General features: G+C 67.5%; 57 protein-coding genes, 1 tRNA gene and 1 riboswitch (1 of these 59 running past the window's edge). Of the genes, 28 read left to right on the top strand and 30 right to left on the bottom strand.

Features of this window, described 5'->3' with window-relative positions:
• Both A9974_RS02750 and ubiE read right to left on the bottom strand, forming a co-directional pair.
• A protein-coding gene (locus A9974_RS02750) for a Tim44 domain-containing protein (protein ID WP_183002624.1) crosses the window boundary here: on the bottom strand, positions 1-285 show its beginning. Its footprint begins 714 nt before the window's first position; only the first 285 of its 999 coding nucleotides appear in the window; it begins with the start codon at positions 283-285; its stop codon lies off the left edge, out of view.
• Between the two features lie 178 nt (positions 286-463).
• Positions 464-1,240: a bifunctional demethylmenaquinone methyltransferase/2-methoxy-6-polyprenyl-1,4-benzoquinol methylase UbiE gene (gene ubiE / locus A9974_RS02745; RefSeq protein WP_183002623.1), complete on the bottom strand. Its 777-nt coding sequence runs from the start codon at positions 1,238-1,240 to the stop codon at positions 464-466.
• Positions 1,241-1,402: 162 nt separating this feature from the next.
• Here ubiE and phoB point away from each other — a divergent pair, with 162 nt between their 5' ends.
• From phoB to serA, 9 genes are all read left to right on the top strand, one after another.
• Positions 1,403-2,101, top strand: a complete 699-nt coding sequence (gene phoB / locus A9974_RS02740) for a phosphate regulon transcriptional regulator PhoB (RefSeq protein WP_006386862.1) — start codon at positions 1,403-1,405, stop codon at positions 2,099-2,101.
• A gap of 12 nt (positions 2,102-2,113) precedes the next feature.
• Positions 2,114-3,421, top strand: a complete 1,308-nt coding sequence (phoR, locus tag A9974_RS02735) for a phosphate regulon sensor histidine kinase PhoR (RefSeq protein WP_183002622.1) — start codon at positions 2,114-2,116, stop codon at positions 3,419-3,421.
• A gap of 56 nt (positions 3,422-3,477) precedes the next feature.
• Positions 3,478-4,164 (top strand): heavy metal response regulator transcription factor, encoded by a 687-nt coding sequence (locus A9974_RS02730; protein WP_183002621.1) that lies wholly within the window; start codon positions 3,478-3,480, stop codon positions 4,162-4,164.
• Positions 4,161-5,555, top strand: coding sequence for a heavy metal sensor histidine kinase (locus A9974_RS02725; protein WP_183002620.1), 1,395 nt, complete (start codon positions 4,161-4,163; stop codon positions 5,553-5,555). The genes A9974_RS02730 and A9974_RS02725 overlap by 4 nt, the downstream gene beginning before the upstream one ends.
• A 73-nt stretch (positions 5,556-5,628) precedes the next feature.
• Positions 5,629-6,123 carry a plastocyanin/azurin family copper-binding protein gene (locus tag A9974_RS02720; RefSeq protein ID WP_183002619.1) on the top strand — a complete coding sequence of 165 codons (495 nt, stop codon included), beginning with the start codon at positions 5,629-5,631 and terminating at the stop codon, positions 6,121-6,123.
• Positions 6,124-6,141: 18 nt separating this feature from the next.
• Positions 6,142-7,962 carry a copper resistance system multicopper oxidase gene (locus A9974_RS02715; RefSeq protein ID WP_183002618.1) on the top strand — a complete coding sequence of 607 codons (1,821 nt, stop codon included), beginning with the start codon at positions 6,142-6,144 and terminating at the stop codon, positions 7,960-7,962.
• Between the two features lie 18 nt (positions 7,963-7,980).
• Entirely contained in the window at positions 7,981-8,925 is a 945-nt protein-coding gene (locus A9974_RS02710; protein WP_183002617.1) for a copper resistance protein B, read from the top strand.
• A gap of 25 nt (positions 8,926-8,950) precedes the next feature.
• Positions 8,951-9,421 (top strand): DUF411 domain-containing protein, encoded by a 471-nt coding sequence (locus tag A9974_RS02705; protein WP_183002616.1) that lies wholly within the window; start codon positions 8,951-8,953, stop codon positions 9,419-9,421.
• A gap of 122 nt (positions 9,422-9,543) precedes the next feature.
• Positions 9,544-10,743 carry a phosphoglycerate dehydrogenase gene (serA, locus tag A9974_RS02700; RefSeq protein WP_183002615.1) on the top strand — a complete coding sequence of 400 codons (1,200 nt, stop codon included), beginning with the start codon at positions 9,544-9,546 and terminating at the stop codon, positions 10,741-10,743.
• Between the two features lie 66 nt (positions 10,744-10,809).
• On the opposite strand, the gene A9974_RS02695 is transcribed toward serA, so the two are convergent.
• Both A9974_RS02695 and A9974_RS02690 read right to left on the bottom strand, forming a co-directional pair.
• Entirely contained in the window at positions 10,810-11,403 is a 594-nt protein-coding gene (locus tag A9974_RS02695; protein ID WP_183002614.1) for an HD family hydrolase, read from the bottom strand.
• On the bottom strand, positions 11,404-12,288 hold the full coding sequence (locus A9974_RS02690) for a LysR family transcriptional regulator (RefSeq protein ID WP_183002613.1): 885 nt from the start codon (positions 12,286-12,288) through the stop codon (positions 11,404-11,406).
• A gap of 140 nt (positions 12,289-12,428) precedes the next feature.
• Here A9974_RS02690 and A9974_RS02685 point away from each other — a divergent pair, with 140 nt between their 5' ends.
• The 4 genes from A9974_RS02685 to A9974_RS02670 are packed head-to-tail and all read left to right on the top strand — an operon-like array spanning position 12,429 to position 15,383.
• A complete protein-coding gene (locus A9974_RS02685; RefSeq protein WP_013391240.1) occupies positions 12,429-12,860 on the top strand; it encodes a VOC family protein in 432 nt (143 codons plus the stop codon).
• A gap of 24 nt (positions 12,861-12,884) precedes the next feature.
• Positions 12,885-13,619 (top strand): 5-oxoprolinase subunit PxpB, encoded by a 735-nt coding sequence (gene pxpB / locus A9974_RS02680; RefSeq protein ID WP_183002612.1) that lies wholly within the window; start codon positions 12,885-12,887, stop codon positions 13,617-13,619.
• Entirely contained in the window at positions 13,616-14,614 is a 999-nt protein-coding gene (locus tag A9974_RS02675) for a biotin-dependent carboxyltransferase family protein (protein WP_183002611.1), read from the top strand. Before pxpB ends, A9974_RS02675 begins: the two co-directional genes overlap by 4 nt.
• Position 14,615: 1 nt before the next feature.
• Positions 14,616-15,383, top strand: coding sequence for a LamB/YcsF family protein (locus A9974_RS02670; RefSeq protein ID WP_183002610.1), 768 nt, complete (start codon positions 14,616-14,618; stop codon positions 15,381-15,383).
• A gap of 60 nt (positions 15,384-15,443) precedes the next feature.
• On the opposite strand, the gene A9974_RS02665 is transcribed toward A9974_RS02670, so the two are convergent.
• On the bottom strand, positions 15,444-16,169 hold the full coding sequence (locus tag A9974_RS02665) for a GntR family transcriptional regulator (protein WP_370539561.1): 726 nt from the start codon (positions 16,167-16,169) through the stop codon (positions 15,444-15,446).
• Positions 16,170-16,322: 153 nt separating this feature from the next.
• Positions 16,323-16,961, bottom strand: a complete 639-nt coding sequence (locus A9974_RS02660; protein WP_183002608.1) for a trimeric intracellular cation channel family protein — start codon at positions 16,959-16,961, stop codon at positions 16,323-16,325.
• 248 nt (positions 16,962-17,209) lie between these two features.
• On the opposite strand from A9974_RS02660, the gene A9974_RS02655 reads away from it, so the two are divergent.
• Entirely contained in the window at positions 17,210-18,079 is an 870-nt protein-coding gene (locus A9974_RS02655; protein WP_183002607.1) for a universal stress protein, read from the top strand.
• Positions 18,080-18,143: 64 nt separating this feature from the next.
• Here the strand turns inward: A9974_RS02655 and A9974_RS02650 are convergent, their stop codons facing one another.
• The 4 genes from A9974_RS02650 to A9974_RS02635 form a co-directional block, all read right to left on the bottom strand.
• Positions 18,144-19,391 (bottom strand): muropeptide transporter, encoded by a 1,248-nt coding sequence (locus tag A9974_RS02650; RefSeq protein ID WP_183002649.1) that lies wholly within the window; start codon positions 19,389-19,391, stop codon positions 18,144-18,146.
• Positions 19,392-19,494: 103 nt separating this feature from the next.
• Positions 19,495-20,109 (bottom strand): methionine biosynthesis protein MetW, encoded by a 615-nt coding sequence (metW, locus tag A9974_RS02645; protein ID WP_183002606.1) that lies wholly within the window; start codon positions 20,107-20,109, stop codon positions 19,495-19,497.
• Positions 20,106-21,386: a homoserine O-acetyltransferase gene (locus A9974_RS02640; protein ID WP_183002605.1), complete on the bottom strand. Its 1,281-nt coding sequence runs from the start codon at positions 21,384-21,386 to the stop codon at positions 20,106-20,108. The genes metW and A9974_RS02640 overlap by 4 nt, the downstream gene beginning before the upstream one ends.
• A riboswitch (SAM riboswitch) is annotated at positions 21,376-21,457 on the bottom strand. It overlaps the preceding gene by 11 nt.
• Positions 21,458-21,535: 78 nt before the next feature.
• A complete protein-coding gene (locus A9974_RS02635) occupies positions 21,536-22,291 on the bottom strand; it encodes a GntR family transcriptional regulator (RefSeq protein WP_183002604.1) in 756 nt (251 codons plus the stop codon).
• A 182-nt stretch (positions 22,292-22,473) separates the two neighbouring features.
• Here A9974_RS02635 and A9974_RS02630 point away from each other — a divergent pair, with 182 nt between their 5' ends.
• The 5 genes from A9974_RS02630 to A9974_RS02610 all read left to right on the top strand — a co-directional run bounded on the left by A9974_RS02630 (position 22,474) and on the right by A9974_RS02610 (position 27,160).
• Positions 22,474-22,755, top strand: a complete 282-nt coding sequence (locus tag A9974_RS02630; protein ID WP_056327564.1) for a UxaA family hydrolase — start codon at positions 22,474-22,476, stop codon at positions 22,753-22,755.
• Between the two features lie 31 nt (positions 22,756-22,786).
• Positions 22,787-23,962 carry a UxaA family hydrolase gene (locus A9974_RS02625; RefSeq protein WP_183002603.1) on the top strand — a complete coding sequence of 392 codons (1,176 nt, stop codon included), beginning with the start codon at positions 22,787-22,789 and terminating at the stop codon, positions 23,960-23,962.
• Between the two features lie 195 nt (positions 23,963-24,157).
• Complete coding sequence (locus tag A9974_RS02620) at positions 24,158-25,171, top strand: tripartite tricarboxylate transporter substrate binding protein (RefSeq protein ID WP_183002602.1); 1,014 nt, start codon at positions 24,158-24,160, stop codon at positions 25,169-25,171.
• Positions 25,172-25,186: 15 nt separating this feature from the next.
• The gene (locus A9974_RS02615; protein WP_183002601.1) at positions 25,187-26,122 is read left to right on the top strand and encodes a hydroxyacid dehydrogenase; all 936 of its coding nucleotides are present in this window, start codon (positions 25,187-25,189) and stop codon (positions 26,120-26,122) included.
• A 30-nt stretch (positions 26,123-26,152) separates the two neighbouring features.
• The gene (locus A9974_RS02610; RefSeq protein WP_183002600.1) at positions 26,153-27,160 is read left to right on the top strand and encodes an Ldh family oxidoreductase; all 1,008 of its coding nucleotides are present in this window, start codon (positions 26,153-26,155) and stop codon (positions 27,158-27,160) included.
• Between the two features lie 62 nt (positions 27,161-27,222).
• Here the strand turns inward: A9974_RS02610 and A9974_RS02605 are convergent, their stop codons facing one another.
• Entirely contained in the window at positions 27,223-28,122 is a 900-nt protein-coding gene (locus tag A9974_RS02605; RefSeq protein WP_183002599.1) for an AEC family transporter, read from the bottom strand.
• A gap of 121 nt (positions 28,123-28,243) precedes the next feature.
• Here A9974_RS02605 and A9974_RS02600 point away from each other — a divergent pair, with 121 nt between their 5' ends.
• Positions 28,244-28,495 carry a helix-turn-helix domain-containing protein gene (locus A9974_RS02600; protein WP_183002598.1) on the top strand — a complete coding sequence of 84 codons (252 nt, stop codon included), beginning with the start codon at positions 28,244-28,246 and terminating at the stop codon, positions 28,493-28,495.
• Here the strand turns inward: A9974_RS02600 and A9974_RS02595 are convergent.
• Positions 28,485-29,024, bottom strand: coding sequence for a hypothetical protein (locus A9974_RS02595; protein WP_183002597.1), 540 nt, complete (start codon positions 29,022-29,024; stop codon positions 28,485-28,487). The two genes, A9974_RS02600 and A9974_RS02595, sit on opposite strands and share 11 nt — an antisense overlap.
• A 60-nt stretch (positions 29,025-29,084) precedes the next feature.
• Here A9974_RS02595 and A9974_RS02590 point away from each other — a divergent pair, with 60 nt between their 5' ends.
• From A9974_RS02590 to A9974_RS02580, 3 genes are read left to right on the top strand one after another with little or no spacing between them, the layout of a single operon-like run.
• Complete coding sequence (locus A9974_RS02590) at positions 29,085-29,978, top strand: alpha/beta hydrolase (protein WP_183002596.1); 894 nt, start codon at positions 29,085-29,087, stop codon at positions 29,976-29,978.
• A gap of 32 nt (positions 29,979-30,010) precedes the next feature.
• The gene (gshA, locus tag A9974_RS02585) at positions 30,011-31,582 is read left to right on the top strand and encodes a glutamate--cysteine ligase (RefSeq protein WP_183002595.1); all 1,572 of its coding nucleotides are present in this window, start codon (positions 30,011-30,013) and stop codon (positions 31,580-31,582) included.
• A gap of 53 nt (positions 31,583-31,635) precedes the next feature.
• Positions 31,636-32,157, top strand: a complete 522-nt coding sequence (locus A9974_RS02580) for a lipocalin family protein (protein ID WP_183002594.1) — start codon at positions 31,636-31,638, stop codon at positions 32,155-32,157.
• 69 nt (positions 32,158-32,226) lie between these two features.
• Here the strand turns inward: A9974_RS02580 and A9974_RS02575 are convergent, their stop codons facing one another.
• From A9974_RS02575 to A9974_RS02515, 13 genes are all read right to left on the bottom strand, one after another.
• Positions 32,227-33,171 (bottom strand): succinylglutamate desuccinylase/aspartoacylase family protein, encoded by a 945-nt coding sequence (locus A9974_RS02575; RefSeq protein ID WP_183002593.1) that lies wholly within the window; start codon positions 33,169-33,171, stop codon positions 32,227-32,229.
• Positions 33,172-33,203: 32 nt separating this feature from the next.
• Positions 33,204-34,196 carry a tripartite tricarboxylate transporter substrate binding protein gene (locus A9974_RS02570; protein ID WP_183002592.1) on the bottom strand — a complete coding sequence of 331 codons (993 nt, stop codon included), beginning with the start codon at positions 34,194-34,196 and terminating at the stop codon, positions 33,204-33,206.
• Positions 34,197-34,342: 146 nt separating this feature from the next.
• Complete coding sequence (locus tag A9974_RS02565; protein ID WP_183002591.1) at positions 34,343-35,257, bottom strand: LysR family transcriptional regulator; 915 nt, start codon at positions 35,255-35,257, stop codon at positions 34,343-34,345.
• Positions 35,258-35,276: 19 nt separating this feature from the next.
• Positions 35,277-36,161 (bottom strand): alpha/beta hydrolase, encoded by an 885-nt coding sequence (locus A9974_RS02560; protein ID WP_183002590.1) that lies wholly within the window; start codon positions 36,159-36,161, stop codon positions 35,277-35,279.
• A complete protein-coding gene (locus A9974_RS02555; protein ID WP_183002648.1) occupies positions 36,154-36,915 on the bottom strand; it encodes a GntR family transcriptional regulator in 762 nt (253 codons plus the stop codon). Before A9974_RS02555 ends, A9974_RS02560 begins: the two co-directional genes overlap by 8 nt.
• Before the next feature lie 87 nt (positions 36,916-37,002).
• Positions 37,003-38,043 (bottom strand): carbon-nitrogen hydrolase family protein, encoded by a 1,041-nt coding sequence (locus tag A9974_RS02550; RefSeq protein WP_183002589.1) that lies wholly within the window; start codon positions 38,041-38,043, stop codon positions 37,003-37,005.
• Between the two features lie 20 nt (positions 38,044-38,063).
• Positions 38,064-38,756: an ABC transporter ATP-binding protein gene (locus A9974_RS02545; protein WP_183002588.1), complete on the bottom strand. Its 693-nt coding sequence runs from the start codon at positions 38,754-38,756 to the stop codon at positions 38,064-38,066.
• On the bottom strand, positions 38,743-39,516 hold the full coding sequence (locus A9974_RS02540) for an ABC transporter ATP-binding protein (protein ID WP_183002587.1): 774 nt from the start codon (positions 39,514-39,516) through the stop codon (positions 38,743-38,745). The genes A9974_RS02545 and A9974_RS02540 overlap by 14 nt, the downstream gene beginning before the upstream one ends.
• Positions 39,506-40,492 carry a branched-chain amino acid ABC transporter permease gene (locus A9974_RS02535; protein ID WP_183002586.1) on the bottom strand — a complete coding sequence of 329 codons (987 nt, stop codon included), beginning with the start codon at positions 40,490-40,492 and terminating at the stop codon, positions 39,506-39,508. Before A9974_RS02535 ends, A9974_RS02540 begins: the two co-directional genes overlap by 11 nt.
• Complete coding sequence (locus tag A9974_RS02530) at positions 40,489-41,403, bottom strand: branched-chain amino acid ABC transporter permease (protein WP_183002585.1); 915 nt, start codon at positions 41,401-41,403, stop codon at positions 40,489-40,491. The genes A9974_RS02535 and A9974_RS02530 overlap by 4 nt, the downstream gene beginning before the upstream one ends.
• Entirely contained in the window at positions 41,400-42,578 is a 1,179-nt protein-coding gene (locus A9974_RS02525; RefSeq protein ID WP_183002584.1) for an ABC transporter substrate-binding protein, read from the bottom strand. The genes A9974_RS02530 and A9974_RS02525 overlap by 4 nt, the downstream gene beginning before the upstream one ends.
• Before the next feature lie 57 nt (positions 42,579-42,635).
• Positions 42,636-43,547 (bottom strand): fumarylacetoacetate hydrolase family protein, encoded by a 912-nt coding sequence (locus A9974_RS02520; protein ID WP_183002583.1) that lies wholly within the window; start codon positions 43,545-43,547, stop codon positions 42,636-42,638.
• A gap of 89 nt (positions 43,548-43,636) precedes the next feature.
• The gene (locus tag A9974_RS02515) at positions 43,637-44,761 is read right to left on the bottom strand and encodes a cupin domain-containing protein (protein WP_183002582.1); all 1,125 of its coding nucleotides are present in this window, start codon (positions 44,759-44,761) and stop codon (positions 43,637-43,639) included.
• A 207-nt stretch (positions 44,762-44,968) separates the two neighbouring features.
• On the opposite strand from A9974_RS02515, the gene A9974_RS02510 reads away from it, so the two are divergent.
• Entirely contained in the window at positions 44,969-45,229 is a 261-nt protein-coding gene (locus tag A9974_RS02510) for a hypothetical protein (protein ID WP_183002581.1), read from the top strand.
• A 285-nt stretch (positions 45,230-45,514) separates the two neighbouring features.
• On the opposite strand, the gene A9974_RS02505 is transcribed toward A9974_RS02510, so the two are convergent.
• Positions 45,515-46,633, bottom strand: a complete 1,119-nt coding sequence (locus tag A9974_RS02505) for a porin (protein WP_183002580.1) — start codon at positions 46,631-46,633, stop codon at positions 45,515-45,517.
• 450 nt (positions 46,634-47,083) lie between these two features.
• Between A9974_RS02505 and A9974_RS02500 the strand changes: the two genes are divergently transcribed.
• Together A9974_RS02500 and A9974_RS02495 are read left to right on the top strand one after the other, a co-directional pair.
• Entirely contained in the window at positions 47,084-47,914 is an 831-nt protein-coding gene (locus tag A9974_RS02500; RefSeq protein WP_183002579.1) for a phosphatase PAP2 family protein, read from the top strand.
• A 50-nt stretch (positions 47,915-47,964) separates the two neighbouring features.
• The gene (locus A9974_RS02495; RefSeq protein WP_183002578.1) at positions 47,965-48,759 is read left to right on the top strand and encodes a hypothetical protein; all 795 of its coding nucleotides are present in this window, start codon (positions 47,965-47,967) and stop codon (positions 48,757-48,759) included.
• Here the strand turns inward: A9974_RS02495 and A9974_RS02490 are convergent.
• Entirely contained in the window at positions 48,756-49,814 is a 1,059-nt protein-coding gene (locus A9974_RS02490) for a helix-turn-helix domain-containing protein (RefSeq protein WP_183002577.1), read from the bottom strand. The genes A9974_RS02495 and A9974_RS02490 overlap by 4 nt on opposite strands.
• A gap of 174 nt (positions 49,815-49,988) precedes the next feature.
• Between A9974_RS02490 and A9974_RS02485 the strand changes: the two genes are divergently transcribed.
• A complete protein-coding gene (locus A9974_RS02485) occupies positions 49,989-51,173 on the top strand; it encodes a calcium:proton antiporter (protein ID WP_183002576.1) in 1,185 nt (394 codons plus the stop codon).
• Positions 51,174-51,414: 241 nt separating this feature from the next.
• On the opposite strand, the gene A9974_RS02480 is transcribed toward A9974_RS02485, so the two are convergent.
• Positions 51,415-51,489, bottom strand: a tRNA-Arg gene (locus A9974_RS02480).
• A 231-nt stretch (positions 51,490-51,720) separates the two neighbouring features.
• Here A9974_RS02480 and A9974_RS02475 point away from each other — a divergent pair.
• Positions 51,721-52,539 (top strand): cytochrome c5 family protein, encoded by an 819-nt coding sequence (locus tag A9974_RS02475; RefSeq protein WP_183002575.1) that lies wholly within the window; start codon positions 51,721-51,723, stop codon positions 52,537-52,539.
• A 103-nt stretch (positions 52,540-52,642) separates the two neighbouring features.
• Here A9974_RS02475 and A9974_RS02470 read toward each other — a convergent pair whose 3' ends face one another.
• Together A9974_RS02470 and A9974_RS02465 are read right to left on the bottom strand one after the other, a co-directional pair.
• On the bottom strand, positions 52,643-54,169 hold the full coding sequence (locus A9974_RS02470) for a 3-hydroxyacyl-CoA dehydrogenase (RefSeq protein ID WP_183002574.1): 1,527 nt from the start codon (positions 54,167-54,169) through the stop codon (positions 52,643-52,645).
• Positions 54,170-54,257: 88 nt separating this feature from the next.
• Complete coding sequence (locus A9974_RS02465) at positions 54,258-55,487, bottom strand: CaiB/BaiF CoA-transferase family protein (protein ID WP_183002573.1); 1,230 nt, start codon at positions 55,485-55,487, stop codon at positions 54,258-54,260.
• Positions 55,488-55,868 lie beyond the last annotated feature (381 nt).

The raw sequence follows: 55,868 nt of genomic DNA, 5'->3' as shown, positions 1-55,868 counted from the left end.
GGGGCCCAGCCAACGCGACGCGCCGCTCTTGGCGGCAGCGCCGGCGGCACCGGCCGTGGCGGCACCGGCAGCCGCCGGCGCCGCGGTGGCGCCCGCGGTGTTGCTGGCAGCCGACGGCGGCGTGGTGGCCTGGCGCTGCTGGGTCACGTTGGACGATTGACGGCCAACGCTGGAGCCGCCGCCCGCGCGGCGGGCTTCGGCGTCAAACGACGCCGTCACCAGCGCAGCGCCGGAGATGGCGATGAGCGCCGCGGCGACAAACCGCGAGAAACAGAATTTGTTCATGGATTTTTGCTCCCTCGTACTCGCGCCCCTGCTGCCCCGAGCAGCAGGAAGCTGCACGGATCGTGCAGCCCTCAGCGCGACTTTCTTACATTAATCTGAATGACGTAAGAATAACGGACAAGACGCCGCCCCACAAGTTCCCCGTGGGGCGAAGAAATGCCGTGTCAACCCGGGGCGGTCAGCCCAGGCGCACGCCCTCGTGCAGGGCGGCGATGCCGGCCGTCAGGTTGAAGTACTGCACCCGCTCGAGACCGGCGGTGCGCAGCATGTCCGCCAGGGTGTCCTGGTCGGGGTGCATGCGGATGGATTCGGCCAGGTAACGGTAGCTGGCTTCGTCCTTGGCGACCTTCTTGCCCAGCCAGGGCAGCACGTTGAAGGAATACCAGTCATAGGCGGGCGCCAGCGGCTTGGCCACGCGCGAGAATTCCAGCACCAGCAGCTTGCCGCCCGGCTTGAGCACCCGGGTCATTTCGGCCAGGGCGCGGTCCTTGTGGGTCATGTTGCGCAAGCCGAAGGCCACGCTGACGCGGTCGAAGTAACCCGACGGGAACGGCAGGCGCTCGGCGTCGCAGACGGCCGTGGGCACCAGCTGGCCGGCGTCGGTCAGGCGGTCGCGGCCAACCCGCAGCATGGAATCGTTGATGTCGGTCAGCCAGACCTCGCCCGTGGGGCCGGCGCGCTTGGCAAAGGCTTTGGCCAGGTCGCCCGTGCCGCCGGCGATGTCCAGGACCTTCATGCCGGGGCGCACGGCGGCGCGGCCGATGGTGAAGGCCTTCCAGACGCGGTGCAGGCCGGCCGACATGAAATCATTCATGATGTCGTAGCGCTGCGCCACCGAGTGGAAGACTTCGGCGACTTTGCGGGCTTTTTCGGTTTCCGGGACGGATTGGAAGCCGAAATGGGTCGATTGCGAGGCGGAATCCGCGGAATGTTGCGATTCGGAGGGGTTTTGCATGGTGAATTCCCGATATATCGTTCAATGGTAGCCTATCGGGAGCCCGCCAGATGCCGCTTGCCGGCCCCATGGAGCGCCCCGCGGTCACATACCTGAAATATTGCGGCCATACTATCGCAATGTTCGCGCCGCGCCGGCGCTCAGAAGCGTGCCCTATCCGCCATGTCCAGCACTATCCTCGTTGTCGAAGACGAACCCGCAATCCAGGAACTGATCGCCGTCAACCTGTCCTTCGCCGGACACAAAGTGCTGCGCGCCTTCGACGCCGACCAGGCCCAGACCCTGATCCGCGCCGAACTCCCCGACCTGATCCTGCTGGACTGGATGCTGCCCGGCACCTCGGGCCTGGCCATGGCGCGCAAGCTGCGCAACGACGAGCGCACCCGCGCCGTCCCCGTCATCATGCTGACCGCCAAGGGGTCCGAACAGGACAAGGTGGACGGCCTGGAAGCCGGCGCCGACGACTACATCACCAAGCCCTTCTCGCCCAAGGAGCTGATGGCGCGCATCAAGGCCGTGCTGCGCCGCCGCGCGCCGCAGCTGACCGATGACGTGATCGACGTCGGCGGCCTGAAGCTCGACCCGGTGACGCACCGCCTGTCGGGCAACAGCCAGTCGCTGCAGATCGGCCCCACCGAATTCCGCCTGCTGCACTTCTTCATGACCCACCCGGAACGGGTGTTTTCCCGTTCGCAGCTGCTGGATCAGGTCTGGGGCGACCACGTCTTCGTCGAAGAGCGCACGGTGGACGTGCACATCCGCCGCCTGCGCAAGGCGCTGGAACCCAGCGGCCATGACGCCCACGTGGAAACGGTGCGCGGCAGCGGCTACCGGTTTACGGCACAGGTCCCGGCGCGGTAAAACTCCCGCACGATGATCTGGCTGCGTACCCTCTTCCTGGTCGCCCTGTGGGCGGCGGTGGCACTATTGGCGCAATGGCTCATTGGAGACCCGGCGGGCTGGATCGTGTTTTCCGTCTCGCTGGCCGCCATGCTGCTCTGGCGCAGCTGGCGCCTGCATCTGGTTTCCCACTGGGCCAAACACCCGGACACCTCCCCGCCCGCCTCGGTGGGCCCCTGGGACGACATCCTCGCCCCGCTCTACCGCTACACCCGGGCCCGCGCCCGCGAGCTGACCGAAACCCGCGACACCATGCAAGGCATGCTGGCGGCCGCCCAGGCCCTGCCGGACGGCGCGGTGACGCTCAATGAAGACTTCCAGATCGACTGGTGCAACCGCATGGCGCGCCAGCACCTGGGCCTGCGCCTGCCCGCCGACCGCGGCCACAATCTGCTGAACCTGCTGCGCGCGCCGGAATTCGTCGAATACGCGCATCGCGCGTCCTGGCCCGACCCGATCCTGGTGCGCCTGGGCCAGAACGGCCAGGAACGGCTGATGATGATGCAGCTGACCGCCTACGCCAGCAACCAGCGCCTGCTGATCACCCGCGATGTGACCCAGATCGAACGCCTGGAAACCACGCGCCGCGATTTCGTGGCCAACGTCTCGCACGAACTGCGCACGCCGCTGACGGTGCTGGCGGGCTTCCTGGAAACGCTGCGCGACATGCCGGCCGACGCCCTGCCGCCCGAACAGCGCGCGCAGTACATCGACATGATGCACGAGCAGGCCCAGCGCATGCAGGCCATCGTCGAAGACCTGCTGACGCTGTCGACCCTGGAATCGTCGCCGGGCAGCGACCCGCGCGCGGTCAACATGGGCGCGCTGCTGCAAAAGGCGCGCCAGCAGATCGAGGCCCTGTCCGGCGGACGCCATGTGTGGGAATGGCACATCGACGACACGCTGGACGTGCTGGGCGCCGAAACCGAGCTGACCTCTGCCCTGTCGAACCTGCTGACCAACGCCGTGCGCTACACGCCCGACGGCGGCACCATCACCGTACGCTGGGAACGCGAGCCCGACGGCGGCGGCCGCTATAGCGTGCAGGACACCGGCATCGGCATCCCCGCCCGCCACATCCCGCGCCTGACCGAACGCTTCTACCGGGTCGACCGCGGCCGTTCGCGCGCCGTCGGCGGCACGGGCCTGGGCCTGGCCATCACCAAGCACATCGCCATGCGCCACGACGCCGAGCTGCTCATCAGCAGCGAGCCGGGCAAAGGCAGCCTGTTCGCGCTGCGCTTTCCGCCCGACCGCATCGCCGTCGCCCTGCCGGCCTGATCCCTGCGCGCCGCCATCCGCGCCGCGCTTGCGGCGCGGATGGTAAATTTCCGGCCATGCGCATCCTGGTCATCGAAGACGAACCCAAACTGGCCGACTACCTGAAAAAAGGGCTGTCGGAGCAAAGCCATGTCGTCGATCTGGCGCGCGACGGCGTCAACGGCCTGCACCTGGCCCTGGAAGGCAACCACGACCTGATCGTGCTGGACGTGATGCTGCCGGGCGTGGACGGCTTCGGCATCCTGGCCTCGGTGCGCGCCCGCAAGGACACCCCCATCCTGATGCTGACGGCGCGCGACGCCGTGGAAGACCGCGTGCGCGGACTGGAAGGCGGCGCCGACGACTATCTGGTCAAGCCCTTTGCGTTTTCCGAGCTGCTGGCGCGGGTGCAGGCTTTGCTGCGCCGCGGCCGCTCACAGGAACCCACCGTGTTCCGCCTGGCCGACCTGGAGCTGGACCTGGCGCGCCGCAAGGCCGCCCGCGGCGGCCAGCGGCTGGACCTGACCGCCAAGGAATTCAACCTGCTGGCCCTGCTGCTGCGGCGCCAGGGCCAGGTGCTGTCGCGCACCACGCTGGCCGAACAGGTGTGGGACATGAACTTCGACAGCGACACCAACGTCATCGACGTGGCCGTGCGGCGGCTGCGCAGCAAGCTGGACGATCCGTTCGACGCCAAGCTGCTGCACACGGTGCGCGGCATGGGCTACGTGCTCGAATCGCGGCCGGAGCCCGCCCGGCAATGACCGCGCCGCGCATGCGCTCGATGCAGGCGCGCCTGACCCTGCTGCTGGGCGCCATTGCCCTGCTGGTGTCCAGCCTGGCCGGCGCGACGCTGTTCTGGGCGCTCAAGCGCGAAGTGGAGCGCCAGGAAATCACCGAAGTCAGCGGCAAGCTGGAGCTGATCAACCACCTGATCGACATGCAGAACAGCGCGCGCGGCCTGCACGACCTGGCGGCCACGTTCGACGACATGCGCACGGGCCAGAGCCAACTGGGCATCTGGATCGTCGACGCGCAGGGTCACCCCGTATATGGCGGCGATGCGCCCGAAACGCTGGACACCCTGCCCGATCGGCAAGTGCTGCTGCAACGGGCCGACGGCAGCCGTATGCGCGGCCTGCGCGTGGCCGTTGACGACCGCATCCTGCCCGGCGCGCACCTGACGGTGGCGGTCAGCACGCGCACCAGCTCGCAATTCCTGTATGCCTATGGCACCGCGCTGGCGCTGATCTGCGCGCTGTGGGTGGGCGCCACCGTGGTGCTGGCGGCCTGGGCCGTGCGCCGCAGCATGGCGCCCACGCGGCGCCTGTCGGAACAGGCCGCGCGCATCCAGCCCGACAACCTGGCGGTGCGCCTGCCGCTGCGCGACACCGACCGCGAGCTGCACGAGCTGGTGCTGTCCTTCAACCGCACGCTGGAGCGGCTACAGGCCGCCTACCAGCAGATGGAGGGCTTCAACGCCGACGTCGCCCACGAGCTACGCACGCCGCTGGCCACGCTGATCAACGGCACCCAGGTCACGCTGTCCAGCGGCCGCGATGCGGACGAACTGCGCGAGGCGCTGGAATCCAACCTGGAAACGCTGGAAGACCTGAAGACCCTGGTCAACGACATGCTGTTCCTGGCCCGCGCCGACCGCGGTGAACTGGCGGCCGACCAGGTGCCGGTGTCGCTGGCCGCCGAGGCGCGGCGGGTGGCCGACTACTACGAAGCCGCGCTGGAAGAAAGCGGCGTGGCGCTGCGCTGCGAGGGCGACGCCGTCGTGCCCGCCAACCCCGGGCTGGTCCGCCGCGCGCTGGCCAACCTGATCTCCAACGCCATCAAGGCCACCCCGCGCGGCGGTGAAATCGTGCTGGCCTGCCAGGCGCAGCCGCAGGGTGCGCGGGTCGAGGTGCGCAACCCCGGCGCGCCGATCCCGGCCGCCGACCTGCCCCGCATCTTCGACCGCTTCTTCCGCTCGGGCCCGGCCCGCGCGCCGCGCAGCGAGGGCCACGGACTGGGCTTGGCCATCGTGCGCGCCATCGCCCGCATGCACGGCGGCGAGGTCGACGCGGCCAGCGGCGACCGCGGCACGGTGGTCGGCATCACCCTGCGCGGCCCGGCGGTCGCCGGGTCCAACATTACAAAGAAGTAATCCGCGCGACAGAACCGGGTCACCCCGGCTTTCCTAAAGTGCCTGCATGGTCAACCCCTTTGAAGGGATCAGCATGAAAGGCACATTGCACCGCATCACCCTGGCCGCGGCCGTCGCCGCCCTGCTTGGCACGGCCCCCGCGTTCGCGGCCGGCGCCCACGGCGAACACGCCGGCCACGCCATGCCCATGGCGTCTACCCCCATCGGCACGCCCGGCGACGCCGCCCGGGTCACGCGCAGCATCGACATCGACATGACCGACGCCATGCGCTTCACGCCTGCCCAGGTGCAGGTCAAGGCCGGCGAGACCGTGCGCTTCAACGTGCTGAACTCGGGCAAGATCCGCCACGAAATGGTGCTGGGCAGCGATGCCGACCTGCAGGCGCATTACGCCATGATGATGCAGGACCCCGGCATGCGCCACGAGGAAGCCAACGCCGTGTCGCTGGACGCCGGCAAGCGCGGCCAGATCATCTGGAAGTTCGACCGCGCGGGCACCGTGTCCTTCGGCTGCCTGGAGCCCGGCCATTACGCCGCAGGCATGAAGGGCGCGGTGTCGGTGCAGTAGCGCCCGCCCGGATCCGCCATGCGCTCACTTCCCGCCCCCAACCGCCGCCGCTTCGTGCAGGGCCTGGCCGCCGGCGGCGCACTGGCCGCGCTGGGCGGCTGGCGCGCCGCCCAGGCCGCCGTGCCCGCCACGCCCGCCGGCCCCGCCGAACTGCGTGGCACCGAGTTCCACCTGGAGATCGGCGAAACCCCGGTGAACTACACCGGCGCCGCCCGCATCGCCACCACCGTCAACGGCCAGGTGCCCGCGCCGCTGTTGCGCTGGCGCGAAGGCGACACGGTGACGCTGCACGTCACCAACCGCCTGCGCGAGCAGACCTCGATCCACTGGCACGGCATCCTGCTGCCCACGGACATGGACGGCGTGCCGGGCCTGAGCTTCGCCGGCATCGACCCGGGCCAGACCTTTACCTACCGCTTCGACGTGCGCCAGAGCGGCACCTACTGGTACCACAGCCATTCGGGTTTCCAGGAACAGACCGGCCTGTACGGCGCCATCGTCATCGACCCCAAGCGGCGCGATCCGATCGCCTCGGACCGCGACTACACCGTGCTGCTGTCGGACTGGACCGACGAAGACCCGATGCGGGTCTTCAACAAGCTGCGCGCCATGCCCGACTACTACAACCACAACCAGCCCAGCGTCCAAAGCCTGGCGCGCGAGGCCGGCGAAAAGGGCTGGCGCGCCGCGCTGTCGGAACGGTTGATGTGGGAACAGATGCGCATGAACCCGTCGGACCTGGCGGACGTATCTGGCGCCACCTATACCTACCTGACCAACGGCGCCACGCCGGCGGGCAACTGGACCGGGTTGTTCAAGCCCGGCGAACGGGTCCGCCTGCGCCTGATCAACGGCTCGGCCATGACCTACTTCGACGTCCGCATTCCGGGCCTGAAGATGACGGTGGTGGCCGCCGACGGCCTGGATGTGCGGCCGGTGGAGGTCGAGGAGCTGCGCATCGCCGTGGCCGAAACCTACGACGTCATCGTCGAACCGTCCGAAGACCGCGCGTACACGATCTTCTCACAGGCCATGGACCGGTCCGGCTATGCCCGCGCGACGCTCGCGCCGCGTGCCGGCATGCAGGCCGCCGTGCCGGAATTGGACCGGGTGCAACTGCTGGGCATGATGGACATGGGCATGAAGCACGACATGCCCGCAGGCGGCCAGGACATGGCCGGCATGGATCACGCCGCGATGGGCCATGGCACGCAGCCGGCCGGCGCGGGCGCCATGGCAGGCATGAACCACGGCGCCATGCCCGGCATGGACCACGGCGGCAGCCACGGCGCCGGGGCCGACCAGGGCGGCATGGTCGAGGTCAAGCACCCTTATCCGGCCGAACGCGGCCCCGGCAATTCCATGCTGCCCGACGTCGTGTCCACGCGCCTGGACGACCCCGGCATCGGCCTGCGCAACAACGGCCGCCGGGTGCTGACCTACGCCGACCTGCGCTCGGTGCGCGAACCGGCCGACAATCGCCCGCCCACCCGCGAAATCGAATTGCACCTGACCGGCAACATGGAACGCTACATGTGGTCGTTCAACGGCGTGAAGTTCTCGGACGCCAAGCCCATCCTGTTGCGCCATGGCGAGCGCGTGCGCTTCGTGCTGGTCAACGACACCATGATGACGCACCCGATCCATCTGCACGGCCTGTGGAGCGACCTGGAATCGCCCGATGGCGCCTTCCAGGTGCGCAAGCACACCTTGTCGCTCAACCCCGCGCAGCGCCTGTCCTACCGCGTCAGCGCCGACGCCCGCGGCCACTGGGCCTACCACTGCCACCTGCTGTACCACATGGAAGCCGGCATGTTCAGGGCCGTGGTGGTGGAGTAGGCGATGAGACACCCGACCATGCCCAACCGCCTTTTCTTGTTCCGCCACGCCGCGCTGGCCGCCGTCTTGCTGACCGGCCTGGCGGCCGACCCGGTCCGCGCCCAGTCCATGCAGGACCACGCCGGGATGGATCATGCTTCGATGCCCGGCATGAACCCTGGCCCGGCCAACCCGAGTCCGGCTGCGCCCGCGCCGATGGATCATTCGTCCATGCCCGGCATGACCCCCGTCACGCCAGCGAACGCGCCGCCCATCGGCAGCCTGCCGTCCAGCGACGGCGCCGGCCCGCGCGGCTACGACAGCTACGGCATCCATCCGCACATGATGGACAACACCCCGTCGTCGCACCTGCTGTTCGACAAATTCGGCTGGTCGCGCAATCGCGACGGCCAGAATGCGCTGGAATGGGATGGCCGCCTCTGGTTCGGCACCGCCACCAACCGGCTGGTGCTCAAGAGCGAAGGCGAACGCGAAAGCGGCGGCGGCTCGGACGCCAGGATCGAGGCCTTCTGGAGCCACGCCATCTCGCCCTTCTGGGACCTGCAACTGGGCGCGCGGCGCGATGCCGGCACCGGCCCCAAGCGCAACTGGGCCGCGATCGGCATCGAAGGCGTGCTGCCCTACAACATCGAGCTGGAAACCACCGCCTACGCCGGCCCGTCCGGCCGCACCGCGCTGGCCATGAAAGCCGAGTACGACCTGCTGCTGACCCAGCGCCTGATCTTCACCCCGGAACTCGAAGCCAGCGCCTATGGCCGCAACGATCCCGAACGCGGCATCGGCTCGGGCCTATCCAAAGGATCCCTGTCGCTGCGCCTGCGTTACGAAGTCACGCGCGAATTCGCGCCCTATGTTGGCGTATCCTTTGAACGTAAATTCGGCCGCACCGCGGACTACGCGTCCGATGCAGGCCAAAGCCGCTCGCAGACCGCCGTGCTGGCCGGCGTGCGCTTCTGGTTCTGACTCTATTGACTGGCAACGGAGCCCCATGAAAAAAATCGCCCCCACCCGCCGCCTGATCCTGGCCGCGGCCCTGTCCCTGCCCTTGTACGCCCCCGCCTTCGCCCTGGCGCAGCCCGCCGCCAAGGTCCAGGTCTGGAAGACCCCCACCTGCGGCTGCTGCGAGGACTGGGTCAAACACATGCGCGACAACGGCTTCGAGGTCATCACCCACGACGTCCAGGACACCGGCCCGGTGCGCCGCAACGCCGGCATGGCCGACTACGGCTCCTGCCACACCGCCCTTATCGACGGCTACGCCATCGAAGGCCATGTGCCGGCCAGCGACGTGCGCCGCCTGCTGCTCGAAAAGCCCGACGCCGCCGGCCTGGCCGCCCCGGGCATGCCCCTGGGGTCGCCCGGCATGGACGGCCCCGAGTACGGCGGCCGCAAGACCCCGCACGACGTCCTGCTGGTGGACAAACGCGGTGGCGCCAAGGTCTTCCAGGCGTATCGTTGACAGAACGGGCCGCGGCGCCCCTGAAACAATTCATCCACAACGGGCCAATGGCTACTCCTTGCACTGCAGCAAAAATGCGCCACAATAAATAAAACGCATTTCTCACCCGACCCCTGGCAGTCATGGCAAAAATCGTCCTGTTCGAGAACATCCACCCGAGCGCCCGCGCCGTCTTCGAAGCCGCCGGCTACTCCGACATCGTCTCGCACGCCGCGGCCCTGCCGCCCGCGCAGATGCACGACGCCCTGCGCGGCGCCCACGTCGCCGGCATCCGTTCTCGCACCCACCTGGACGCCGCCCTGCTGTCCGGCAACCCCGACCTGCGCGTGGTCGGCTGCTTCTGCATCGGCACCAACCAGGTCGACCTCGACACCGCCATGCAACGCGGCGTCCCGGTATTCAACGCCCCCTTCTCCAACACCCGTTCGGTCGCCGAGCTGGTGCTGGGCGAAGCCATCCTGCTGCTGCGCCGCATTCCCGAAAAGAACGCCCGCGTGCACCTGGGCCACTGGGACAAGAGCGCCGCCGGCGCCTTCGAAACCCGCGGCAAGACCCTGGGCATCGTCGGCTACGGCAACATCGGCTCGCAGATCAGCACCCTGGCCGAAAGCCTGGGCATGCGCGTCATCTATCACGACGTCGAAGCCAAGCTGCCCCTGGGCAACGCCCGCCCGGCCAGCTCGCTCAACGACCTGCTCGAACAGGCCGACGTCGTCACCCTGCACGTACCCGGCGGCAAGTCCACCGAGAACATCATCAACGCCGAGTCCCTGGCCCGCATGCGCCGCGGCGCCATCCTCATCAACGCCTCGCGCGGCACCGTTGTCGACATCGACGCGCTGCACGCCGCGCTGAAATCCGGCCACCTGGCCGGCGCCGCGCTCGACGTCTTCCCCACCGAACCCAAGAGCGCCGACGAACCCCTGGCCAGCCCGCTGATCGGCCTGCCCAACGTGATCCTGACCCCGCACATCGGCGGCAGCACGCAGGAATCGCAAGAAAACATCGGCCGCGAAGTCGCCGAAAAACTCGTGCGCTTCCTGCAGGCCGGCACCACCAAGGGCGCTGTCAACTTCCCCGAACTGCCGTTCCTGGAACAAGCCGGCGCCACTCGCATCCTGCACGTGCACCGCAACGCGCCGGGCGCCCTGGGCGCGCTGGACAATCTCATGGCCCAGCATGGCCTGAACATCGTCAGCCAGACCCTGCAGACCAAGGGCCAGATCGGCTACGTGATCACCGACGTCGAAGGCCAGGTCGACGATCTGGTCATGACCACGCTGCGCGACCATCCCATCACGGTCCGCTGCGACCGGCTGTAAGCCAACCAAGACAAAGGGGACCCGCGGGTCCCCTTTTTTTCGCTATTGCGTTGCACCGCTGGGTGCCTATGCCGATTCCGGCCGTCCGGCGAAGTGCCCCGTGACCCAGCGCTCGCATACGGCCCACAGCGCCGGCGCGCCGCGCTGGATAACCGCGCCATACCGCGACAACACCTGCTCCATCGACACGCCGCTCTCCGTCCACGTGCCGCCCCCGGTAAACACATTGATCAGCAGAGGCTGGAACCGATCCAGCGCCTTGGCGAACTTCGCGTCCTCGGTCTCGGCCCGCTCGAACTCGCGCCACAGCGCCAGGAATTCGTCGCCCTGCGCAGCCGGCAATAACCCGAACAAGCGCAGCGCCGCCGCGTCCTCAAGCTCGGCCTGCGCCTGCGCGCAAGTGCCGCCGTGGATCGGAAAATCGCCGACGTCGATCTCCACCACGTCGTGCAGCAACAGCATCCGCATCACCCGCCCCGTGTCCACCGGGCCGCAAGCGTACTCGCTGAGCACCAGCGCATACACCGCCAGGTGCCAGGAATGTTCCGCGGAATTCTCCTTGCGGCTGGCATCCAGCAGCGGCGACTGCCGCAGCACCGATTTCAGCCGGTCGATTTCCCGCAGGAAGCCCAGCTGCTTCTCCAACGCCATCGATCCCATCTACTTCTCCTTGCCCGTCAATGGCGCGGCAGCGGCCCGCACCAAGCATTCCGCCATTTTCCCTCCAACGCTGCCCGCGTCGAACGGCAAGCGCCCGATGATGCCGATCTCGCGATGAAACGCCGCCTCGCCCAGCGGCACCAGCCGCAATCCGTCCAGGTTCAACCCGCGCAGCCGCGGCAGCAGCCCCACCCCCAACCCGTGCCGCACCATGTTGGCGATCGCCTCGATCTCGTCGAGTTCCACCGCCTCGTGCACCGTGATGCGCTGCTTCTTCAGGAACAGGTCCACCACGCGTCCGCCGAACGACGCCCGGTCGTAGCGGATGAACGGCTGCGTCGCCAGCAGTTCGCGCCACGGCGCCGGCGGCATCGCTTCCGGCATCGCCAGCACCACCTCTTCGCGCAGCAACGGCTGCCAGCCCAGCTCGGGCGGCAGGGCGAACGGCGGGCGGATCAAGAGCGCCATGTCCACTTCGCCAGCGTCCACCTGGCCCAGCAAGGACAGCGACACGCCCGGCACGATGCGCACCCGCACGTCCGGATACCCCGCCCGGAATTCCCCCAGCGCCCGCACCAGCAGGTCCTGCTGCACCGAAGCGATGGCGCCGATGCGCAGCGACCCGCTCACGTGGCCCGCCCCCGCCGTGGCCGCCATGCGCTCGGCCATCGCCACCAGTTCCTCGGCCTGCGGCAGCATCTCGCGGCCCTGCGCGTTCAGCGTCGCCGCGCGCGCGCCGCGGTCGAACAGCGACACCCCCAGGTATTCCTCCAGCCGCTTGATCTGCGCGCTGACGGCCGACTGGGTCAGGCCCAGCTGGGCGCCCGCGCCGGTGAAGGTGCCGTCCCGCGCCACCGCGATGAAGGTCTTGAATTCTTTGATCATGATCAATAATTTTTGGCCTAAGACACAAAAAATATCGTTTTTCAATCAAAAAAACAATTCATAAACTAGCAGTCAGGACAAGACCCGATGGTGACGGTCCGCATTCTGATTTACCTTTTCCGCCTTATCCGGAGCTTTTCATGACCGCTCAAACCAACTTGCCGCCGTTCCACCTGGCCTTCCCGGTCCGCGACCTGGCCGAAGCCCGCGCCTTCTACGGCGAAAAGCTGGGCTGTCCCGAGGGCCGCAGCTCGCCCGAATGGATCGACTTCAATTTCTACGGCCACCAGATCGTCGCCCACCTGGCGCCCAGCGAGTGCGGCCACAAGGCCACCAGCGCCGTCGATTCGCATAATGTGCCCGTGCGCCATTTCGGCGCGGTGCTTTCCATGGAACAATGGGAAGCCATGGCCAAGCGCCTGACCGATGCCGGCACCGAGTTCGTCATCGAGCCCTACATCCGCTTCAAGGGCGAAGTCGGCGAACAGGCCACCATGTTCTTCCTGGATCCGTCGGGCAATGCGCTGGAATTCAAAGCGTTCAAGAACATGGATTCGTTGTTCGCCAAGTAATCCGTCTATACAGGTTTCGTGCCGTTGAACGCAATATCAGCCCCACCTTCTCCGGCCGAAACTTCCTGGCGCATCCTGCCCCAGGGTGACCGCTGCCTCATCGTCTCTTTTGGCGACCAGATCGACGCCTCGATCGGACGCACCTGTCTGGCGGCGGCGCGCAAGCTGCGCGACGCCAGCCTGCCGGGCGTGACCGACGTGGTGCCCTCGTTCGTGGCGGTGGCGGTTCATTACCGCCCCGACGGCCTGGGCAATGGCCCCACCTACGCCAGCCTGGCCGAACGCATTGAAGCACTGCTCGCCCAAGGCGTTGCCGCCGACGCCGCGGGCGGCCGCGAAGTCGACGTGCCCGTCTGCTATGGCGGCGAACACGGCCCCGACCTGATCGAAGTGGCCGCCGCCGCGGGCCTGACGCCCGACGGCGTGATCGCGCTGCACAGCCAGCCGCGCAGCATGGTGTTCATGCTGGGTTTTGCGCCCGGCCACGCCTACCTGGGCGTGCACGACGAAAAACTCAACCTGCCGCGCCGCGCGTCGCCGCGCACCGCCGTGCCGCCGGGCGCCGTGGCCGTCGCCAACCGCCAGACCGTGATCTACCCGAACCGGTTGCCGGGCGGCTGGCACATCATCGGCACCACGCCCCTGACCATGTTCGACCCCTTGCGCGAACCCGCCGCGCTGCTGCAGCCGGGCGACTCGGTCCGCTTCGTGCCGATCACCCCCGAAGAATTCGACCGTCTGCGCGAGGCCCGGCCGTGAGCGTCACCGTCATCAAGCCGGGCATGCTGTCCAGTTTCCAGAACCGCGGCCGCGAAGGCTACCAGCACCAGGGCATCCCGGCGGCCGGTGCGATGGATGAACGCGCCCACCGCCTGGCCAACGCGCTGGCCGGCAATACCGGTGATCCCGCCACGCTGGAAATGACCCTGACCGGCCCCACCCTGCGCTTTGACGCGCCGGCCTGCTTTGCGCTGGCGGGCGCCGACCTGGGCGCCACGCTCAACGGCCAGGACATCCCCCTGCACCGCCCGCTGGTGGCACGCGGCGGCGACGCCCTTGCATTCGGCGGACGGCCCGCCAGCGGCGTGCGCGGCTACCTGGCCGTGCACGGCGGTTTTGCGCTGACGCCCGTGATGGGCAGCGAAACCACCTACCTGCGCAGCGGCTTCGGCGGCTTCGAGGGCCGTGCGCTGGCCAAGGGCGACCAGATCGGCCTGCGCCAGGCGCTGGGTAACCAAGACCTGGATGCCCTTCAGAAAGCGCTGTGGGACATCCGCATCTATCTGCCCGGCGCGTTGGGCAACAAGCAGCGCGACGCCATCCGCTTCCTGCCCGGCATGCAGTGGGAAGAATTCTCCGAAGCCACGCGCCACGCGTTCGGCGGCTCGGAATTCCGCATCAGCCCGCAATCGGACCGCATGGGTTATCGCCTGCAAGGCCCGGCCCTATCCATGAGCAAGCCCCGCCAGATGTTGTCGGAAGCCGCCAGCTTCGGCACCGTGCAGGTGCCGTCCGGCGGCGAAGCCATCATTCTCATGGCCGACCGGCAGACCACCGGCGGCTACCCCAAGATCGCGCAGATCGCCACCGTCGACCTGCCGCTGCTTGCCCAATACGCCCCCGGCCACACGCTGCGCTTTGCGCGCATCGAACTGGACGACGCGCAGCGCCTGGATGGCGAGCGCGAACGCGCCTTCACGCAATTGCTGGACGCGCTGGCGCCGCTGCGCGCGCTGCTGGCACAAGGACACTGACATGAGCAAGAGCATCGACCTGAACTGCGACATGGGCGAAAGCTACGGCGCCTGGACCATGGGCAATGACGCCGCGGTGCTGGCGTTCGTCAGCTCGGCCAACATCGCCTGCGGCTTTCATGGCGGCGACCCCGCCACGATGCGCCAGACCGTGGCCGCCGCGCTGGCCCAGGGCGTGGCGCTGGGCGCGCATCCCAGCCTGCAGGACCTGGCCGGCTTTGGCCGCCGCGCGATCCCGACCACGCCGGATGAGGCCTACGACATCGTCGTCTACCAGATTGGCGCGCTGGCCGGCGTGGCGGCCTCGCAAGGCGCGCGGCTGCATCACGTCAAGGCCCACGGCGCGCTGTACAACATGGCCGCCAAGGACGAAGGCCTGGCCCGCGCCATCTGCCAGGCAGTGAAAGATGTGGATGCTTCGCTCGTGCTGTACGGGTTGGCAGGCAGCAAGCTGATCGATGCCGCGCGCGCCATCGGCCTGGCCGTGGCCAGCGAAGTCTTCGCCGACCGCTCCTACCAGGACGACGGCTCGCTTACCCCGCGCACCCGCGCCGGCGCCATGATCGAAGACGTGGACCAGGCCGTCGCGCAAGTGCTGCGCATGGCCCAGGAGGGCAAGGTGCGTTCGGTGGACGGCAAGGACGTGCCGGTGCAAGCCGACACGCTCTGTATCCACGGCGACCAGCCCAATGCGCTGGTGTTCGCCCGCGCCATCCGCGATGCGCTGCAACAGGCCGGCATCGCGGTGCGCACGCCGCAGGCGCGCTGAAGGTCCGTCACTCGTGATGGGCCGGTCGCAAAGGGCTGCTGCGCGGCCCTGAATGCGGCGTCAAGCGCGGCCGTAACGCGGCGCGGACTCTTCGGCGTCCTGCAGCGAAGCCTCGTGATAGGCCCGCAGGATGCCCGGCAGCACATCCAGCACGTAACCCCGGGTCAGCTCGGCCGCGCGGTCGAAATCACGGCTGGCCAAGGCCTGCGTGATGCCCTGGGTGTAGGTCTGCAGATTGTTCGAATCCATCGTCTGCTTGGCCAGCAAATAACGCAGCGGCTCGACCTGTTCATACAGCTTGGTCAGCACGCCCGCCAGCGGCGCATTGCCCGTGAAGCGGGCGCCAGCCAGGTAGAACTCGCGCAGCGCCGCGATATAGGCGCGCACGTCGCGCTTGGCCATGGCCGCGGCGATGGCTTCGTCGTAGATGCGCAATTCGGCCACCAGCGGCGACACGTCGTCCATCTCGGCGACCTGGCGGATACAGTAGGCCTCCAGCTCCGCGCGTAGCTTGTACAGGTGGCGGATCTGGGTTTCCGAATACAGGGTGGCCCTGAAACCTTTGCGCTGGACATGCGTAACCAGGCCGCTCAGTTCCAGCAGACGCAGCGCTTCCCGGATGGGACTGCGGCTGGTGCCGAAACGCTGCTCCAGTTCTTGTTCCCGCAACGGCTGCCCGGGCCTGATAGTGCCATCCACTATCAACTCACGAATCTGTTCCTGTAGGAAATACGGAATCGTGGCGGGCGCTTTGACGTCCAATCGGCTCCCCTTGTACTGCGTGATGCAAGTGTTGCGACACCGAGAAGATACTAGAAATCTATTGAAACACAAATAAGAAAATTGTTGCAGCAGTTCGAGGGCGCCCCCCCCGTCAAGGGCAGCCGGCGCGGGGGCCGACACGGGCATCCGCCGATTCACGCGCCAGCCCGGCAGGCGTCAATCCCAATCGTCGCGGTAGACAAACTTGGGCATCTGCCAGTTAAAGCGCAGCGCCAGCAAACGCAGCGCCAGGCCGGCCGCCAGCGCGATCGGCACGGCCGCATTGGCCGACAGCCCCAGGGCCTGTGAACCCAGATACAGCGCTCCGGTCACCGCCGACACGCTCGCGTAGAGTTCCTTGCGGAACAGCAGCGGCACCTCGTTGCAAAGCACGTCGCGCAGCACCCCGCCGGCGCAGCCGGTGATCATGCCGCTGATCAGCACCACGGTGATCGGCAGCTGCATCAGCTGCGCCACCTGGCAGCCGATCACCGTGAAGGCCACCAGCCCCAGGGCGTCGGCCAGCAGGAACAGGCTGCGCAGGCGCCGCATGACCGGCGCGATCAGGGCGGTCAAAAGCGCCGCGCCCGCCGTCATCCACAGATATTCGGGATGGATCACCCAGGTCAGCGGGTAATGCCCCAGCAGCACATCGCGCAGCGAACCGCCACCCAGCGCGGTGACGCACGCGATGATGCAGACGCCCATCCAGTCCATGTCGCGCCGGCCGGCGGAAAGCGCCGCGGTCATGGCTTCGGCCACGATGGCGACCAGATAGAGCGTGTGCAGCAGGGCGGGAGAAATGTCGGAGAACATGGATCGGAAGAAAAAGAGGCGTTGCCGCCCTGGCGCGCGGCAGGGGCCGGGCAGGCCCCATTGTATTGACACGGCGCGACGCCGTTGCGGCCGTCCCCCGCCATCCCTTACGCTGGAAGCGCGGTTGATATCGGTCAAACCCCTTGCCGCGCCGCGGCCGGACAATGGGGGTGTGCCCGCAAGGGCGATACCGGCCGAACCGGACGGCGAGCGGGAGCCCCCGGCCAGGCCCACCTCGGGAGAAAGCGATGTCTGAACAACCAGGTCCCATCCTTCTGGCCACCGACTTGAGCGCGCGGGGCGACCGCGCACTGGACCGGGCGCTGCAACTGGCCAAGGAATTGAACACCAAGCTGGTGGTGCTGCACGTCATGGAAAGCCATGCGGTGACGGCGCGGCTGACCACGCCGGTATGGCGCAGGCTGTCCACCGACCACAAGGCCCTGGCCGAGCGCGAGCTGGCCGAGGATCTGGCGAACGCCGAGATTCCCACCGAAGTGGTGGTGGCCAGCGGCGATCCGCTGCTGCGCATCACCGAAACCGCCGACAGCTTCGGCTGCTCGTTGATTGTCACCGGCACCGCCCGCGACGAAACGCTGGGCCGGCTGCTACTGGGCACCACCGTGGAAAAGCTGGCGCGCCAGGCCCGCCAGCCCGTGCTGGTGGTCAAGACACGGCCGCGCAAGCCTTACCGCAACCTGCTGGTCGCCACCGACTTCTCGCCGGGCTCTCGCCAGGCGCTGCACGCCGCGCTGCAACTGGTGCCTGGCGCCGACCTGACGCTGTTTCATGCCTACGACGTGCCTTTCCAGGGCAAAAACGTGCCGGACGACGCCGTAACGCGCAGCTTCTACAAGGCGGCCGAGCAGAGCGCGCGCGAATTCATCGCCGAAACCCCGGCGCTGGCGGACGTGGCGGCGCCCAAGGTGGTGCTGGAATGCGGCCAGCCGGAGACGGTGCTGTCGGAGTATTCGTTCAACCACCGGCCCGATCTGGTGGTGACGGGCACCCACGGCCGCACCGGCTTGCTGCGCACGGCCATCGGCAGCGTGGCCGAGCGGCTGCTGGAAGCCCTGCCCAGCGACGTGCTGATCGTGCGGTTGACCGGCGAGGAATAGGCTCGGCGCGGCTGGCGGGGCCGGGCCGGTCAAGGGGAAGGGGCTTGCCGCCGGCCCCACGGCCTCAGCTATCGCCGTCCTGCATCATGGCCTCGATGCGGCTGCGCAGCAGCCACAACAGCACCAGGCCGGGCAGCGCAATGACGACCGTCACCAGGAAGAACCCGGGCCAGCCCAGGTGTTCGACCAGCGGTGGCGTCAGCGGTCCGGCCAGATAGGTGCGGCCCACGGCCGACAGCGCGGACAGCAATGCGAACTGCGTGGCCGAGAAGCGCTGGCGGCACAACGCCATCAGCAGGCCGACGAACGACGCCGTGCCCAGTCCCCCGCACAGGTTTTCCAGGCCGACGGCGCTGCCCATCAGCCAGATGCTCTTGGGGCTGACGGCAATGAGCCAATAGCCCAGGTTGGACACCGCCTGCAGCACGCCGAACACCATCAGCGACCGGTACAGGGTCCAGCGCGACATGATGAAGCCCCCGGCCAGCGCGCCGACGATGGTGGCCGCCATGCCCATGACCTTGTTCACGGCGCCGACCTCGGTGGGCGTATAGCCCGCGCCGCGGATCAGGAAGGTAGTGGACAGCGCCCCGGCAAAGGCGTCGCCCAGCTTGTACAGCACGATCAGCAGCAGCACCAGCAAGGCGCCGCGGCGGGTGAAGAATTCGCGCAGCGGCGCCGCCACGGCCTCGCCGAGGCTGCGCGGAGGCTGCGTCAGGCGTTCGGGTTCAGGCGCCCACAAGGTGGCCAGCGCGCACAGCAGCATCAGGCCGCCCATCACCACATAGGTATTGCCCCAGCCGATCCACTTGTCGGCCAGGATCAGCGCCAGGCCACCCGAGACAATCATGGCCAGCCGGTAGCCCATGACCTTGATGGCCGCCCCGGCGCCGCGCTCTTCCTTGCGCAGCACGTCGGTGCAATAGGCATCGAAAGCAATGTCCTGCGTGGCGGAAAGGAAAGCCACCAGCACCGCCAGCAGCGCCAGCGTCTGCAAGGCCGATGACGGCGACAGCGTGCCCATGACCATGATGGCCAGGCCCAGCAGGATCTGCGTGACCAGCATCCAGCCGCGGCGCCGGCCCAGCAAGGGCGGCACGTAGCGGTCCACCAGCGGGGCCCACAGGAATTTCAGGGTGTAGGCGGTGCCTACCAGGGTCAGGAAACCGATCTGCTGCAGCGGCACGCCCGCCACGGTGGCCCAGGCCTGCAGGGTGCCGCTGGTCAGGGCCAGCGGCAATCCACTGGCGAACCCCAGGACCAGCAGGGGCGCAACGCGGGGGCTGGTGTAGACGTTGGATACAGCGGTAATGACGGTCTCCTGGAACGGGCCGGCGCGGCGCAGGGGTGCGCGCCGCAGGCTTGCGGCATTTTAGGCGCGGATCGTCCGGGCCGTCAGCCCGCGTTGCAGATTGTCAGGGCGAAGCGAAGCGATACACCGCCAGGGTGCTGCGCCAGCTGGGGAAGGTCTTGATCTCGCGCCCTTCGTTGAAGGTCGCGCGTTCCAGGATGCGCAGGCCCAGCTCGTCGGCCAGCTGTTCGAAGTCGCGCAGCGTGCACAGGTGGATGTTGGGCGTGTTGTACCACTGGTAGGGCATCTGGCCCGTCACCGGCATGCGGCCCCGCAGGATTGCCCAGCCGTGCGGCCAGTAGCCGAAATTGGGAAACGACACCACGCCGTGGCGCGCCACCCGCGCCATTTCGCGCAGAATGTGCTCGGTGCGGTGCATGGACTGCAGCGTCTGCGACAGCACCACGGTATCGAACTGCTTGTCGTCGAACAGCGCCAGGCCGTCTTCCAGGTTCTGCTGGATGACTTCCACGCCGCGCTTCACGCAGGCGATGACGCAGGTGTCGTCCAGTTCCACGCCCGCGCCGCGCACCTGGCGCTGGTCGCGCAGATGCGCCAGCAGCGCGCCGTCGCCACAGCCCAGGTCCAGCACGCGGCTGCCGGGCTCGATCCAGCTGGCGATGCGGGCCAGGTCGGGCCGCAGCGCGTGGATGGCGGGCCGGGGAGTGACAGGATTCATGCGGAGCGTCCTTCGGTCTGAGCGGCGTCGGCAAGGCCCAGCTCGCGGGCGATGCGCTCGTAATAGCCGCGAACCACGGCATGGTAGCGCGCGTCGTCCAGGAGGAAGGCGTCGTGCCCGTGCGGCGCGTCGATTTCGGCGTAGGTGACGGGGCTGGCGTTCTTCAGCAGGGCCCGCACGATCTCGCGCGAGCGTTCCGGCGGAAAGCGCCAATCGGTGCTGAACGACACCAGCAGGAAGTCGGACTTGGCCGGCGCCAGCGCACGCGCCAGGTCGCCGCCGGTCTTGCGGGCGGGGTCGAAGTAATCCAGCGCGCGGGTGATCAGCAGGTAGGTGTTGGCGTCGAAGTAGCGCGTGAACTTTTCGCCCTGGTAACGCAGATAGGACTCGACCTCGAACTCGACGCCATAGCCGTAGTGGTAGGCGCCGTCCGCTGCCGGCTCGCGCTGGGCGCGGCCGAATTTCTCGGCCATGTCGTCGTCGGACAGGTAGGTAATGTGGCCGATCATGCGCGCCACCGACAGGCCGCGGCGCGGCACGGTGTCTTGCGCGTAGTAGTCGCCGCCGTGGAAATCCGGGTCGGTGATGATGGCGCGCCGCGCCACTTCGTTAAAGCCGATGTTCTGCGCCGACAGGCGCGGCGTGCTGGCGATCACCACGCAATTGGCCACGCGCTCGGGCAAGGTAATGGCCCAACTGAGCGCCTGCATGCCGCCCAGCGAACCGCCCATGACGGCCGCGAAACGTTCGATGCCGAAGTGATCCGCGACCCGGGCCTGCGCCTGCACCCAGTCTTCCACCGTCAGCACCGGGAACGCGGCCCCCCAGGGCTTGCCGGTCTCGGGGTTGATGCTGGCCGGGCCGGTCGAGCCGAAGCACGAGCCCAGGTTGTTGACGCCGATGACGAAGAACAGGTTGGTGTCCACCGGCTTGCCGGGGCCCACCATGTTGTCCCACCAGCCCACGTCGCTGGGGCTGTCGGCCGCCTGGCCCGCCACGTGGTGCGAGGCGTTCAGGGCGTGGCAGATCAGCACGGCGTTGGTGCGCTGGGCGTTCAGGGTGCCGTAGGTCTCGACCGCCAGTTCATAGGCGGCCAGCGATTGGCCGCTGAGCAGAGACAGCGGCTCGTCGAAACGGAGATAGACGGGTGCGACCAGGCCGACGGAACCGGGATCAGCGGCGTCGGACTGAGTGACGGGTGCGACCGTGGCGGCAGGCAAGCCTGCAAGCGTGGCGCTGGCCGAATCACCGGCCAAATGTTGGGCAGGAGTGGTCATACGGACCTCTTTAGCTGGATTTATTGGAAGGCGCCCGCAAGCGGATCAGGCAAATCGGCGCCGAAATTAGGATAGTGCGGCAGGAATTCTAGCACTGCTTGCGGCAGGGTCCGCAAGCCCATGCCGCCGCAGGGGGCCCGGCACAAGGCTCAGGCGCCCGCCTCCCAGGGTTCATGCCCCAGGTATTCGTAGTGCTCGGTATTCACGCGCGAAATGCGCCATTCCACCGGCTGGCGGTTGTACGAAAACGCGACCCGGCGGATCTCCAGCAGCGGCGCGCCTTCGGCCATGCCCAGCCAACGCGCATGGGCGCGGTCGGCCAGGCAGGTGCGCAGGCGTTCGTCGGTGGCGATGACGTTGACGCCGAACATGTCCTGGTACAGCGCATACAGGGTGCTGGCGCGCTCGCTCAGATGCGCCTCGGTCATGCCGGGAAAACGCGACTCCGGCAGGCAGATCTCGTCGATCATGACCACGTCGCCGTTCAGCGACTGCTTGTTCAGGAATTCGAACACGTAGGCGCCAGCGGGCAGGGCCAGTTTTTCCCGCACCGTGGCCGACGCCTTCACGCGGCGAAAACGCAGCAGTTCGGTGACGGGGTACGACTTGTTGCCATCCTGCCGCAGGATGCGGAAGAACTTGAAGAAGTGGTGGTTGCGGGTGTGCACCGCAACGTAGGTGCCGCGGCCCTGATGGCGCACCAGGATGTTCTCGGCGGCCAGTTCGTCGATCGCCTTGCGCAACGTGCCGATCGATACGCCGAAGCGTTCGGCCAGCTGCTTTTCCGGGGGTATCGCCTCGCCCTGCTTCCATTCGCCTTGCGCCAGCGCGGCAAGCACGGCTTGCTTGACCTGTTCGTACAAGGGACTGCCCAAGGGCACAGTCGATGACAGGCTGGTGTTCATGGGTGCATCGCAATAATCAGGAGCCCTCAGTGTAGCGGCCTGCCATGGCCTCTCTCAAGTCATACAATTCATATATATGATTTAGTTGACACACTGAAAAGCCGCTCTTAAGATTTGCCGGACGTTGTGATCCGAAGCGCTTGCGGCACCCGGCCGCGCGCCCAGCCCTGGAGAGGAAGACGATGATTCACGCCGTATTGCACGATGCCAAGGACACGGTGGCGGTCGCCGTGGTGGAAGGCCTGACCGCCGGAACAGAACTGAACGCCTGGATCATGGACGAGGACAAGATCATCCATGTGCGGGCCTCGCAGGACATCCCCATCGGCCACAAGGTCGCCATGAAGGACATGGCCGTGGGCGATACGGTCTTCAAGTACGGCGTGGACATCGGCCGCGTGGTGGCGCCGATCAAGGCCGGCCAGCACGCCCACGTGCACAACATCAAGACCAAGCGCTGGTAAGCAGCCTCCCGCCCCCCAAAAGGAAACCAACATGTCCGTCATCAATGCTCAGACCACCTTCCAGGGCTACCGCCGCGACAACGGCCGGGTCGGCGTGCGCAATCACGTCATCGTGCTGCCCGTGGACGATATCTCCAACGCCGCGGCCGAGGCCGTCGCCAACAACATCAAGGGCACGCTGGCCCTGCCCCACCCCTATGGGCGGCTGCAGTTCGGCGAAGACCTGGAACTGCACTTTCGCACCCTGATCGGCACCGGCTGCAACCCCAACGTAGCGGCGGTGGTGGTGATCGGCATCGAGGAAGGCTGGACCAAGCGCGTGGTCGACGGCATCGCCGCCACCGGCAAACCGGTCATGGGCTTCAGCATCGAACTGCACGGCGACCACGACACCATCATGCGGGCTTCGCGCTGCGCCAAGGAATTCGTGCACTACGCCACGGCGCTCACGCGCAGCACCTGTCCGATCTCGGACCTGTGGGTGTCGACCAAATGCGGCGAGTCCGACACCACCTCGGGTTGCGGAGCCAACCCCACCGTGGGCAACGCCTTCGACAAGCTCTACGCGCTGGGTTCGACCCTGGTGTTCGGCGAAACGTCGGAACTGACCGGCGGCGAACATATCGTGGCCGAACGCTGCGCCAACGATGCCGTGCGCGAGCGCTTCATGTTCATGTTCAACCGCTACCAGGCCATGATCGACCGCTGGAAAACCAGCGATCTGTCCGAGTCGCAGCCGACCAAGGGCAACATCGCCGGAGGCCTGACCACCATCGAGGAAAAGGCGCTGGGCAACATCCAGAAGATCGGCAAGCACTGCCGCGTGGACGGCGTGATCGACAAGGCCGAGATCCCCGACGGCCCGGGCCTGTGGTTCATGGACTCGTCGTCGGCGGCAGCCGAAATGGTGACGCTGTGCGCGGCGTCCGGCTATGCCGTGCACTTCTTCCCCACCGGCCAGGGCAACGTCATCGGCAACCCCATCCTGCCCGTCATCAAGATCTGCGCCAATCCGCGCACGGTGCGCACCATGTCCGAACACGTGGACGTGGACACCAGCGCGCTGCTGCAGCGCGAGATCGACCTGAACCAGGCCGGCGACAAGCTGCTGGAGTGCATGCTGGCCACCGCCAACGGCCGCTGGACCGCGGCCGAGGCCCTGGGCCATCGTGAATTCGTGCTGACCCGCATCTTCGAAAGCGCCTGACGGCGCCCGGCCGGCGCAGCCCGGCCGGTCCTTTTCCGCATTGCCGGACGGCCGTTTTCCAACGGCCGTCCGGCAATGCCGCAGCACTCTCACAGCACCGACGCACAAAGCATGCAGACCCGGGCGCAAGCCGCCACGGCAGCACAGGCGCGTACGCATTTCCTACCCGGGCGCCACCCCCAAGGAGGAAGACAGATGAATCGCGAGCAACACCCCCCCATCGACGCCGCGCAACGGCGCCGTGTCCTTGGCGCCCTGGGCGCCGCCGGCCTCTGTGCGCTGACGCCCTGGCAACAGGCGCTGGCGCAGAAGCGCGCTTGGCCGGAGCGCCCCATCAACTACGTCGTGCCCTTCCCGCCCGGTGGCCTGACCGACGTGGCCGCGCGCCAGATCGGCAAGGCGCTGGGCGATGCCGAACGCTGGAACGTGGTAGTGGAAAACAAGCCCGGCGGCAGCGCCAATATCGGCGCGGCGCACGTATCGCACGCCGCGCCCGACGGCTACACCTGGCTGGCCATCACCCTGTCGCATGCGGCCAACGCCACGCTGTTCGCCGGCAAGGCCGGCTACGACCTGACGCGCGACCTGACGCCGCTGGCCGGGCTGGCCTCGTCGCCCATCATGGTGGTGGTCAACGCCAAGAGCCCCATCAAGACCATGGACGACCTGGCGCGCGCGGCCGCCGCCAAACCGCTGGCGGCTGGCTCCAGCGGCAACGGCACGCCGCCGCACCTGACGCTGGCGCTGTATCAGAAGCTGACCGGCGCGCCGCTCATGCACGTGCCATACAAGGGTGGCGCGCCATCGCTGACGGACCTGATCGGCGGCCACCTGGACGTGGTCTTTTCGAACTACCCCGAGTCGCTATCGCATGTAAAGAACGGTTCGCTGCGGGCCCTGGCCATCACCACCCGCGAACGCAGCGCGGACCTGCCCGACGTGCCCACCGTGGCGCAGGCCGGCCTGCCCGACCTGGTGGTGGAGAACTTCACCGGCGTCATGGGACCCGCCGGCTTGCCGCCCGAGCTGGTGCAGCGCATCGGCGCCGCGATCGTCAAGCAGGTATCGCAGCCCGCCATGCAGCAGGCGCTGCAACAGCTGGGCTTCGTGCCGCAGCCGCGCGGACCGGAGGAATTCGGCGCCTATGTGCGATCCGAGGTCGACCGCTGGGCCAAGATCATCCGCGATGCCAACATCCAGATCGCCTGAGGCCGGAGGCTACCCATGCACGTGCTGATCTCGGAATTCATGGACGCGCCCGCCGTCGACGCTTTGCGGCAGCGCTTCGACGTGCGCTACGCCCCCGACCTGGTGGAGCAGCGCGATGCGCTGCTGCAAGCCGCCCGCCAGGCCGACGGCCTGATCGTGCGCAACCGCAGCCAGGTGGATGCGGCGTTGCTGGCCGCCGCGCCGCGGCTGCGGGCCGTCGGCCGGCTGGGGGTCGGGCTGGACAACATCGACCTGCCCGGCTGCGCCGCGCGCGGCATCCAGGTGGTGCCGGCCACCGGCGCCAACGCGCGGGCGGTGGCCGAATACGTTATCGGGACCCTCCTGGCGCTGCTGCGCGGCGCCTATGCCTCTACGACGGATGTCGCGGCCGGGCGCTGGCCGCGCACAGCCCTCTCGCAAGGGCTGGAGGCGCATGGGCGCACCCTGGGGGTCGTGGGCTTTGGCGGCATCGGCCAATTGACCGCCCGGTTGGCGGCAGGGCTGGGCATGCGCGTCATCGGCTGCGACGCCGCGCTGCCGGCCACGCATCCGGCGTGGACCGAGACGGGCGCCACGCCCCTGCCGCTGGACGCCGTGCTGACGCAGGCGGACGCGGTCACGTTGCATGTGCCGCTGAACGCCGACACCCGCCATCTGCTGGACGCCGCCCGCCTCCAGCGCATGCGCCCGGGCGCCATCCTGATCAACACCTCGCGCGGCGGCATCGTGGACGAGGCCGCGCTGGCGGCGGCGTTGCGCGCGGGCCACCTGCGCGGCGCGGCGCTGGACGTCTTCGACCAAGAGCCCCTGCCCGCCGGCGGCCCGCTGGCGGACGCGCCCAACCTGATCCTGACCCCGCATATCGCCGGCCTGACGCAGGAAGCCAACACCCGGGTTTCCGACATGGTGGCCGCCGGTGTGACAATAGCGCTTACCGGCGGCGCCCGATGACGCGCGGCGCGCCCCCCTGACAGGAAGGATATGGCTCACATCTATCTGGACGAACTGCAACACCTGGCCGCGGCCAGCCTGGCCGCCGCGGGCGCCAACCCCGCCATGGCCGACAGCACGGCGCGGGCCCTGGTCTTCGCCGAAAGCCAGGGCCTCAGCTCGCACGGCCTGTCGCGCGTGCCGTTCTACGCCGGCCACCTGCGCACCGGCCGCGCCATTGGCAGCGCCGTGCCGCGCATCCTGCACGAGCGCGGCGGCGCGGCCCTGATCGACGCGGGTTCGGGCCTGGCGTTCCCCGCCTGCGCCATGGCCGTCGAACAGGCCGCCGCCCGCGCCCGTGAACACGGCGTGGCCTTTATCGGCGTGGCCAACAGCCACCATTTCGGCGAAGCCGGCTACCACCTGGAAGCCCTGGCCGACGCCGGCCTGGTCGCGCTGGCGCTGAGCAATTCGCCCGCCGCCATGCCGGCCTGGGGCGGCAAGCGCCCGCTGTTCGGCACCAACCCCATCGCCGCGGTGTTCCCGCGGCGCGGCGGCGCCCGCATCGTCATTGACCTGTCGCTGTCGCAAGTGGCGCGTGGCAAGCTCATGATCGCGGCGCGCGACAACCAGCCCATCCCGCTGGGCTGGGCGCTGGACGCCGACGGCCAGCCCACCACCGACCCCAAGGCCGGCCTGGCCGGCAGCATGCTGCCCGCGGGCGGCGTCAAGGGCGCGATGCTGGCGCTGATCATCGAACTCCTGGCCTGCGCCCTGACCGGCTCGCACTTCGGTTTCGAGACCGAATCGTTCTTCGTCGACGAAGGCGGCCCCGCCCGCCTGGGCCAGGCCTTCATGGCCATCGACCCAGGCGCCCTGGCTGGCAAGGAAACCTACCTGGACCGCGTCGAAACGCTGGTGGATGCCATGCTGGAAGACGACGGCGTGCGCCTGCCGGGCGAACGCCGCCGCAAGCTGCGCGACGAAGCGCTCAAGCACGGCGTGGAAATTCCGGAAGCGTTGATGACGCAATTGCGCGCCATGTCGGGCGCGGCCTGACGCCGGCCGGGGCGGCCTGGCGCCGCCCCATTCCAGGCTGCGGCCCCTAGGGCCTGCTCACACTAGAAGGCGCCGTGGCTGAACCACAGCATCAACGGCGCCAGCAGCAAGAACACCACGGTCGACACCAGCACCGCGCCGGCAGCCGTGTCGCCCATGGCCGTATAGCGCTTGGCGTACATGTAGCTGACCACCGCGCACGGCATCGCCATCTGCAGCGTCAGCGCGCCGGCCAGCACCGGCTCCAGATCCAGCAGCCACACGATCGCCAAGCCCGCCAGCAGGCCGGTCACCAGGCGCATCGCCGCCACCTTGGCGCCGTCCCTGACGCCGTTGGCCGGGATCAGCGCCAACGCGTGGCCAAGGCTCAGCAGCATCAGCGGCACCGTGACCGCGCCCAGCATGCGGGCGGTCTCGATCAGCCAGTCCGGCACCGGAATGTGCAGCATGCGCATGGCCACCGCCACCACCGAGGCCAGCAGGATCGGACTTTTCCAGCTGCCCTTGGTGTTCACGCCCGGCAGCAGCCGCACCGCGATGGTGTGCATCACGAAGGAATTGACGGCAAAGAACGCCACCGCCACCGACAGGCCGGCATCGCCGAACGCCAGCTGCGAAATCGGCAGCCCCAGGTTGCCGGCGTTGGGCAGGAAGGCCGTGGGCAGGAGCGTACGCACCGGCAGCCGGCCCAGCTTGAGCAGCAGCGCGCAAGCCAGCGCGCACAACAGCAGGGCCAGCAAGGTGGCGGCCGCCACGTCGGCCAGCGCGCGGTCGTCCAGGTGAGTGGTGACGAACGTGTGGAACACCAGCGCCGGCGTGGTCACCGAGGTCACCAGCGTGGTGATGAAGGCGCCGCCGAACGGCAGGTCGCGCTTGCCCCAGAACACACCAATGCCGACGCACGACAACAGGGGCAGCATCAGCACGATGGCCGACAGGTAGAACTGCGCGATGGCAAGCATCCGGTTATTCCGTCAGAGATAAGTGAAGTAATGCGCGGCGGCATCATTGCTTGCCTGATGCGTGGGCAAGGCGGCAGGATGGGCCTTCTGTTGCCAGGACCTTGCGCCCACCCCCTTCGCCATGCCCGCCAAACCCGTCCCCGCCGCCCCGCCAGCACCTGCCGCCGTCCGGCTTTCGCCGCGTGAATCGGCCTGCCTGCACTGGGCGGCCGCGGGCAAGACCAGCTGGGAAACCGGCCGCATTCTTGAAATCAGCGAAAGCACCGTCAATTTCCATCTGCGCAACGCCAGCCGCAAACTGCAGGTGCGGGGCCGGCGCGCCGCGGTCGCGGCGGCCATCCGGCGGGGGCTGCTGCACCCCGTCACGGCTTGACGACGACCGATCTCAGGAATTCACGCGCCCGCTCGGCGGGCAGGCTTTCCTCGGTGCCCGCGGCCACCGCCTCGATCAGCATCGTGTCCGTGACCCACACCCGCGCCCGCAGCCAGCCGGGCTTGCCCATGGCCTTGCCCTGCACGTCGATGTCCTGCCCGTAAGGCGGCCATTCGGTGGGCGGCGGCGCCTGCATATTGACGTACAGCGACCGCATCAGCGCCATGCCCAGCGCCTGCCGGGCCACCGGGTCGCCCGCAAGATCCGGGGGCAGCGGGGCCGACCCGATCGCGAACACGGCTTCGCCCACCGTGGCGCTGGCCAGGGTAAAACTCAGGGTATGGGTATCCAGCCGCAACTGGCGGGTCTCGGTCTGCACCCGGTCTGGAAATGCCGCCCGCACGCGGCCGTCCGCCACGTCGACCTCGCGCCAGTTGTAACGCGGCGAGCAGGCAGCCACCAGCAGGGCCAGCGCAAGAATCGCGCCGCCTTTCTTGAACATGAAACGAAACAGCGATGAAATCGTCATTACCGGAAGACCCCACGGTCTTTTCATTTCGAGGAAAGCCCCAAATTGTCGCCGATTTCGATGACCCCAGCGCCCGACGGCACGCCTTTGGCCAATTATGTCTGGGCCGCCGCCCCGAACGTGCCCGCGCCGGTCACCGGCCCCGGCACCCCCAGTATCTACCTGTTGCACGGCCTGAGCGAGCATGCCGGGCGCTATGACCGGCTGGCGCGCTGGCTGACCGCGCGCGGCTGGACGGTCGGCGCCCACGACCACCGCGGCCACGGCCGCTCCGGCGGGCGGCCCGCCACCTTGGCGCGCCAGGAAGACCTGGTCACCGACGCCGTGGCCCGCCTGGCCGCCTGGACCGCCACCCACGGCCGCCCGCCCATCCTCCTGGGCCACAGCCTGGGCGCCCTGGTGGCGGTGCGGATCGCGCTGCACCAGCTGACCCCGCTCGACGCCCTGGTGCTCAGTTCGCCGCCTTTCGTGGTCAACGTGCCCCAGTGGGTGCGCCGCACCCTGACCTGGATGTCGCTGCATGCCCCCGACCTGCGGGTCCCCCATGGGCTGGCCCCGGCGCGCATCTCGCACGACCGGGCGGTGGTCAAGGCCTACCGGTCCGACCCGCTGGTGCGCCGCAGCATGACCGGCCGGCTGGCCCGCTTCGTGGACGACGGCGGGCGCGATTCCCTGCGGGAAGCCCACCTCTTGTCCTGCCGCACCCTGCTGATGGTGGCGGGCGACGACTCCATCGTCGCGGCCGAAGGCAGCCGCCAGTTTGCCCAGCGCGCCCCCGCCGAATTGCTGACTTTGCGGTGGTACGACACCGCCTGGCACGAGATTTTCAATGAAACCGCCCCCATCGCCGACCCGGTCTACGCCGACCTGGACGAGTGGCTGGCGCGCACCGCCGCGGTATTGTCCCTGTCCCCAGTACTGGCTCCCTCAGCAGAGGAGGCCAGCACCCCGTAAAATCCCGCGACAGACCCCATCGAGAATATTCCGTGACTGATACCGCCGCACACCGCTACGCCCGCCTGGAGGCCAACCGCCCGCTGCTGGCCCAGACCCTGCGAGGCATCGAAAAAGAAGGCCTGCGCGTCGACGAGCAAGGCATCCTGGCCCGCACGCCGCATCCGGCCGGCCTCGGTTCGGCGCTGACCAACGAACACGTCACCACCGATTATTCCGAATCGCTGCTCGAACTGATCACCGGCACCCACAACAATGTGGATGCCCTGCTGGCCGAGCTGACCGCGACCCACCGCCACGTCTACAGCGTGCTGGACCATGAACTGATCTGGAACCAGTCCATGCCCGCCACCCTGCCGTCCGAAGCCGACATCCCCATCGCCTGGTACGGCACGTCCAATACGGGCATGCTCAAGCACGTGTACCGCCGCGGCCTGGCCGAGCGCTACGGCAAGACGATGCAATGCATCGCCGGCGTGCACTACAACTTCTCGCTGCCCGAACAACTGTGGTCGGTGCTGGACACCCAGCCCGGCACCGATCAGGCGCGCCGGTCGCGCGGCTATATCGGCCTGATCCGCAACTTCACGCGCTATTCCTGGCTGCTGATGTACCTGTTCGGCGCCGCGCCGGCGCTGGCCCGCGGCTTCCTGCGCGGCCATGACCATCCGTTGCAAAGCCTGGGCGACCACACCCTGTATCTGCCCTATGCCACCAGCCTGCGCATGAGCGACCTGGGCTACCAGAACAAGGCTCAATCGCAGCTCAAGCTCTGCTACAACGACCTGGACACGTTCCTGGGCCGCCTGTACGACGCCGTGACGCAACCCTGGCCCGACTACCAGAAGATCGGCACGCATCGCGACGGCGAATGGATCCAGCTGAACACCAACGTGCTGCAGATCGAAAACGAGTACTACTCCAGCATCCGCCCCAAGCGCGCCACTGGCCGCTGCGAACGCCCGATCACCGCGCTGGCCGAGCGCGGCGTGCAATACGTGGAAGTGCGCTGCCTGGACATCAACCCGGAATCGCCGGTGGGCATCGATGCCGACACCAGCCGCTTCGTTGACGCCTTCCTGCTGTTCTGCGCCACCGCCGACAGCCCGTTCTTCCCGGCCAATGGCTACTGCCAGCGCAGCGCCGACAATTTCTCGACCGTCGTCAAGGAAGGCCGCAAGCCCGGCCTGCAACTGGACCGCGACGGCCAGGCCGTCGGCCTGGCGGACTGGGGCCAGGAACTGCTGGACCAGATCGCGCCCTACGCCGCGCTCTATGACGCCGCGCTGGGCGGAACCGCCTACGCCGACAGCCTGGCCGTGCAGCGCGCCAAGCTGGGCCATCCCGAATCCACGCCGTCGGCGCGCCTGCTGGGCGCACTGATCGACAGCGGCGAATCGTTCCACGACTACTCGCTGCGCCAAAGCCGCGACCACGCGCAGGCCCTGCGCGCCCAAGCGCTGCCGGCCGGCCTGGCCGAACAATACCGCCAGGCCGCGCTCGACTCCAGCGCCGAGCAACTGCGCATCGAGCAGGCCGACGAAGTGGATTTCGACACCTACGTGGCGCGTTACCAGGCCGCCCTGAAGGCACCACGCAAATAAGGCGTATCGTATGGCCTGTTAACACCCAGGTTTTGGATCAGGAGGCTTTTCCCATGCGCCGCATCGCAACCTTACTGCTGGCCCTGGCCGCCAGCGCGGCGGGCATCTCCCACGCCGCGCCCCCGCCCATGCAGACCGTGGAGTCGGTGGACCTGAAGCGCTATGCCGGCATGTGGTACGAGATCGCGAATTTTCCGATGTACTTCCAGCGCAATTGCGTCGGGGACACCACCGCCGAGTACACACTGCACCCGGACGGCACGGTTGGCGTGAACAACCGCTGCCGCACGAAAGACGGCGACGTCGACTCGGCCTCGGGCACGGCCACCGTGGTCGAGGGCAGCAACAACACCAAGCTTGAAGTCTCGTTCTTCAAGCCCATCAAGGGCGATTACTGGGTGATCGGCCTGGACCCGGATTACCGCTGGGCCGTCGTCGGCACGCCGGACCGCAAGTACCTGTGGATTCTGTCGCGCTCGCCGCAACTGCCCAAGGAAGACCTGGACCGCGCGCTCGCCGCCGCGACGGCGCAAGGCTACCAGCTGGACGAACTGCGCTACACGCCGCAGAAATGACAACGCGGGCCCGGGCTGATCTACCTGGGCCCGCGCCGTTTTGTTCCAGCGACTTGAAAATTGCCCGGTTCAGCCCGCGTAATCGCGCGCCAGGCGCACCACGGTCACGCCGGGTTTCAGCTGACGCAGTGACGGCATGACCAGGGTGCACCGGTCATACGGCGACACGATCGCCTGGCCGTCGGCCCAACCAATCACCGACCCGGCCTGATCCAGCGTTTCCAACCCTTGCCAGGGTTGCGAGAACGTCACGTCCATCGACGGCGCCACCACCGCGTCGGTCACTTCCAGCACGCGTTGCGCCGCCGGGTCCGGCAACAGCCAGCCGGCCGGAATGTCCGCCGCGTCCGCCACGCCCGATTCGACCAGCATGCGCGCCACCATGTCGCGCGCAACGTCCCGCGCCGAAAGATCGCCATGGAAGCCGCATTCGACCAGCAAAGCGCACGCATCGCCGCGCGACGGGTCGCCGAACTGCGCAAAGTCGCGCATCCGCACGCCGTCCTTGTGGCCCGCGTCGACGATCACGTGCTGCGGCGCTTTCAGGCGCCGCGCCAGCGCGATGTTGCGCGGCAGGACGCCGGTCAACAGCAGCGGCGCGCCCGGCTCGTGCATGGAATGCAGATCCAGCAGCCAATCGGCCCGTTCCACCCACGGCCGCAGCTGCGCCGCGCGCTGGCGGTCGCTGCTGTTGGCGTTGTCCAGCCGCTCGGCGCTCCAGACCCGGTTCATGTCCTCGTCCACGAAACGCGAGGCGTCGTGGCGCGCCAGGTCGAAGCGGTCAAAGGCCGGCAGGTTGCAGAACGCCAGCGTCAGACTGCCGCGGCGGGGCCGCAGCCCGGCCGCCAGCAGGTCCTTCAGGGCCCAGGCGCCGCACAGCTCGTTGCCGTGCACCAGCGCGGACACCATCAGCGCGCGTCCTGGCACGCCCGAATCGAAATGCCACACCCCCGGCGTGCCGGTATTGCCCGCGCGCTCGGCGGCGAGATCGGGAACGGAAAGCTTGAAATCCATCGTGTTGTCCGCGTTGTTGCTGTGTTGCTTGCTTACTGCGCTTCGATTTTGGCGGCCTTGACCAGCGCGCCGTACTTGCGCGTTTCCTCGGCCTGATAGGCCACCGGATCCAGCCCAGGCTGCGACAGCACGCCGCCGGCTTCCTGCATCTTGACGCGGAACTGCTCCGATTTGAGCGTATCGGCCAGCGCATCGCGCAGCTTGGCCGCCACCGGCTCGGGCAGGCCCGCCGGGCCGTACAGCGCGAACCAGACGCTGATGTCGACGGACTCGAAGCCCGGGGTCTCGGCCAGCGCGGGCAGGTCCGGCGCCACTGGCGAGCGCTTCTTTTCCGTCACGCCCAGCGCCACGATCTTGTCGCCGCGCACTTGCGGCAGACCCGAGGACAGCACCAGCATGCCGAAATCCAGCTGGCCGCTCATCAGGTCGGTCACCAGCGGCGACACGCCGCGATAAGGCACGTGCTCGGCGCGCGTGGCGGTCGCCTGGTTGATCATCTCGCCGGCCAGGTGCAGCGTGGTGCCCACGCCGGACGAGCCGTAGTTGAAGCTGCCCGGCGCGGCGGCGCGCAGTTTCTGCAGGTAGTCGGCGGCCGTCTTCACGCCCGAATTCTTGCTGGCGGCCAGCAGCATGGGCTGCGAGGCGATCACGCCCAGGGCCGAGAAATCCTTGACGCTGTCGTACTTGACCGCGTTGTTGATCATGCGCGCGATGACCATTTCGTTGGTCGAGCCCAAGAGCAGCGTGTAGCCGTCAGGCGCCGCCCGCGCCACGCGCTGCGCGCCGATGGTGCCGCCGGCCCCGCCGACGTTTTCCACCACCACGCTCTGGCCCAGGCGCTTGGCCAGTTCTTCGCCGAACAGGCGCGCGGTCAAATCGACGCTGCCGCCGGCGGGGTAGCCGACGACCAGCGAAATGGCGCGGTCGGGGTAGCCGGCGGCGTGGGCCGGCAGGGCAGCGGTCAGCGCCGAGGCGGCACAGACGGCGGCCAACGCGCCGCGCAGCGGATGCGGTACGGATTTCATGAATTTCTCCCTGGGGTGCTGAGGCGGACGGCGGCGCCGTCTCTTTCGAGGTTTCGGCACACATTCTGCGGCGCGTACCAGGGGGATGACGTGCCGAATCGGCACATTTCCGTGCTTATTTGAAAGGGCGGATAACGCCCGGCCCGCTATGCCTTGCGGCTGGCGGTGGCTTCCCAGGCCGCTTCGGCCAGCTCGGCCAGCCGCGCCCGCGACCGGTACAGGCGGACCTCGAACGCGATCTCGTCGCTACGCCCGCCCAGGGACACCAGCGCGCCCCGGCGGCAATCGGCCGCCACCATGGACCAGGGCAGCCAGGCCACGCCCAGCCCCTTGGCCGCCGCGCCGTGGGCCGCGTCCAGGGAATCGCTGCGCACGAACGGCGTCAGCGCATAAGGCGTGGCTTCCAACCGGTCGCCGACGATGCGTTCCATCGCCAGGCCACCGGCGTAGGTGATCAGCGGCACCGGCTGGCCGCCTTCGCGCAGCAGATAGCGGGCGCGGCCCCGGCTGTCGGCCTGGCTGACGGGCACCAGCTTATCAGTGCCCAGCGTCATGTAGCGGTAGCGGCCCGGACTGAGCTGCACCGACAGCGCGGGATGCTCGTAGCAGCACAGCAGGTCCACCTTGCCCTGCTCCAGCCGCGCCGCCATGTCTTCCATCTTGCCGGTGGAAATTTCGAGCTGCGTGCCTTCGGCCAGCACCTTGGGGGTGCGGTGGCGCAGCCGCGCGATCCAGTCCGCCACCAGCGTGCGGGCCAGGCTGCGGCCGGTGGCGATGCGCAGCACCGCCTCGCCGCCCGCGCCCGAACTGCGGATGCGGTGCCGCACCAGCCCCATCTGCTCGACCACCTGGGTCGCCGTCTTGAGCAGCGCCTCGCCCTCGGCCGTAAGCGTGACCGGCACGCGCTGGCGTTCGACCAGCGGCGCGCCCGCCCAGGCTTCCAGCGCGCGGATGCGGCGCCCGAAGGCAGGGTGCGTCACATACCGCGCTTCGGCGGCGCGCACGAAGCTGCCGGTCTGCGCCAAGGCGATCAGGTCCTCCAGCAGTTTCAAGTCGGCCATGACAGGTCCGTCCTGACGTTCAGGCTTGCGCCAGGCCCATCATCGCCAGCGTGGCGCGGGTCAGATCGCTGTCCGGGTCTTCCAGTTCGTTGACCAGGTCAAAGTGGTTGCAATGCGGCGTGGGGATGCGCGTGGCCGGCAGGCCGGCGCCGGTCCAGGCGCGCTCGAAGGCCTCGGTCTGGTTCTTGAAGCCCTGCGTTTCCAGCCCGCCGACGGCCAGCAGCATCGGGCCGGCGCGCTCGGGCAGGTTGAAGATCGGGCTTTGCCGCGCCGCCTGCTCGGGCGTCAGTTGCAGCCAGGTGTTCGGCAGGATGTCGCACAGCGGCCGCAGGTCGAACAGGCCGCTTAGCGCCAGGGTGCCCTTGACCACGTCGTCCGGCACGCCGTAGCGCGCCGGCCAGCCGGGCGCGGCCAGCATGCCGGCCAATTGGCCGCCGGCCGAGCTGCCGCCCACATAGATGCGGTCCCGGTCCACGCCATAGGCCGCCGCGTTGTGATACAGCCAGGCCAGCGCCGAGCGCATCTCCCGCACGACTTCGCCCAGCGTGGCCTCGGGCACCAGCGTGTATTCGGGCACGGCCACCGCGGCGCCGGCGTTGTTGAAGGCCTCGGCCATCACCGGCGCGTCTTCCTTGCGCTGGGCGCGCCAGTAGCCGCCATGGATGAACACGAACAGCGGCGCCGGCGTGCGCGTGGCGGCGGGCAGGAACAGGTCCAGCCGTTCGTCGTGGCCCATGCCGTAGCGCAGGTTCAGCAGACCGGGGCGGCGCGATTTCACCGCCGCGGACGATGCCGCATAGCGGCGCACGCAGGCGTCGAAGTCCGCCACCGATTCACGGGCGTTGTATTGCACCTCGCGCTCGGCGATGGTGGGGAAAAAGAGGTCGATATCCGCGTTACGCATTGATGGCCTGCCTGTCGTCCTGGGAAATGATCTGCTCGATGAACTGCGCCGTCTTGCGGTAGTGCGCCGCCAGCATTGCCACCGAGCGCTCGACGTCGCGCGACATGGCGGCGTCCAGCAGCTGGCGATGCTCGTCGTCGACATTGCGCTCGGGTCCGTAGGCCGACGCGCCCGCGCGGGCGGGACGCCGGTAGCGCTCGGTCTGCGCGTACAGCTGCGTGGACAGGTCCAGCAGCCAATGCGAACGGCAGGCGCCGATCAGCGCATGATGGAAATCCAGATGCCGGGCCTCGAGCGATTCCTCCAGCTCCTGGCTGGGCGGTGAGGCCTCGCCGGCGCGTTGCGCGGCCAACGTCAGCGCGTGGTAGGCCCCTACCAGGCGGGCCTCCCAGGCGTCGTCGGCGTTGGCCAGCGACCGCCGCAGCGCGTCGCAATCGATCAGGATGCGCGTCTCGCAGGCATCCCACATTTCCTCGATCGACAGCGGCGCGATGCGGAACCCGCGCGACGTGGTGGTCAGCACCATGCGCTCGCTGCGCAGACGGTTCAGGGCTTCGCGGATGGGAGAAAAGCTGCTGCCATAGCGCTGCTTGAGCAATTCCAGGCGCAGGGACTGGCCCGGCGCGAACGCCCCGCTCATGATGTCGCGCCGAAGCAGGCGGTAGACCTGCTCGGACAGCGTGATTTCCTCTACCTCGGCGCTCCCGTCCGATCCGGGCTCGTCCTGGCGGGAGGCTTTGATTCTTGGCTTCAACATGCTCTCCAGATGACAGCGGCCTGCCGGGCGGCCCGGGGCCGGCCCACGCGCAGGCGGCCCATTCTACCCGGGGGCCGGGCGGCCTTAACGGCCCGCATCGGGCTGCGGCTCGGCCGGCGCGGACGCCTGGCTCCAGTCAGGCTCGTCGCGGTTCAGGTCGTCCTGGTCGTCATAGCGCGCCGCCTGCAACGGCCGCCGGTTCACGCGCAGGTCGAACACGTCGAAACGGTTGTAGTGGCCGGTGATGTCGTGCATCTGGCGCGGCTGGATGCAGCGCGACAGGTCGATATCGGCGTAGACGATGCCTTCGTCGTCGATCAGCGGCTCGCCGATCACGCGACCGTCCGGCCCCAATATCCCCGAAAACGCGCTGTTGCGGCGCGCCAGCATCTCGCGGGCCTCGGGATGGCTGGCGCCGATGGCGTCCTGGATCTCGGTCGAAATGGTCGAGCACGACACCACCGTGAACACCTTGCCCTCGAACGAATGGGCGGCCGCGCGCAGGCGGATGGCCTCGGCCATGTCGTAGTCGGGCGGCGCCACGGGCAGCGAGATATAGCTGGCCACGTGCACCATTTCGCCCTGCGCCAGCAGGGCAAAGCGCGCCAGCGTGTTGGTGTTCTCGCCGCAGGCCAGGCCGCCCAGCTTGCCGACCGACGTGTCGTACACACGCAGCGATTCACCGTCGCCGTGAGCCCAGGTCAGCTTTTCAGCCCAGGTCGGCACCAGCTTGCGATGACGCCCCAGGATACGGCCCTCTTCGTTGATGAACACCATGGTGTTGTAGATCGTGCCCACGCCATAGCGGCTGCGCTCGTTCACGCCCACCACCACGTTGACGCCATGCTGGCGCGCGGCCTGCGCGATGCGGCGGATCTCCGGCCCGGGCAGTTCGATGGCGCTCTTGCAGAGCTTTTCAAACCATGGGCTGCCCTGCACCGGGTTCATCACCCAGCTCCAGTACGGATAGGCTGACACGAATACTTCCGGAAACGCCACCAGGCGGGCCCCCTGGCCGGCGGCCTCGGCGATCAACGCGCAGGTCTTGTCGACCGTGGCGTCCGTGTCCAGGAAAACGGGCGACGCCTGGACGGCGGCGGCCTTGAATACAGGCAGATTCAACATTTTTTCGGCTCCTATAGCAGTCAGATGCCCAGATAGCGCTGCGCCAACTCGGGCTGCGCGGACAGTTCCGCCGGCTTGCCCGACCAGGCGACGCGGCCCTTGTCGACGATGTAGTGGCGGTCCACCAGCGTCGCCATCTCGGGCAGGTTCTTGTCGATCACCAGAATGGTCTGGCCCTCGGCCTTCAGCGACCGCAGGCAGCGCCAGATCTCTTGCCGGATCAGCGGCGCCAGCCCTTCGGTGGCCTCGTCCAGAATCAGCAGCTTGGGGTTGGTCATGAGCGCGCGGCCCACCACCAGCATCTGCTGCTCACCGCCCGACAAGGTGCGCGACGATTGGGCGCGGCGCTCCTGCAGGCGGGGAAACAGCGCATACACGCGCGCCAGGTCCCAGCCCCCGGGCGCCGCCCGCGAGGTCGCCACCAGGTTCTCTTGGACGGTCAGGGAACCGAACACGCGCCGGCCCTCGGGCACCAGCCCCACGCCCAGCCGCGCCACGGCGCTGGGCGCGGGCCGCGACAGCGTCTGGCCGCGGAATTGCACCTGTCCGCCGGTGGCCGGCAACATGCCCATCAGCGTCTTGATGGTGGTGGTCTTGCCCATGCCGTTGCGACCGATCAGCGAGATCACCTCGCCTTCATCGGCTTCGAACGACATGCCGAACAGCACCTTGCTCGACCCGTAGCCGCCCGTCAGGCCGTCAACCTTCAACATGTTCTTCTCCCAGGTAGGCGGCGCGCACGTCCGGATGGCGCCGCACCTCGTCGGGCGCGCCGCTGAACACCACCTTGCCGTAGACCAGCACGCTGATGCGGTCGGCCAGCGCGAACACCGCGTCCATATCGTGCTCCACCAGCAAGATGCCGTAATCGCCCTTCATGCCCAGCAGCAGCCGGGTCATGCGGGCGGATTCCTCCGGCCCCATGCCGGCCATCGGCTCATCCAGCAGCAACAAGCGCGGAGAACGCGCCAGCGCCACGGCCAGCTCCAGCTGGCGTTTCTCGCCGTGGGCCAGGTCGGCGGTGCGGACATGGCGGCGGTCGGCCAGACCCACGTGCGTCAGCCACTGCATGGCCTGCGCCTTCAGGCCGGCGTCGCGCCGCGGGTCGGACCAGGCGCCGAAGGCTCGCCCGCCCTTGAGCATGCTGGACAGGATCACGTTTTCCAGCGCCGTGTATTCGTGGCAAAGCTCGGTGATCTGAAACGAGCGGCCCAAACCCAACCGGGCCCGTTCGAACGCTCGCAACGCGGTCACGTCGCGCCCTTCCAGATGGATGGAGCCCGAGTCCGGCCGGATCTCGCCGCAGATCTGCGCGATCAGCGTCGACTTGCCCGCGCCGTTGGGCCCGATGATGGCGTGGATCTCACCGGCGCGCACCTCCAGGTCGACGCCGTTGGTCGCCACCACCGCGTCAAACGCCTTGCGCAGCCCCGACAACCGCAGCAGCACTTCGGGAGAGGGGTTAATCCGCATGACGCGTCTCCAGCAGGCGGCCAAATAGACCCTTTTGCCCCCACAGCACCACCAGCACCAGGATCGGCCCCATGTACAGCAGCCAATGCTCGGTCAGCGACGACAGCAGTTGCTCCAGCCCCAGGAACACCGCGGCGCCCGCGATCGGGCCCAGCAGCGTCCCCACGCCGCCCAGGATCACGATCGCCATCAGCTCGCCGGACTTGGTCCAGGCCGCCATGTCGGGCGTCACCAGCCCCGCATAGTTGGCCCACAGCACGCCCGCCAGCCCCGTGCCCACCGCCGACAGCACGAAGGCGCTGAGGCGGTATGGCGTGGGCGCCACGCCCAGGTTCAGCGCGCGCCGCTCGCTCTGGCGCAGCGCCTGCAGCACCATGCCGAAACGTGAATTCACGATGCGGATGCACAGCAGCGTCCAGCCCGCCAGCAGCGCCAGGCAGACGTAGTAGAACGTCACCGGGCTTTCCAGGTTGATGCCCGGCAGCACATTGCGCTGCGCGATCATCAGCCCGTCGTCGCCGCCGTAGAACTGCAGCGACACCAGGATGAAATACACCATCTGTCCAAACGCCAGCGTGATCATGATGAACTGCACCCCGCGGGTGCGCAGCGCCAGGTAGCCGAACACCCAGCCGGCCAGCGCGCACACCGCCAACGCGATTGGCCACACCACCAGCGCGGCGTTGCTGCCGGCCCAACCGAACAGCGGCCCCGCTTCGGCGGTGTGGAAGGCAATGATGCCCACCGCGTAACCGCCCAGCCCGAAGAACATCGCATGGCCGAAACTGACCATGGCGCCATAGCCGATCACCAGGTCCAGGCTGACCGCCGCCAGGCCGTAGATCAGAAAGCGCGTCACCACGCCGATCAGGAACGGCGAGCCAGAGGCCGCCGCGGCAGCCGGCAGCACCAGCAGCACGACCAGCCCGGCCAGGCCCCAGCGCGCGCGATTTGAAAGATTCTTTAGCATCATCATCCTCGCGCCGGGAACAGCCCGCCCGGCTTGGCGATCAGCACGATCGCCATCAACACATAGATACTGGCCGACGCCAGGCCCGCCGCCAATGGGTCCGCCGTGGCCGGCGAGAACATTGCGCCCAGCAGCTGCGGCAGGAAGGCCCGCCCCATGCTGTCGACCATGCCTACCAGCAGCGCCCCCGCCAATGCCCCGCGCACCGAGCCCACGCCGCCGATCACGATCACGACGAACGTGGTGATCAGGATGCGCTCGCCCATGCCGATCTCCACCGCCAGCAACGGCGCGGCCATCACGCCGGCCAGCCCGCACAGCAAGGCGCCCAGGCCGAACACCAGCGTGTAGAGCTTCTTGATGTCGATGCCCAGCGCATCCACCATTTCGCGGTCATCCGCGCCGGCCCGGATCAGCATGCCGATGCGGGTGCGGTTCACCAGCCACCACAGCCCCACCGCCACCAGCGCGCCGACCGCGATGAACGACAGGCGGATCAGCGGATACTGGAACCCCGGCGCCAGCGTCACCGCGCCCTCCAGGAACGACGGGATGCTGACCAGCGGCGGACGCCGCCCGAAGATCAGGCTGACCGCCTCGTTCGAGAACAGCAGCAGGCCGAAGGTCGCCAGCACCTGGTAGAGGTGGTCGCGCTTGTACAGCTTGCGGATCACCAGCACCTCGACCGACAGCCCGTACAGTCCGGCGCCCAGCAGCGCCGCCAGCACGCCCGCCAGGAACGAGCCGGTGGTGCCGATGGCATAGGCCGCGCAGTACGCGCCCACCATGTAGAACGAGCCGTGGGTCAGGTTCACCACGCCCATGATCCCGAAGATCAGGGTCAGCCCGGCCGCGAGCAGGAACAGCATCGCGCCAAACTGCAGCCCGTTGAGCAACTGTTCGAAGAGCAATGTCATGACGGCATCTTGCAGAATTGGGCGTAGGCGTCCTTGTCGTCCGACACCAGCTTGCGCACCAGGTGCGGCGCCAGGCCGCCGTCGGCGCCCTTTTCAATCTTCATCAGGTACAGGTCCTGCACCGGGTGCTGATTGGTGTTCATGCTGAACTTGCCGCGTAGCGACGCGAACTCGGGCTTGCGCAGCGCCGCCCGGAACTCGGCCTGGCGCGACAGGTCGCCGCCCGTCGCCTTCAGGCCCGCGCCGATCAGCTGCGCCGTGTCGTAGGCCTGCATCGCGTAGTCCGTCGGCACCCGGCCGTAGGCCTCCTTGAACGCCTTCACAAAGGCCTTGGACTGCGGATTGTCGAAGTCCAGCGACCAGATGCCGGTGGTGTACGTACCCAGCGCCGCGTCGCCCGTCGCCTGGATCATGCGCGCGTCCATCGAGAAGCTGGGCATCAGCATCGGGATGGTCTTGTTCAGGCCCGCGGCCGCGTACTGCTTGACGAAGTTGATGCCGGTGCCGCCGGGGTGAAACTGGTAGATGGCGTCGGGCGCCAACGAACGCAGGCGCGCCAGTTCCACCGAGAAGTCGGATTGATCCAGCTTGGTGTAGATCTCGGCAAGCACCTCGCCTTTGTAGGTGCGCTTGAAGCCTTCGATGGCGTCGCGCCCGGCCTGGTAGTTGGGCGCCAGCAGCACCACGCGCTTGTAGCCCAGTTCGTTGGCGGCCACGCCGCCGGCCGTATGGAAGGCATCGTTCTGGTACGAGGCCACAAAGTAATTCGGGTCGCACTTCTCGCCCGCGAAGCTGGACGGACCGGGATTGAGGCTGACGTAGAACGCGCCCGCCTTGACCACGCCCGGCGCCACCGCGGCCAGCACGTTCGAGAAATTCACGCCGGTGAACAGCTTCACCCCCGATTGCAGCATCCGGTCGGCCGCCTGCTTGGCGTTGGCCGGTTTCAAGCCGTCGTCTTCGATGACCAACTGCACCGGCACGCCGCCCAGCGCGCCGCCGCCTTGCTTGATGGCCAGGTTGAACGCGTCGCGCTCGTCTTCTCCGATGTAACCCGCCGGCGTGGACAACGTGGCGATGAAGCCGATCTTGACCGGGTCCGCGGCAAATGCCCCCTGCACCGCGCCGCCCAGCGCCATGGCCAGGCCGGCCGCCCATACTGTTTTCTTGATCATTGTTTTCCCCTTGGAGACCGCGGCGCCGCCGCCCTTGCGGCCGGCGCCGGAATTCGCTTAGACCGCCACCACCGGATGCCGCAGCGTGCCGATGCCTTCCACGCACGCCACCACCACATCGCCCGGCCACAGCCACTCCTGCGGCTTGCGGCCCGCGCCCACGCCTTCCGGCGTGCCGGTGGCGATGATGTCGCCCGGCTCCAGCGTGATGCCAGCGCTGATGTCGGCGATCAGGAACGGCACCTTGAACAGCATGTGGCGCGTGTTCGAACCCTGCTTCTTTTCACCGTTCACCGTCAGCCACAGGTCCAGCACCTGCGGATCGGGAATTTCGTCAGCCGTGACGATGCACGGACCGAACGGCGCGTAGGTGTCCTGGCCCTTGGAATAGATCCATTGGCCGGCGCGGCGGCAATCGCGCGCGCTCATGTCCAGCATCACGCTGTAGCCGAATACGTACGACAGCGCATCGGCCTCGGCCACGCGCGATGCGCGCCGGCCCATGATCACAGCCAGCTCCACCTCCCAGTCCAGCTGCTGGGTGATCTTGGCGTTGTGCTCGATGGCGTCGCCCGGGCCGATCACCGTGGTGGGCGGCTTGGAGAAGATCACCGGCTGCTTGGGCAGGTCGGCCGACGTGTCCAGCGTGCGGCTCGATTCCGCGACGTGTTCGACGTAGTTCAGGCCGATGCCGAAGATGTTCTTGCGCGGACGCGGAATCGGCGCCAGCAGCTTCACGTTCTCTTGCGGCAAAGCCGTGCCCACGGGCCAGTTGCCGCGGTAGGCGTCCATCAGCCGCGACGCTTGCGCCACGGCCACCGGGCCCAGGTCGATGAAGGCCAGCATGTCGTCCGGCAAGGCCACGCCGCCGGCTTCGCCCAGCAGGGCCAGGTCGATCACATAGCCTTCGGCCAGTGCGCCCAGGCGGGCGGCGGCGGTGGGATGGGCGCGAAAAGTTACCAAGCGCATAGGGACTCCAGGAAATTCAAGACGAGTTGAGACAGGCGCCCGGATTGCGCCGGGCGGCGGATAAAGCATTCAGTTGGGGGGTGCGGCCGCTAGATCAGTTTCTGGTGGCCGTCGTTGTCCTTGACCGCTTCTTCGCGGTAGAGCGCCAGCGATCGCATCACGGGCAGGTCGTTGAAGCAGAACAGGCAGGCGTCGTCGTTGGACGACAGGTTGGCGTGCTCGTGCACCGCCCACGACGGCACACAGAAAATGTCGCGCTCGGTCCAGTCGTAGCGCTTGCCGTCGATGACCGAAAAGCCGCTGCCCTTGGCCACCTGGTAGATGAAGCTGCCGGTATGGCGGTGCGCCTTGGTGTGCTCGCCGGGGCGCAGCAACTGCATGCTGGCGCCGATGGTCGGCATCACCGGGCCACCCGTGGCCGGATTGACGTAGTCCATCAGCACGCCGTCGTAGGGGCTGCCCGCCGACACGCGCGCATGGCGGCGCAGCGCTTCGTAGGTGGGCTCCCATTCATACTTGAACAGCGGCGAATACGGCTTGGTCCAGCCCGACACCTGCGGCCGCAGCGCCACGTTGCCCCAGAGCGCGCTGGTGTCGTCCACCGGGTGCGTCACCGTCTGGTTCAGGTCGGGATGCACCGCATAGAAACCGGCCTCCAGCGCGTTGACCAGCGGAATGTCCAGGCCGTCCTGCCAGATGCAGGTGCTGCCGTCCGCGGACACGCCGTGCTCGTGCCAGGTGCCGTTGGGCGTCAGCACGAAGTCGTTCGCACCCAGCGTCATCTTGTGGCCGTCCACCACCGTGAACGCGCCCGTACCTTCCATGATGAAGCGCAGCGCCGAATGCGAATGCGCGTGGGCCGAGGCCAGCTCGCCCGGCTGCATCACCTGCAGGCCCGAATACAACCACCCCACCGCGGCCGCCACGTCGCGCCGGCCCGGATTGTTCAGGTAGATCACGCGCCGGCCCGCCTCTTCGGGCGACACCAGCTCGGCCGACCGGAGCACATGGCCGCGCAATTCCTGGTAGCGCCACACCACCGGCACCGACGCCGAGCGCGGCGCCCAGGGCTCGATCTTGTTGGCCACCGTCCACAGCGCGCCGGTCTCCAGCCGCGCCAGTTCCTCGTAGTAGGCGATGCGCTCCGGCGAGTCCGCCACATTGGCGCGGCCCGCGGTGCTTTCCCGGTAGGCGTCGTACCTGTTCGCTTCCATCCCTTGCCTCTTTTTTATAAAACCTAAAAGATTTTCGAAAATATTAGAGGCGAGCCAGACTTTGGGCAATCTTTGCGCGCTAGGGGTTTTCCTGGGTTCGATCCCCCCAATGAAAATATCCAGGCGGATTGGTCAAAAATACTGTACAAAAACACAGTGCAACATGCTACATTTCGCTCGCCGAAAAACGTCGTCCAGGAGAATCCTGTGTCCGAAGCCGCCCACATCGCCCAGACCCACGTGGTCCAGTACATCGTCATCCCCTACCGCGCCGCCGCCAACGGCGTGGCCCCCGGAGAAATCCGCCCGGCCAGCAGCGAGTTCGGCGCCATCCGCATCGCCAACTCCATGGCCTCCAAGTTCGCCGGCGTGGCCGCCTACGAAGTCATGATCGACAAGGAAACCGGCGACATGGAATCGCCCCGCATCCTGGCCCAGATCGGCACCGTGCCGTCGCTGGACGACTGACTCCCCCAAGTGGAAACGCCGCCGGCGCCGCATTGCGGCGCCGGCGGCGCTTGAGCCGTCAGGCGGATGGCTCATCCTGCCGAGGTTGGGGTGAGCGGACTGAGAGTGGAGCTAGGGAGGTGGCCGCTTTTTTCGCGTCTGTGGCCGGGTAAGACGCCCAGTCCGCTCAATGCAACCGCGGGCCGCTGGACCCGTGCCCGCAAAGGCCCCCGATCCAGCAGTTCCGGGGCGCGGGCGGCGCGCATCCTGCACGCGCCGCCCAGCCGCCGGACCGCGACGTGTCGCTTAGAAGCGGTGACGCACGCCCACCAGGCCGACCGTGCTCTTGACGCCGTCGATGAAGGCGAAGTTCGTGGCGTACGAACCCAGCGCGTACAGGTTGGTACGCTTGGACAGGTTGTAGGTGTAGCCAATGCTGTAGATGTTCATCGTCGCATCGTCGCCGGTCAACGAGGTGTTGTTGGCGTCAGCACGCTGCCACGTGGCCAGGATGCTGCCAGCGCCACCGACCGGGGCCGACAGACCGACCAGGTACGAGTTCGACTTGAAGTCCTTGGCGATGACGTTGCTGCCGAAGCTCTTGGCTACGGTGGTGCCGCTGCCGAAGGCGTTGATGGCCTGGCCGGTGAACCAGCCGTCACGCGTCTGGCCGTAAGCCAGCGCCAGCTTGATCACTTCGAAGTCGTACGAACCGCCGATGATCCACTGCTTCGGCGACGCATCGTCGCTACCGGCGACCTGGTTGGCCAGGTTCAACTGGTCGTACGTCAGGGCCACGTTCAGCGGACCATTGACATAACGCACGCCGGCCGTGATGGCGCGGGTGTTGTCGGCGGTCTTGAAGCCGGTTTGCGCGGCGGTCGTGTCAGCCACGTTGAACGAGTAGCCCAGGCCGACCTGGAAGCCGCTGAACGACGGGGTCGAGTACTGCACCATGTTGTCGTAGCGGACCGTGTTGGCCGCGCCGAAGGCCGCGCCCACGTTGGCCTGGCCGTAGCTGGCGCCGAACGGATCGATCGCGCCGAAGTACTTCGAGGCGATGTTGGTCTGGCGGCCGAATTCCAGCAGGCCCCAGGAATCGCTCTTCAGGCCGACGGTGGCTTGGCGGCCGAACAGGCGGCTGCTCTGGCCCGACTGGCCGTTGGCCGAGTTGAAGCCGCTTTCCAGGGTGAACACGGCGCTCAGGCCATCGCCCAGATCTTCGGCGCCACGCAGGCCCCAACGCGAACCGCTGGACACGCCGTTGGTCATGCCGACCTTCGATTCCTTGTAGCCGTCGTTGCCCTTGATGCGCTGGAAGCCCACGCCCGTGTCGATCAAGCCGTACAGAGTCACCGAGGTATCAGCGTGCGCAACGCCAGACAGCGCAGCGAACAAGGCGGTGACGAACAAAGTCTTTTTCATTACAGATTCCCGTTAATTGAACAGACATGCGCTTGCGGGCGGTCCGCAACACCAGCAGCGGCGCCGCGCATGACAGGAACGAATTCTAGGAACGCTGTATGTCAGTTTTTGAGACACAAGCGGAAACACTGCGTGTGCGATGAAATCCGCAAGGATTTGTGGCGCACGGCCGACATGCCTGAGCACGCCACGCCGCGTGCTCAAGCATGTCATGACGATGTGCTATTTAAGATGAACGCACGCACGGACCGAGGCCGTGACCGCATCGAACAACGCCGTTTGACGCTTCTGTCTCAATATTCACGGCGATTTGTCTCATCTGGCCGCAAGCACGGTTTTGCGCGAAATATCCCGGTGTAAATTCTGCCGCACATTCAGGCTGGGCAACGCCCCGGCCCGCGTTGAATGCCCCTTTGCAGACATTGATTTCACCGACGGTACAGGCCGACCATGCGCGCAAGCATCTTCAAGACAGCCCCCCTTCTCGCCCTGGCCTTGATCGGCATGACTCCCGCGATCGTGCATGCGCAGAACAGCGCGCCCGGCCCGAAGGTCACGGACCCGCACTTCCAGCTGGCGCCCGGCTACCTCCCGCCCAAGGACCTGCCCAACAGCCTGGAATTGCTCGGCCCGCCGCCGGCCAAGGGCAGCGCGGCGCTCGCGCGCGACGAAGAGGCCCGTACCGCCACCATCGCGCTGCGCGGCAAGGCGCGGTCGGGCCTGGCACGGCTGGACGCCGATCTGCAGTTTCCGCAGCCGGCCGCCAATTTCTCGTGTGCCATGGGCATCGACATCAGCGAAGCCACCACGCCGCGCCTGTATGTCCTGATGCAACGGGTGCTGACCGACGCCGGCTTGTCCACCTACGGCGTCAAGAACACCTACAACCGCACGCGTCCCTTCGTTGTCCACAACGAGGGCACCTGCTTTGCCGAACAAGAGCCGCTGCTGCGCAATGACGGCTCCTACCCGTCGGGCCACACCGCCGCCGGCTGGGCCTGGGCGCTGGTATTGGCCGAACTGAACCCCGAACGGGCCGATGCCCTGTTCAAGCGCGGCCTGGAATTCGGCCAGAGCCGCGTCATCTGCAACGCACATTGGCAAAGCGATGTCGACGCTGGCCGCACCATGGGCGCCGCCACCGTCGCGACGCTGCATAGCAACGCCGAATTCCTGGCCGACATGGCCGCCGCGCGCAAGGAAGTGCAGGCGGCCCGCGCCAACGGCGCGGCGCCGAAAACGAACTGCGGCGTGGAAAACGCCGTCCTGTCGGGACAGTGATCGCGCCCCGGGCATCGGTGCGTCCACGGAAATTGCTTCATCGGAAAATCATGCGGTCTTTCGCCAACACCCTGACGCTACTTGCCCTGCTGGCCGGTGCCAGCAACGCGGCCTTTGCACAAGACAATCCGCTGCCCATCAGCCCGCTGCTGAAAAACAATGCGGCCGAGCCGGACACCTGGAAAGTCAGCGCCAGCCCCTATCTGTGGATGGCCGGCATCAGCGGCAAAGTCGGACAATTCGGCCAACCCGCGAGCAAAATCAATTCCAGCTTCGACAAGATCTTCAGCGAGCTGGATCTGGCGTTCATGGCCGCCGTCGAAGCGCGGCGCAATCGCTTCAGCCTGTTGGGCGATGTCATGTACAGCCGCCTGTCCGGCAGCGGCAAGAACCATTTCGGCGTCCTGAGCAAAGAAGTCGACATCACCTCGAAATCCTTTTCCGGATTCCTGGGGGCCGGCTACACCCTGCTGGAATCCGACCGGGGACATCTTGATGTCATCGGCGGCGGACGTCTCTGGTATGCCAGCACGAAGATCGACCTGAAAGGCGGCCTGCTCGACGGCAAAGGCCAACGCGACAGCGCGACCTGGGTCGACGCCGTGGCGGGCCTGCGCGGCCGCTATATGTTCGATGACAGCTGGTTCTTCACGGGATGGGGCGTGGTCGGCGCGGGACAAGCCCGGCTGGACTGGGATGCCACGGCGGCCATCGGCTATCAGTTCAAGAATGATTTTTCCGCCGTGCTGGGCTATCGCGCCGTGGGCGTCAACTACAACCGCAACGGCTTCGTCTACAACGTCATCCAGCAAGGGCCCATCATGGGCCTGGCGTATCGCTTCTAACGCGTCCCGTAGGCCGCAAAATGACTCGATAGCGGCGCCGCGTCGTCAGGCGCCGCTGCGGCATGGCTCCCCCGCTCGCGGGCGTCCTGCGGCGTCATGCCGAACCGCGCCACGAACGCCTTGCGGAACTTGCCCGTGTCCGCAAGACCGCAATCGGCTGCGATCCGCGCCACCGGGCGCGTCACGTTGCGCGGATCGGCCAACGCAGTGAACGCCGCGTCCAGGCGCCGGGTCTTGATCATCTGGGCGATGCCGCCCAGATCCGCGAAGGCCCGGTACAAGTGGGCGCGCGACACGCAAAAGCGCTGCATCAGCAGATCCGGCCCCAGCCTGGGGTCGGCCAGATGCGTCTCGATGAAGGCCAGGGTGCGCGCGCGCAGCGCGCGTCCCAGCACCGACTTGGGCTCGTCCTGGGCGGGCGCCGTACCGGCCAGCCCCGCCGACAGCAGCGTCAGTAACGCGTCCTGCACCGCCACATCCTCGCTGGCCGACAGCTCCGCCGACACGGCGTGCAGACCTTGCAGGTAGTTCACCAATAGCCGCGTGATCGGCAGCCGGGGATCCAGCACGAAGCCGTGCATGTCGCGGGCCCCCAGCAACTTGTCGATGCCCGCGCGGGGAACCGTCGTCGCCAGCCGCACCCCCGCGTCCACTTCGCAGGTGTAAGGCCGGGACAGATCGATGATGCAGATTCCGCCCTGGGCGGCCTTTGCCCCACGGCCGGCGAAATCGCCGCGGATCGAGCCGGCCGCCAGGACATGCACCAGGTAGTGATCCAGGGGACTGCGCGCGATGGTCCATTTGTCGCGCGTATAGCGCTGCGCGTTGAATGACGTCGATCCCAGCGTCAACCCGGCTACGGTACGGATCCGCATGGCGCCTTCCAGCGTCGCCGCGCCAGCCATCGGCGTCGTGTCGCAGAACGGCCGCGTGACCTCGCGCCAATAGTCGTTGCGAAGCGCGGGCTCGACTGCGTCCGTGGAAATAAGGATATCCGTGGCGGCCATGATGAGGTCTTCTTCCGAGGGAGCAATCAGGCGCAGGATAACCGACATCCCATGACCACTCCATCCGATGCTGTGCCGCCAGCGCTGGCGGCCGACATGCCACCACCGTTCCGGATCGGCTAGAATCGGTGCCATCAAGCGATCTAGCACTTGCCCGCCAGGACGACCTGGCGGCGTATCTTTCATAGGGACGACCCTGCCTCTTTCACGGAAAGAACAGCGATGCCCGTCCCCACCTCCCCCGCTTCCTCCGGCGCCACGCCGCCCCCGCACGCCAATCGCATCCCCAAGACCACCTGGTTGAAACTGGGCTGGGCCTGGCTGGTCGTGATCGCCTTCACGCTTTACGGCGGCACCTGGCTCGCGCAACCGCTGACACCCGTGGTCGCGCTGGTCTGCTTCGCGGTCCTGTTCTTCACCATCGTCGCCGCCTCGTTCGGCGTGGTCCATGAAGCAGACCTGCTGGCGCACAAGCTGGGCGAGCCCTACGGCACGCTCATCCTGACACTGTCCATCGTCTCGATCGAAGTCATCCTGATCGCGTCGATGCTGCTGGGCCCCGGGGAATTCCCCACCATCGGCCGGGATTCTATTTTCGCGGTAATGATGATCATCCTGAATCTCGTCATGGGGCTCTGCCTGATCGCGGGCGGCCTCAGGCATGGCGAGCAGGAATACAACGCCCAAGGCGCCAACGCGTATCTGGCGATGATCGTGCTGCTGACGGGCACGGCGCTGGTCCTGCCCAATTACCTGTCGGGTGCCGGCGAGTTCTCGCACCTGCAGGCGTGGACGATCACCGCCATCACGGCAGGCTTGTATGCGGCGTTCCTGTTGCTGCAGATGCGCGGCGAAAAGCGGCTGTTCATCCAACCGCCCGTGGGGCAGATGGCCGTGGCACACGCACCCGCGCAAACCAAGGCGGTTGATCATGCCGGCAGTTCAAACGACAGGGCGTCCATCCTGCGAAGCAGCCTGTTGCTGCTTGCGATGATTATCCCCATCGTCCTGCTGGCGCATCATCTGGCCATCGTCATTGATTATGGCGTGGCCGCCGCCGGGGCGCCGGTCGCCGTCAGCGGCGTGCTGATCGCCATTATCGTTTTCACGCCTGAATCGCTGACCGCGGTCAAAGCCGCGTTGAACAATGAAATGCAGCGATCGATCAACCTTTGCCAGGGCGCATTCGTATCGACGGTCGGCCTGACCGTGCCCGCCGTGCTCGTGATCGGCCTGGTGACGGGCAAGCAGGTCGTCATGGGCATTTCGGCGCTGGAAACGGTACTGCTGGGATTGACGGTGCTGCTGTCCATGCTGTCTTTCAACGGGCAACGCACGTCCGTCATGCAGGGCGCCATGCACCTGGCGCTGTTCGTCCTGTATGGTTTTCTATTGTTCAACCCCTGAATGGGCAAACCGTCCGGGTGCTTCCGGGGGCAAGCATGACCTGCTTGCCTGCGTAGGCGACGGACGCACAAATCCCCCGCTTTGGCAGAGGCTGAATTGCTTGGGGGAAGACATGGCTGAAAAGACGTGATGGCCAAGGGCCAAGACCTGTCTTCTTCAAACCGGCGAGCACAGGAATCTGGCGAATACCGCAGCGCGCTGGGCGGTGTGGGGTATTCAAGGCCTGCTCGACATGAATGACTGGCGCGCCCGACAGGAATCGAACCTGTATCAAGAGCTTCGGAAACTCTCATTCTATCCATTGAACTACGGGCGCAGCGCAAGGAGGCGGTATTGTACCTAGTTTTGCGCAGTGTGCATGAAGTGGATCAAATCATCGGGCAAACTGCGCGAAAACCCCCGTCCGGGGGTTGGACGCGTGTCCATGACACCGTTATATAATCCAGCGTTTGCTTGCAAGGCGGTCTGCTTTTACCGCCCTTTGTGCAGTACTGATTTTCTGTTGCCGCCGCCAGGCGCCCCCGGTACCCGTTAGCAGGATTTGGTCATGAGCAACGAGCAGGAACACATAGAAGAGCACTCCTCCCCCATCAAGACTCCGAAGCAACTGGTCGTCACGATCGTTCTGTCTTTCGTGATTCCCATCGCCATCATCATCCTACTGGTGAATCTGGTGGTGTCAGGCACCAAGGTGGGCGCCGGCTCGGACACGCTGTCCAACGAAGCCGTCACCAAACGCATTGCCCCGGTCGCCGGTTTTGCCCTGGTCGACGCCAACGCCCCCAAGGTCTTCAAGACGGGCGAACAAGTCTTTACCGCCGTCTGTACGGCCTGTCATACCGCCGGCGTGGCGGGCGCCCCCAAGATCGGCGACAACGCCGCCTGGGCGCCCTTCATCAAGTCCGGTTTCGACGCCATGCTGAACGTGGCCCTGCACGGCAAGGGCGGCATGCCCGCCAAGGGCGGCAACCCCACGCTGTCGGACTTCGAAGTGGCCCGTGCCGTGGTCTACATGGCCAACAAGTCCGGCGGCTCGCTGCCGGAACCGGCCGCCCCGGCTGAAGAAGGCGCCAAGAAGGAAGCCGACGCCACGCCCGCCGCAGCGCCGGCTGCCGCCGCCGTCAACCCGGCCGGCGAAAAGCTCTACAAGAGCGTATGTTTCGCCTGTCACGCCACCGGCGTGGCCAACGCACCCAAGTTCGGCGACAAGGCCGCCTGGGACCCGTACATCAAGACCGGCATGGATGCGATGGTCAAGGTCGCCATGCAAGGCAAGCCGCCGATGCCGCCCAAGGGTGGCGCCGCCACGGCCTCGGAAGACGACATCCGCGCCGCCGTGCAGTACATGGTCGACGCCGCCAAGTAAGCCAGGCCCGCACCATGCTGCGGCCACGCCTCACGGTGGCCCCAAACAAAAAGCCCTTCGATCGCTCGAAGGGCTTTTTACATGGCGCGGTACGCGCCGGCCGTCAGTCAGCGGCGGACGACTTCAACAGCGACATGCCCAGCTGCACGCGGCGTTGCAGCCACAGGCTGGGCCGATAGCGCGGGTCACCGGTAACGCGCTGCATGCTCTTGAGGATCTCGAGAATACGCTCGGCGCCCAAGGCATCGCCCAGCGCCAGCGGACCCACGGGGTAGCCCAGGCCCAGCGTCACGGCGCGGTCGATGTCCTCGGGCGTGGCGATCTGCTGCTGCGCGATGTCGGCGGCGATGTTGACGATCATGGCCACGATGCGCTGGGCCACGAAGCCCGGCGAGTCCTGGATCACCGACACCGGCACGCCATCGGCCGCCAGCAGCGCGTGCGCGGCGTCGCGCCACTTGTCCTGCGTGGCCGGCGACACCATGATGCTGCGGCGGCGGGCGCTGTCGAACGCCTGCAGCGTATCCAGACCCACGGTGCGCGAGGCGTCCAAGCCCTGCGCCGACACGGTGGTGGACACGTCTTCGCCGAACGGGGTCACGATGATCAGCGCGTCAGACGCGGGCGAAGCGCCCGACACCAGCGGTGCGCCCAGCTTTTCCAGCAGCGCCGTGGCGCGGGCATAGCCTTCGGGATGCTTGGGGCTGATCCAGACCTTCAGGCCCTGCGGCAAGGCCGGCACGGGCGGCTCGGCGGGCACCTGCTTCTGGCCGTCCACATAGGTGTAGAAGCCCTCGCCGACCTTACGGCCGATCAGGCCGCCGGCCAGGCGCACGGTGGTGATGGGCGACGGACGGAAACGCGGTTCGTCGAAGAACTGGCGGTAGATGGATTCCATCACGGGATGCGAGACATCCAGCGCGGTCAGGTCCAGCAGTTCGAACGGGCCCATGCGGAAACCGGCCTGCTCGCGCATGATGGCGTCCACCTGCGCGAAAGTGGCCACCGACTCCTGCGCCACGCGCAGGCCCTCGGTGTTCATGCCGCGGCCCGCATGGTTGACGATGAAACCGGGCATGTCCTTGGCGCGCACGGGCGTATGGCCCATGCGGCGCGCCAGCTCGGCCAGCGCGTCGCCCGTCTCGGGCGCGCTGCGCAGGCCGTCGATCACTTCAACCACCTTCATCAGCGCCACGGGGTTGAAGAAGTGGTAGCCGGCCACGCGCTGCGGCCGCTTGCAGGCGGCGGCAATGGCGGTGATGGATAGCGACGACGTGTTCGAGGCCAGGATGCAATCCTCGGCCACCACGCCTTCCAGCGCGGCAAACAGGTCGCGCTTGACGTCCAGGCGCTCGACGATGGCTTCCACCACCAGCTGGCACTGCGACATGTCGGTCAGCGCGGTCGCGGATTCGACGCGATCCAGCGCGGCCTGCGCCTGGGCGGCCGTCAGCTTGCCCTTCTGGGCCAGCTTGTCCCAGGTCTGGCGCAGCGATTCGCGCGCCGCCGCCACCGCATCGGCGCTGGTGTCGTACAAGCGCACCCGCAGGCCTGCCTGCGCCGCGATCTGGGCAATGCCCCGCCCCATGGCCCCGGCGCCCACGACGCCGATGGTTTGAATCTCCATCATCAACTCTCTCCTGCCTGTATTGGGAATAGTGTTCGTGCGCCGCGGCGCTTGCTGCCGCGCGGCCGCCAGCGCCGCGCTGCGGTGAGGGTCAGGCCTGGCTCTGGGCCAGCGCCTGGATTTCTTCAGCCGACAGCCCCAGCTTTTCCGCCAGCACCTGCGCGGTGTGTTCGCCCAGCATGGGCGGCGGGCGGTGGTATTGCACCGGGCTGCCGGAAAACTTCAGCGGGCTGGCCGCCATCGGCACCGTGCCCGCCGCCGGATGCGGCAGCTCGCGCTTCATGCCGCGCGCCAGCACCTGCGGGTCTTCGTAGACCTGGTCCAGCGTATTGATGGGCCCGGCCGGCACGCCCACGCCTTCCAGCGCCGCCAGCCAATAATCGCGCGCGCCGGTGGCCATGCGCTCGGCCAGCAACGGCACCAGTTCCTCGCGGTTCTTCACGCGCTGCGGATTGGTGGAAAAACGCGGATCGGCCGACAGCTCGGGCAAGCCGATGGCGCCGCAATAGTTGCGGAACTGGCTGTCGTTGCCCACGGCCACGATCAGGTGACCGTCGCTGGCCGCGAAGACCTGGTACGGCACCAGGTTCTGGTGCGCGTTGCCCGCGCGCCGCGGCGCCTTGCCGGAAGTCATGAAGTTCAGGTTCTGGTTCGCCATCATGGCGACCTGGCAATCGAGCAGCGCCATGTCGATGTGCTGCCCCAGCCCGCTGACCGAGCGCTCGTGCAGCGCCGCCAGGATGCCGACAGTGGAATACATGCCGGTCATCAGATCCGCCACGGCCACGCCGGCCTTCTGCGGTCCGCCGCCCGGCAGGTCATCGCGCTCGCCGGTGATGCTCATGAGCCCGCCCATGCCCTGGATCATGAAGTCATAGCCCGGACGGCTGGCGTAAGGGCCGGTCTGGCCAAACCCGGTGATGGAGCAATAGATCAGGCGCGGATTGAGTTCCTTGAGACTGGCATAGTCCAAACCATACTTGGCCAACCCGCCGACCTTGAAGTTCTCGACCAGGATGTCGCTCTGCAACGCCAATTCCCGCACCAGTTCGGCGCCCCGCGGCGAGGCGATATCCAGCGCCACCGAAAACTTGTTGCGATTGGCCGACAGGTAGTAAGCCGCCTCGCTGGTGTCGTTACCCGCTGCATCCTTGAGATACGGCGGCCCCCAGGCGCGCGTGTCGTCCCCCGCGCCGGGCCGTTCGATCTTGATGACCTCGGCCCCAAGATCGGCCAAGTTCTGCGTGCACCAAGGACCCGCCAACACACGAGTCAAATCCAACACACGCACACCAGTAAGAGGAGCAGGACGTTGCGACATTTTTTATCTTTCGCGGCAAGAGTGATAGAGGTTAGGGGGATATTAGCCGGTGGGGGCTTTGTTGGGGATTTACGGTGGTCGAGTGGCGGACGATTTGGTTCTTGAGACGCTCTGCGCGGTGTGGGGTGGGGTACGCGGGGCTACGATTGCGGTCCGGAGCCTTCGCTCCGGACTTCCCCTTCGTCATTCTCGTCCGCCTTCGGCTCCCTTCGAATTCCCTCGGGCGCATCTACACGCCCCGCACACCAGCGCCCAACCCGTGACGAGCTACGTATTCGGAGAATTGGGGCGTTGTCAGGCCGGGGGCTGGGGGAGAAGTTTGCGTCGCTTGCCCCAGGCCGGCCGCGCGGGCGGCCTTTTGGGGCTTCGGCAGTGTGCTGC

The organism is Achromobacter sp. UMC71, from assembly GCF_014170305.1.
Classification (GTDB): domain Bacteria; phylum Pseudomonadota; class Gammaproteobacteria; order Burkholderiales; family Burkholderiaceae_B; genus Achromobacter.
This window is presented reverse-complemented; position numbering and strand designations above follow the sequence as displayed.

Coding starts and splice junctions, on each gene's coding strand:
- A9974_RS02595 (WP_183002597.1), bottom strand. CDS start 29,024: ATGACGATTTCATCGCTGTTTCGTTTCATGTTCAAGAAAGGCGGCGCG.
- A9974_RS02615 (WP_183002601.1), top strand. CDS start 25,187: ATGCACGTGCTGATCTCGGAATTCATGGACGCGCCCGCCGTCGACGCT.
- A9974_RS02635 (WP_183002604.1), bottom strand. CDS start 22,291: ATGAACACCAGCCTGTCATCGACTGTGCCCTTGGGCAGTCCCTTGTAC.
- A9974_RS02640 (WP_183002605.1), bottom strand. CDS start 21,386: ATGACCACTCCTGCCCAACATTTGGCCGGTGATTCGGCCAGCGCCACG.
- A9974_RS02690 (WP_183002613.1), bottom strand. CDS start 12,288: ATGATCAAAGAATTCAAGACCTTCATCGCGGTGGCGCGGGACGGCACC.
- A9974_RS02600 (WP_183002598.1), top strand. CDS start 28,244: ATGCCCGCCAAACCCGTCCCCGCCGCCCCGCCAGCACCTGCCGCCGTC.
- A9974_RS02500 (WP_183002579.1), top strand. CDS start 47,084: ATGCGCGCAAGCATCTTCAAGACAGCCCCCCTTCTCGCCCTGGCCTTG.
- A9974_RS02485 (WP_183002576.1), top strand. CDS start 49,989: ATGCCCGTCCCCACCTCCCCCGCTTCCTCCGGCGCCACGCCGCCCCCG.
- A9974_RS02705 (WP_183002616.1), top strand. CDS start 8,951: ATGAAAAAAATCGCCCCCACCCGCCGCCTGATCCTGGCCGCGGCCCTG.
- A9974_RS02520 (WP_183002583.1), bottom strand. CDS start 43,547: ATGCGCTTGGTAACTTTTCGCGCCCATCCCACCGCCGCCGCCCGCCTG.
- A9974_RS02465 (WP_183002573.1), bottom strand. CDS start 55,487: ATGTCGCAACGTCCTGCTCCTCTTACTGGTGTGCGTGTGTTGGATTTG.
- A9974_RS02730 (WP_183002621.1), top strand. CDS start 3,478: ATGCGCATCCTGGTCATCGAAGACGAACCCAAACTGGCCGACTACCTG.
- A9974_RS02695 (WP_183002614.1), bottom strand. CDS start 11,403: ATGGGATCGATGGCGTTGGAGAAGCAGCTGGGCTTCCTGCGGGAAATC.
- metW (WP_183002606.1), bottom strand. CDS start 20,109: ATGAATCCTGTCACTCCCCGGCCCGCCATCCACGCGCTGCGGCCCGAC.
- A9974_RS02630 (WP_056327564.1), top strand. CDS start 22,474: ATGATTCACGCCGTATTGCACGATGCCAAGGACACGGTGGCGGTCGCC.
- A9974_RS02475 (WP_183002575.1), top strand. CDS start 51,721: ATGAGCAACGAGCAGGAACACATAGAAGAGCACTCCTCCCCCATCAAG.
- phoB (WP_006386862.1), top strand. CDS start 1,403: ATGTCCAGCACTATCCTCGTTGTCGAAGACGAACCCGCAATCCAGGAA.
- A9974_RS02515 (WP_183002582.1), bottom strand. CDS start 44,761: ATGGAAGCGAACAGGTACGACGCCTACCGGGAAAGCACCGCGGGCCGC.
- A9974_RS02525 (WP_183002584.1), bottom strand. CDS start 42,578: ATGATCAAGAAAACAGTATGGGCGGCCGGCCTGGCCATGGCGCTGGGC.
- A9974_RS02495 (WP_183002578.1), top strand. CDS start 47,965: ATGCGGTCTTTCGCCAACACCCTGACGCTACTTGCCCTGCTGGCCGGT.
- A9974_RS02580 (WP_183002594.1), top strand. CDS start 31,636: ATGCGCCGCATCGCAACCTTACTGCTGGCCCTGGCCGCCAGCGCGGCG.
- A9974_RS02535 (WP_183002586.1), bottom strand. CDS start 40,492: ATGATGATGCTAAAGAATCTTTCAAATCGCGCGCGCTGGGGCCTGGCC.
- A9974_RS02545 (WP_183002588.1), bottom strand. CDS start 38,756: ATGTTGAAGGTTGACGGCCTGACGGGCGGCTACGGGTCGAGCAAGGTG.
- A9974_RS02610 (WP_183002600.1), top strand. CDS start 26,153: ATGGCTCACATCTATCTGGACGAACTGCAACACCTGGCCGCGGCCAGC.
- A9974_RS02625 (WP_183002603.1), top strand. CDS start 22,787: ATGTCCGTCATCAATGCTCAGACCACCTTCCAGGGCTACCGCCGCGAC.
- A9974_RS02560 (WP_183002590.1), bottom strand. CDS start 36,161: ATGCGTAACGCGGATATCGACCTCTTTTTCCCCACCATCGCCGAGCGC.
- A9974_RS02490 (WP_183002577.1), bottom strand. CDS start 49,814: ATGTCGGTTATCCTGCGCCTGATTGCTCCCTCGGAAGAAGACCTCATC.
- A9974_RS02715 (WP_183002618.1), top strand. CDS start 6,142: ATGCGCTCACTTCCCGCCCCCAACCGCCGCCGCTTCGTGCAGGGCCTG.
- A9974_RS02565 (WP_183002591.1), bottom strand. CDS start 35,257: ATGGCCGACTTGAAACTGCTGGAGGACCTGATCGCCTTGGCGCAGACC.
- phoR (WP_183002622.1), top strand. CDS start 2,114: ATGATCTGGCTGCGTACCCTCTTCCTGGTCGCCCTGTGGGCGGCGGTG.
- A9974_RS02550 (WP_183002589.1), bottom strand. CDS start 38,043: ATGTTGAATCTGCCTGTATTCAAGGCCGCCGCCGTCCAGGCGTCGCCC.
- A9974_RS02470 (WP_183002574.1), bottom strand. CDS start 54,169: ATGATGGAGATTCAAACCATCGGCGTCGTGGGCGCCGGGGCCATGGGG.
- A9974_RS02620 (WP_183002602.1), top strand. CDS start 24,158: ATGAATCGCGAGCAACACCCCCCCATCGACGCCGCGCAACGGCGCCGT.
- A9974_RS02685 (WP_013391240.1), top strand. CDS start 12,429: ATGACCGCTCAAACCAACTTGCCGCCGTTCCACCTGGCCTTCCCGGTC.
- A9974_RS02660 (WP_183002608.1), bottom strand. CDS start 16,961: ATGTTCTCCGACATTTCTCCCGCCCTGCTGCACACGCTCTATCTGGTC.
- A9974_RS02570 (WP_183002592.1), bottom strand. CDS start 34,196: ATGAAATCCGTACCGCATCCGCTGCGCGGCGCGTTGGCCGCCGTCTGT.
- A9974_RS02725 (WP_183002620.1), top strand. CDS start 4,161: ATGACCGCGCCGCGCATGCGCTCGATGCAGGCGCGCCTGACCCTGCTG.
- A9974_RS02590 (WP_183002596.1), top strand. CDS start 29,085: ATGACCCCAGCGCCCGACGGCACGCCTTTGGCCAATTATGTCTGGGCC.
- A9974_RS02505 (WP_183002580.1), bottom strand. CDS start 46,633: ATGAAAAAGACTTTGTTCGTCACCGCCTTGTTCGCTGCGCTGTCTGGC.
- A9974_RS02575 (WP_183002593.1), bottom strand. CDS start 33,171: ATGGATTTCAAGCTTTCCGTTCCCGATCTCGCCGCCGAGCGCGCGGGC.
- ubiE (WP_183002623.1), bottom strand. CDS start 1,240: ATGCAAAACCCCTCCGAATCGCAACATTCCGCGGATTCCGCCTCGCAA.
- A9974_RS02720 (WP_183002619.1), top strand. CDS start 5,629: ATGAAAGGCACATTGCACCGCATCACCCTGGCCGCGGCCGTCGCCGCC.
- A9974_RS02710 (WP_183002617.1), top strand. CDS start 7,981: ATGCCCAACCGCCTTTTCTTGTTCCGCCACGCCGCGCTGGCCGCCGTC.
- A9974_RS02530 (WP_183002585.1), bottom strand. CDS start 41,403: ATGACATTGCTCTTCGAACAGTTGCTCAACGGGCTGCAGTTTGGCGCG.
- A9974_RS02540 (WP_183002587.1), bottom strand. CDS start 39,516: ATGCGGATTAACCCCTCTCCCGAAGTGCTGCTGCGGTTGTCGGGGCTG.
- A9974_RS02655 (WP_183002607.1), top strand. CDS start 17,210: ATGTCTGAACAACCAGGTCCCATCCTTCTGGCCACCGACTTGAGCGCG.
- A9974_RS02670 (WP_183002610.1), top strand. CDS start 14,616: ATGAGCAAGAGCATCGACCTGAACTGCGACATGGGCGAAAGCTACGGC.
- A9974_RS02605 (WP_183002599.1), bottom strand. CDS start 28,122: ATGCTTGCCATCGCGCAGTTCTACCTGTCGGCCATCGTGCTGATGCTG.
- serA (WP_183002615.1), top strand. CDS start 9,544: ATGGCAAAAATCGTCCTGTTCGAGAACATCCACCCGAGCGCCCGCGCC.